A 55492-nucleotide genomic window follows, 5' to 3' on the forward strand; every position below is an offset into this window, starting at 1 on the left:
GGACCTGCATCGCCCGCTGCGCGAGCGGTGAGGGCGGCGGTTTCGCGTATCGGTGCTTGCGCCGCACCGTACCCGACGCGGTCGCGGCAGACGCCGCTCCTACCCCGGGGCAGGGGCGGCTGCGCGTGTTTGCGGGCTTTCTGTGGGAGCGGCGTGAGCCGCGATCGCGTCATGCGCACCATTGCGCGGGTGGCCGTGGTTGCGCGATCGCGGCTTACGCCGCTCCCACAGGAGGCGAAAGGGCAGACCATTGGCGCGAGGCGCGAGTAAAGCCTTACGCCGCCAGCGCGATATCCAAGGCCGCCGCGCAATCGGCTTCGATCTTCAAGGTCGCGATGTCGTCGGCGCGGGTCACGCCGCGGTTGAGCAGGGCCAGCGGCAGGCCGGCCTCGCGCGCGGCGCGCGCGAAGCGGTAGCCGGAATACACCATCAGCGAAGAGCCCACGACCAACATCGCGTCGGAAGCCTGCAGGGCCTCGTGGGCGGCGGCGACGCGGGGGCGCGGCACGTTCTCGCCGAAGAACACCACGTCGGGCTTGAGCAGACCGGTGCAGACCTTGCAGCGCGGCGGCACGAAATCCTCGAAGCGCACGCCTTCCAGGTCGGCGTCTCCGTCGGGCGCGCTGCGCGCGCTCAACGAGGTCCACTCGGGATTGTCCGCCGCCAGCTCGTCCTGCACCGCCGCGCGCGGCCGGCGCGCGCCGCAATCCAGGCAGACCGTCTCGTCGAGGCGGCCGTGCAGGTCGATCACCTCGGTGCTGCCGGCGCGCTGATGCAGGCCGTCGACGTTCTGGGTCAGCAGCCGCGACAGACCGCCGCGCGCCTGCCAGCGCGCCAGCGCGGCATGGCCCGGGTTCGGCCGCGCGCGCGCGAAGCCGGGCCAGCCCACGAAGCTGCGCGCCCAATAACGCGCCCGCGTCGCCGGCTCGCCGACGAAGGCCTGATAGGTGACCGGCGGCTTGCGCTGCCATTGCCCGTCCTCGCCGCGGTAGTGCGGGATGCCCGAGCCGGTGCTGACGCCGGCGCCGGTGAGCACGAACACGCGCCGGTGCCGGTCCAGCCAATCGCGCAGGGTTTCCGCGGCGGTGTGCGGGTCGTGGCGATCGGCGTCGGGCAGGGCGGTCATGCCGCCCATTCTAGAGCGCGGGGTGGGGCTACTACGCCGTGGCGAAAAGCGAATCTGCCCCAAGCCCTCTTTTCCAAAGCGGGGGGGCGCTCCGTAGGGCGGCCGCATGGGCGGACGCTTCGCGCATCGCCTTTTAGCCTCCCCCTTCGAAAGGGGGGGGGATTTGCTCCCCAGCCCATCCGCAGTCCCAAAAAAAAAGCCGCCCGGATCGCTCCGGGCGGCTGTGGTGCGAAACCGAATTACTCCTTGGAGCCGGTCTTGACCTCGCCGCCGGCGGCCGGCGCGGTCAGGCCGCGACGCTCCAGCAGCGGCTGGATCTGCGGCTCGTGGCCGGAGAAGTCGCGGAACAGCTGCAGCGCGTCCTTGCTGCCGCCCTGCGACAGCAGGGTGGCGCGGAAGCGGTCGCCGTTCTCGCGGCTCAGGCCGCCGTGCTCCTTGATCCACTTCACCGTGTTGGCGTCCAGCACTTCCGACCAGATGTAGGCGTAGTAGCCGGCCGCGTAGCCGCCCATGATGTGGCTGAAGTACGGGGTCTTGTAGCGCGGCGGGACCGGTGCGTAGCTGACGCCGTCCTTCTGCAGCGCCGCCGCTTCGAAGCCCATCACGTCCTTGGCCGCCGGGACCTGGTCCGGGCTGCCGATCTGGTGCCAGTTCTGGTCCAGCATCGCCGCGCCGAGGTACTCGGTGGTGGTGAAGCCCTGGTTGAACTTGGACGCGGCCAGCACCTTGTCCAGCAGCGCCTGCGGCATCGGTTCGCCGGTCTGGTAGTGCTTGGCGTAGTTGGCCAGGATCGACGGCCAGTCGGCCCACATTTCGTTGACCTGCGAGGGGAACTCGACGAAGTCGCGCGGCACGTTGGTGCCGGAGAAGTAGGGGTACTTCACGTTCGAGAACATGCCGTGCAGGGCATGGCCGAACTCGTGGAACATGGTGGTGACCTCGTCCCAGGTCATCAGGGTCGGCTTGCCGGCCGGCGGCTTGGGAATGTTGAGGTGGTTGGCCACCACCGGCAGCGTGCCGTACAGCTGCGACTGGTCGACGTAGGAGTTCATCCAGGCGCCGCCGCGCTTGCTGTCGCGGGCGTACATGTCGGCGATGAAGATCGCCAGCTGCTTGCCGTCGGCGTCGAACACGTCGTACACGGCGGTATCGGGGTGGTACAGCGGCAGGTCGGTGCGGCGCTTGAACTTCAGGCCGTAGAGCTGGCCGGCGGCGTAGAACACGCCGTTCTCCAGCACGTTGTTCATCTCGAAGTAGGGCTTGAGCTGCGCCTCGTCGAAGGCGTACTTCTCCTGGCGCACCTTCTCGGCGTAGTAGGCCCAGTCCCAGGGCTCGAGCTTGAACGAGGGCTGGCCCTTGGCGGCCTGCTCCTTGTCGATCATGGCCTGCAGGTCGGCGGCTTCGCGCTTGGCGTTGGCGACCGCGGCCGGGGCGAGCTGGCCGAGCATGTCGTTGACCGCCTGCGGGGTCTTGGCGGTTTCGTCCTCGAGCACGAACGCGGCGTAGTTCGGGTAGCCCATCATCTTCGCGCGCTCGGCGCGCAGCTTGACGACCTTGGCGACGATGGCGGTGTTGTCGAACTCGTTGCCGCGGCTGCCGCGCGCGACCGAGGCGCGGTAAAGCTTCTCGCGCAGGGCGCGGTTGTCGAGGTCGGTTTCCGGCGGCTGGCCGGTGGTGTTGAGCAGGGTCAGCACGTACTTGCCGTCGAGCTTGCGCGACTTGGCCGCTTCGGCCGCGGCGGCGATGCGCTCGTCGGACAGGCCGGCCAGCTCTTCCTTGGTGTCGACGGTGATCGCCGAGGCGTTGACCTCGCCCAGCACGTTCTGGCTGAACTTGGTGGCCAGGCCGGCGAGCTCGGCGTTCATGGCCTTGAGCTTGGCCTTGTCGGCCTCGGACAGGTTGGCGCCGCCGCGCACGAAGTCGGTGTAGTAGCGCTCGATCAGGCGCACGCCCTGGGCGTCGAGGCCCAGCGAATCGCGGGTTTCGTACAGCTTCTTGACGCGCGCGAACAGCTTGGGGTTCAGCGCGATCGCGTCGCGGTGCGCCGACAGCTTGGGCGCGTATTCCGCCTGCAGCTTCTCGCGGGTCGGGTTGGTGTCGGTGCCGACCAGGTTGAAGAAGGCCGAGGTGGCGCGGCCGAGGATGCGGCCGGATTGCTCCAGCGCGATGATGGTGTTGTCGAAGGTCGGTGCGTCGGCGTTGTTGGCGATCGCCTCGACTTCCTTGATCTGGTCGGCCATGCCGCGATCGAAGGCCGGCGCGAAGTCGCTGTCCTTGATCTTGTCGAACTGCGGGTACTGCAGCGGCAGCGGGCTCTCGGCATAGAACGGATTGGCGGTTTGCGCGCTCACGGCGGTGTCGGCCTTCTTGGCGGGGGGCGCGGCATACGTGGGGGCGGTTACGCTCAATGCCACGGCCAGCGCCAGGGCGAGGGGGTGCTTCATCGGACGGACCTCGTCGAAAGGAACCCCGAAGCCTACCGGATGGGGTCCGCCCGGACGTATGACTAAAGGCATGGTTGCCGCGGACCGGCCGCTGCGGCAAGCCCGGAACCTGCCTGAACCGGCGCCGCGGCACATGCGTGCCGGCGACCCTGGCTTACACTGCCGCCACGCACAGGTCGGGGCAGGGCGCATGGGACAGCGCGGGGCGCAGGGACTAGGCACGCGGAGGCGGGCATGAGCGCGCCAACGCTGCGCGCGCCGACGCCAGCGGCGCAGGTCGCCGCCGACCGCGTCCAAGGCCCGCTGCGCCACTCCTGCTGCGACAACGTGTCCGCCATGCACGCGCATCTGCGCGCGGCCGGCGACATCGGCCATCCCCACTGCTGCCCGAAAGACCAATTCCGCATCGCCGACCCCGACGGCTACGTCCGCACGGCCGCCCATACCTGAGCGCGGGCGCGGTCGCATCCGCGGCCGCGCGCGCGTCCTTCATCCACCTCCCCGAGACGAGCGAAACGACGATGACCCCTGTGCTTACGACGTCCGCGATCCCCCTTTCGATTCGTCCGCGCCGCGCCCTGGGCCGGCTCGCCCTGGGCCTGTGCCTGAGCGCCTGCCTGGCGAGCAGCGCGCTGGCCGCCGAGACCACCCGTTACCTGGCCCTGGTCGACGGCGGCAAGCAGGCCGGCCACCAGACCGTGACCCGCGCCGACGACGGCACCGTCAACGTCGATTTCATCTTCAAGGACAACGGCCGCGGCCCTGAGCTCAAGGAGACCTACACCCTGGCCGCCGACGGCACCTACAAGACCTATGCGGTCAAGGGCAGTTCGACCTTCGGCGCGCCGGTGGACGAAAGCTTCTCGATCGCCGACGGCAAGGCCCAATGGAAGTCCACCTCCGACCAGGGCCAGCAGGCCGCCGCGCCCGGCGCGTTGTATTCGCCGCTGGGCGGCACGCCGGCCGGTTTCAGCATCGCCCTGGCCGCGCTGAGCAAGCGCAGCGACGGCAAGCTGCCGCTGATCCCCAGCGGCACCCTGACCGTGCGCAAGGTCGGCGAGGCCGAGGTGAGCCGCGACGGCAAGAAGCAGAAGGTGCAGCTGGTCGCGATGACCGGCGTCGGCCTCACTCCGACCTTCGCCTGGGCCACCCAGGGCGAGAACCCGCGCCTGTTCGCCTACATCTTTCCGGGCTTCCTGCAGCTGATCGAGGAAGGCTGGCAGGGCAATGCCGACGCCCTGGAAACCCAGCAGAAGGCGGCCGAGGGCGAGGCCCTGGTCGATCTGCGCAAGCGCCTGGGCCACCCCATCGCCGGCAGCACCCTGATCCGCAACGCGCGCGTGTTCGACAGCGAGCACGCCAAGCTCGGCCCGGTCTCCGACGTGCTGCTGCGCGACGGCCGCATCGTCTCGGTCGAGGCCGGCGGCGCCACCAAGGTCAAGGCCGACCGCAGCATCGACGCCGGCGGCAAGGTGCTGCTGCCGGGCCTGTTCGACATGCACGGCCATGTCGGCCGCTGGGACGGCGGCCTCAACCTGGCCGCCGGCGTCACCACCGTGCGCGACATGGGCAACGACAACGCCACCCTGCAGCAGATCCTGGGCGAGATCGGCGAGGGCAAGCTGATGTCGCCCGACGTGGTGGCGGCCGGCTTCATCGAGGGCGAAAGCAACTTTTCGGCGCGCAACGGCTTCGTGATCAAGGACCTGGACGGCGCCAAGAAGGCGGTGGACTGGTACGCCGAGCACGGCTATCCGCAGGTCAAGATCTACAACTCCTTCCCCAAGGATCTGCTGCGCGACACCGCCGCCTACGCGCATGGCAAGGGCATGCGCGTGAGCGGCCACGTGCCGGCCTTCATGCGCGCCCAGGACGTGGTCGAGCAGGGCTACGACGAGATCCAGCACATCAACCAGGTGATGCTGAACTTCTTCGTCGACGACAAGACCGACACCCGCACCCTGACCCGGTTCTACCTGGTCGCCGACAAGACCGCCGCGCTGGATTTCGACTCCAAGCCGGTGCAGGACTTCATCGCGCTGCTGGCCAAGAAGCAGATCGTGGTCGATCCGACCCTGACCACCTTCGATTTCCTGCGCCAGCGCCCGGGCGAGTTGTCGCAGGCCTATGCCGCGGTCGCCGAGCACCTGCCGCCGGACCTGCAGCGCGGCCTGCGCGTGGCCGAAATGAACATCCCCGACGATGCCACCGCCGCGCGCTACAACCAGTCCTACGGCAAGCTGGTCGAGTTCGTCGGCCGCCTGTACAAGGCCGGCGTGCCGATAGTGGCCGGCACCGACGCGATCCCGGGTTTCACCCTGCAGCGCGAGCTCGAGCTGTACGTGCAGGCCGGCATGACGCCGTCGCAGGCGCTGCAGATCGCGACCTGGAACGGCGCCAAGTACTCGCGCACCCTGGACGATCGCGGCTCGATCGCGCCGGGCAAGCGCGCCGACCTGATCCTGATCGACGGCGACCCCACCGCCGACATCGCCGACATCCGCAAGGTCGCGCTGGTGCTCAAGGGCGAGGTCGCCTACTACCCCAGCGAGATCAACGAAGCGCTGGGCATCAAGCCGTTCGCGGCGCCGGTGAAGATCGGCTCGGCGCAGTAGGCGCGAAACCGGATCGGCCGCGACCGGCAAGGATCGCGGTCGCCCAGTGCGATTCGCCTTCCGGCTCGGCACACCCAAGGTGTTGGCTGTCTGTGGGAGCGGCGTGCGCCGCGACCGCGCACGCTCAGCTACCTGCGCCGGCTGTCGCGCCTGCGCGATCGCAACTCACGTCGCTCCCGCAGGAAGCCGCATCGGTGCATGGGCCTCGGGTAGGAGCGGCGCAAGCCGCGACCGCGCCACCGCATACGCGGCGAAAGCGCCGCTTCAGGTCGTTCCCACAGAAAGCAGGAGCGATGCTCTTGCCCTGAGTAGGAGCGGCGTGAGCCGCGACCGCGCCACCGCATTCGCGGCGAAAGCACCGCTTCAGGCCGCTCCCACAGGAAGCAGGAGCGATGCTCTTGCCCTGAGCAGGAGCGGCGCAAGCCGCGACCGCGCCACCGCATCCGCGGCGAAAGCGCCGCCGAGGCCAGCGCCACGAAGCCCCTCGGATTGGCGTCGCCGCTCGAGTTTTCGCGGTCGCGGCTTGCGCCGCTCCTACCCGGATCATCGTGGCTGTGGCAGCCTGCCTGGAGTAACCCCCTATAAATTCCATATATTTCAATCGATTAAAGTACATATCGAGAGCGAAGACTCATCCGGTATGTGACTTTCATATGCCTAAACCGCATACCTTTGAGTACTGACTCTTTTAATGATTTGGTAACATTCACCGGACAGAGAGCCGCCACCGGCGCGGGCAGGTCCGCGCCACGGCCGTCAGGGGACGGTCGGACCGACGTCAGTCGTCCCGTCGCCGAGCCGCATGCCAGGCGCATGCGTTGCCCGGCTTCTTACGAACCCAGGTCGCCCGTTCCGGGTGGCCGCTTTCATCGAGAACCCCCCGCCATGCGTCAGCACGTCCGTGCTCCCCGCAGCCATGCCCTGGCCATCGCCGTCGCGATCAGCCTGACTTCCGCCGCCGCTTTCGCGCAGGACGCGCCCGCCGCCGCCGCCGAGACGGCGCCCGCCGCCGAATCCGAGGCCAAGACCCTGGATGCGCTGATGGTCACCGCGCAGCGCCGCGTCGAGCGCGCCAAGGACGTGCCGATGGCGCTCACCACCGTCGACGCCGAGAAGCTGCACGTGCTCGGTTCCGGCGGCGGCGACATCCGCTTCCTGTCCGGCCGCCTGCCCAGCCTGAACATCGAGTCCTCGTTCGGCCGCGCCTTCCCGCGCTTCTACATCCGCGGCCTGGGCAACACCGACTTCGACCTCAACGCCTCGCAGCCGGTCTCGCTGGTGTACGACGACATCGTGCTGGAGAACCCGCTGCTGAAGGGCTTCCCGGTGTTCGACATGGAGAACGTGGAGCTGCTGCGCGGCCCGCAGGGCACGCTGTTCGGCCGCAACACCCCGGCCGGCGTGGTCAAGTTCGAATCGGCCAAGCCGACCCGCGAGCTGGAAGGCTACGGCCAGATCGCCTACGGCAGCCACGGCACCACCAACGTCGAAGGCGCGATCAGTGGCCCGCTGGGCCCGAACTGGTCGGCGCGCGCCTCGGTGCTGTACCAGCGCCGCGACGAGTGGGTGACCAACACCAACCCCAACGCCCGCACCAATCCCAAGCTGGAAGGCTACGACGAGTCGGCCGCGCGCCTGCAGCTGCAATACGACGGCAGCGAGACCTTCCACGCCCTGTTCAACCTGCACGCGCGCCACCTCAACGGCACCGCGCGCCTGTTCCGCGCCAACATCTTCAAGCCGGGCAGCAACGACCTGGTCGCCGGTTTCGACGACGACAAGATCGCCATCGACGGCCGCAACTTCCAGCAGCTCGACACCTTCGGCGCCAGCGCGCGCCTGAGCTGGGATTTCGGCAACGACCTGACCCTGTACTCGATCACCGGCTACGAGTCGGCCGATTCGCTCAGCCGCGGCGACATCGACGGCGGCGTGGGCGCGGCTTTCCTGCCGACCGGCAGCTATCCGGGCGTGATTCCGTTCACCGCCGAATCCGCCGACGGTCTGCCCGACCATCGCCAGTGGACCCAGGAGTTCCGCCTGGAGTCGAACTACAGCGGCCCGCTGAACTGGCAGGCCGGCCTGTTCTACTTCGACGAAGACATCACCGTCGACAGCTTCAACTACGACACCCTGGGCGGCGGTGTGCAGGCCGGTTGGGCGCAGCAGAAGCAGCGCAACAAGGCCTGGGCGGCCTACAGCTCGCTCGATTACGCCGTCACCGACAAGCTGACCCTGCGCGGCGGCCTGCGCTACACCCAGGACAAGAAGGACTTCACCGCCAGCGTGCTGCAGAGCGCGCCGTTCGGCGCGCCGGTGTCGGGCCCGTTCCCGGTCCACACCGACGTCGACGACGTCAGCTGGGACGCCAGCGCGGTCTACCAGGTCACCCCCGACGTCAACCTGTACGCCCGCGTCGCCAAGGGCTTCCGCGCGCCGTCGATCCAGGGCCGCCTGCTGTTCCAGGTGCCGCCGTCGCCGTCGGTGGCCGACGCCGAGAAGGTCATTTCCTACGAAGCCGGCGTCAAGGCCGACCTGTGGGACAAGCGCGCACGCCTGGGTTTCGCGGTGTTCCATTACAACGTCGACAACCAGCAGCTCAATGCCGTCGGCGGCGCCGCCAACCAGACCATCCTGCTCAACGCCGACAAGACCGTGGGCCAGGGCTTCGAGCTGGACTTCGACGCCTACGTCACCGACCACCTGATGATCACCCTCGGCGCCAGCTACAACGACACCGAGATCAAGGACGCCAACCTGGCCGTCGCCCCCTGCGGCAGCGGCATGTGCACGGTCACCGATCCGGTGGCCGGCGGCGTCGCCTTCATCGACGGCAACCCGCTGCCGCAGGCCCCGAAGTGGGTCTACAACCTGACCGCGCGCTACTCGCTGCCGGTCGGCGACGGCGGCGAATTCTTCGTCTACACCGACTGGGCCTATCGCAGCGAAGTGAACTTCTTCCTCTACGAGGCCAAGGAGTTCCGCGGCAAGGCCTTGGTCGAAGGCGGCCTGCGCGTGGGCTACGGCTGGGACGACGGCAAGTACGAAGTCTCGCTGTACGGCCGCAACATCCTCGACAAGGTGCAGGCGGTCGGCGCGATCGACTTCAACAACCTGACCGGTTTCGTCAACGAGCCGCGCATCGTGGGCGTGGAGTTCAAGGCCGGCTTCTGATCCAGGCCCGCTCGGTTGCAACGCGAACGGCCCGCCCAGTGCGGGCCGTTCGTTTTTGTGGCCTGGCGCGGGCAGGGCAGCGACGTTGCCGCGGCCTTGACCGTCGGCCCGCTAGGCTGGCGCCCGTGCGAAGCGCTATCGTGCGTCCAGCCCCCTCGGAGCCCGTCCCATGACCACCGCCTACGACTTCACCGCCACCGATATCGACGGCCAGCCGCGCTCGCTGGACGAGTACCGCGGCAAGGTCCTGCTGATCGTCAACGTCGCCTCGCAATGCGGCTTCACCCCGCAGTACACCGGCCTGGAGCAGTTGCAGCGCAAGTATTCGGCGCAGGGCTTCGAAGTGCTGGGTTTCCCCTGCGATCAGTTCGGCCACCAGGAGCCGGGCAACGAAGCCGAGATCAAGGAATTCTGCTCGCTGACCTACGACGTCAGCTTCCCGCTGTACGCCAAGGTCGACGTCAACGGCGATCAGGCGCATCCGCTGTGGAAGTGGCTCAAGGACGAGAAGGGCGGCTTCCTCGGCATCGACGCGATCAAGTGGAACTTCAGCAAGTTCCTAGTCGGCCGCGACGGCAAGGTCATCAAGCGCTACGCACCGACCGACAAGCCCGAGTCGATCGCGTCGGATATCGAAAAAGCCCTGACTGCGGCCTGAGCCCGCCTGGTCTGACCGGTTTGGGTAGGAGCGGCGCGAGCCGCGACCGCGCCGCCACCAGCCTCTGCGCCTCAGCCCAGCCCAGCTGAGTCCGGCTTGGCTCTCTGTGGGAGCGGCGTAAGCCGCGATCGCGAAACTCCGATGCGACGCAGGTGCCGCCGAGCAGGCGGCGCACTCGTTTGGAGCGGCGCGGAGGTTCGCGGCGACGAGATCGCGGCTTACGCCGCTCCCACAGGAAGCGGCGTAAGCCGAGGTTCTCCATGCGAGGCACTGCGGAGGCGCGCCCCTCAGGCCGCGTCGTTCGCCGCCTGCAATCCGGTCGCCTCGATCGCGCGCGTGCGCGGCCGGGTACGGGCCTTGAGCCCGAAGCAGGGCCGCAGCAGCGGCACCCGCCGGATGATCGCGTGCAGCCCCCAGCAGCCCAGCACCGTGCCGGCCACCACGATCGCCGGCTCGCTGACCGGACCCAGGTGCAACGGCAGGATCCAGTAGGCGATCAGCACGATCAGGCTCTGGTGCAGCACGTACCAGGGATAGACCGCCTCGTTGGCCCAGGGCAGCCAGCGGAACGGGCGGTTGAGCAGGGCATGGCCCCAGCCCAGGATCGCCGAGATCGCGAACCAGATGTACAGGTTGCGCAGCAGCCAGACGCTGTTCTGCAGCAGGTCCGGGATGTCGTCCGGCAACGTCAGCGCCAGAGTCAGGTAGAAGCCGAACAAGCCCAGGGCCAGGCCCAGGGTCCACTTGCGCAGCCGCACCAGCTCGTTCCACAGCCCGCTGTCGTTGCCCAGCCAATAGCCGTAGAGGAACACGCTGAAATAGATCGCGTGGCGGTACCAGTCGTGGATCAGGTCGCCGGTTTCCTCGAAGTGCGGCTGCAGCAGCATGGTCGCCACGGCCAGCGGCAGCGCCGGCAGGATCACCAGCTTCCAGCCGCGCAGCCCGGCCACCATCGCGTGCAGGCGCCGGCCCAGGCCGTTGCGGAACAAGGGCAGCAGAGCGGCCAGGGCGATGGTGTAGACCCACAGATAAACCAGGTACCACAGATGGTTCCAGGTGAAGCCGTACTCCCAGCCGTCGAAGGCCTCCTTGGGCCAGGGCTGGAACTGGTAGTAACGCAGCAGGAAGTCGACGAAGCCCGGCTCGACCAGGCCGTTGGCCACGCCCTGGGCGTAGGGCTGGATCGGCACCACCACCAGGCAGCCGAAGGTCAGCGGCAGCAACAGACGCCAGCTGCGCTGGACCACGAAGCGTCCCAGCGAGGTGCCGCGCAACAGGAAATGCACCGACAGGCCCGAGATCAGGAAGATCAGGTCCATGCGCCAGCGGTTCATGAACAGCATCGGGATCTGCAGCGGCTCGGACAGGTGCGTGCTTTTCAGATGCCAGTCCCATTCGGCCACGTACAGCATGGCGCAGTGGTAGAGGATCAACAGGGCGAAGGCGATCGCGCGCAGGGCGTCGATATCGTGGCGGCGTTGCATGGTCGGTCCGCGGCAGTGGTTGGAGCGCACAGACTTGCCGCAGCGAGCCTGTGGCACAGCGCCCAGGTGACCGGTGGTGGGCCGGCAGGGACGAATCGCGGGCTTCGGGGACGGCCGGTTGCCGCGGACGCGCCCGCGCAGGCGAGAATGCGGGCATGAACTACGAACCGACCGCGGCCAGGACGGCCGACGCCGACACCGCCATCCCGCCGGCCCAGCCGGTCGCCCCGCCCAGCGCCTGGGACCGTTACCAGCCCTGGCGGCGCACCGCCGAGGTCGCCAGTTGGGTGCTGCTGTTCTCGGCCAATGCGGTCGGCGGCACCCTGACCACGATCATCGACATCCATCGGGCCGGGCTGGACATCCCCGACTGGGCGCCGGCGATCTGGGAGTCGACCAGTTGCCTGGTCGCGCTGTGCCTGGTGCCGGCCCTGGTCTGGTACACCCGCCGCGTTCCGTTCCACATCGACAGTTGGCGGCGCGCCCTGGCCCTGCACCTGCTCGGCAGCGTGGTCTGGTCGGTACTGCACGTGACCCTGATGGTGGGCCTGCGCAAGCTGGTCTACGCCGGCCTGGGCGAGTCCTACGACTTCGGCTCCTGGAGCATGGCCCTGGTCTACGAGTACCTGAAGGACGTGCGCTCCTACGCCTACATGGTCCTGTGGATCGAGGCCTATCGCCTGCTGATGCGACGCTGGCAGGGCGAGGCCAGCCTGCTGGCGCCGCCCGACGACCTGCCCGAACCGGCCACGCCCGAGCGACCCGAGCGTTTCTTGGTGCGCAAGCTGGGCAAGGAGTTCCTGATTGCGGCCGGCGAGGTCGAGTGGCTGCAGGCCTCGTCCAACTACGTGAACCTGCACCTGCGCGGGCGCGACTACCCGCTGCGCACCACCATGGCCACGATCGAGGCCCAGCTCGACCCGGCGCGCTTCGTGCGCGTGCACCGCTCGTATATGGTCAACCTGGATTGCGTGGGCGAGATCGAGCCGCTGGAAAGCGGCGATGCGCGCATCACCATGCGCGACGGCACCCGGATCCCGTGCAGCCGGCGTTACCGCGGCGCCTTGCGGCAGGAACGCCGCGCGGCCTGAGCCGCGCTAGTCGCGCGCGCTCGGCGCCGCCGGCGGCAGCAGGGCGTGCAGCTCGCGCACCAGGCGTTCGACCTTCTCCGGCGTGTAGCCCGACTGCACGTGCGCGATCCGGCCATCGCCGCCGATCAGGAAGGCGTTGGGCACCGCACGCACGCGGTAATAGCGCGCGACCGTGCCCGGATCGCGGATGAAGGTGAGATCGAGCGTCGGATTGCGCTGCAGGAAGGCGTCGTAGGCGCGCTGCGATTCGGCGTGGTTGATCGCGACGATTTCCAGGCGCCGACGGCCGACCGCGGTCTGCAGCGTCGACAACAGCGGCAGCTCGCGCCGGCACTGCTCGCACCAGCCGGCCCAGAACACCACCAGCACGGCCTTGCCGCGGTACTGGCTGACCCGGATCGAACGGCCGTCGCGGTCCAGGCCCAGCCAATCGGGCGGAAGCTCGCCGACTTTCGGCGCCTGCGCCTGCATGCTGGCTTTCGCGCGGTCGCCGTCGCCGTCGCCGGCCGCGGCCGGCAGCGCGATGCAGCACGACAGCGCGAGCAGAAGCGCCGGCAGCCACCCTCGCGCGGCCGGCAGCGGCGAGGGCGGGCGCGCGCTCATTTCTCTACGAACGCGCGCTCGTAGACGTACTGGCCCGGGGTGCCGATGCGCGGCGCCGCGCTGAAGCCGCGGCCGTCCAGCAGCTCGCGGAAGTCGGCCAGCATCTGCGGGCTGCCGCAGATCATGGCGCGGTCGTGCTGCGCGTCCAGCGGCTCGATGCCCAGCTGTTCCATCATGCGGCCGCTGGCCATCATCTCGGTCAGGCGCCCGCGCTGGTCGCGGCCGGCGAAGTCGAAGGCCTCGCGACTCACCGCCGGGTAGTAGCGCAGCTTGGCGGCGATCTGCTCGCCCAGGAACTCGTGCTTGGGCAGCTCGTTGACGATGTAGTCGCGGTAGGCCAGGTCCTGCGCGCAACGCACGCCGTGGCACAGGATCACGCGCTCGAAGCGTTCGTAGGTCTCCGGGTCCTTGATCACCGACAGCCACGGCGCGAAGCCGGTGCCGGTGCCCAGCAGGTACAGGTTGCGGCCCGGATGCAGGTCGTGGATCAGCAGGGTGCCGGTGGGCTTGCGCCCGATCAGCACCGGGTCGCCGGGCCGGATTTCCTTCAGGCGCGAGGTCAGCGGGCCGTTGGGCACCTTGATGCTGAAGAACTCCAGCTGCTCCTCCCAGTTCGCGCTGGCGATGGAATACGCGCGCAGCAAGGGCTTGGACGAACCGTCCGCCTGCGGCAACTGCAGCCCGATCATCACGAACTGGCCGTTGTCGAAGCGAAATCCGTCGTCGCGGGTGGTGGTGAAGCTGAAGTAGTCGTCGGTCCAGTGACGGACGTCCAGCACCGTCTCGGTGCCAAAAGCGGAAGACATGCGGGGCAGGGGAATGGAGCCGGGAGCGCATTGTAGCCGATTGATGAGATTGACTCTCATCTGAAGCCGAGGCGAGGCGCCGGCCTGGATCGCGACCCCGCTTCGCGCCCGCTGTCAACGGGTTTCCCCTGCCGCCCGGCGTTGCGACAATCGGCTCAGCCCGCAACCAGCGGGGGCCAGAACGATTGGACGCATGCAAGACACGAATTCGAAGTCCGCACCGCAGATCGCCGAACAGATCGCCCGCACCATCGCCGCCGAGATCGGCGCGCAACCCGCCCAGGCCCGCTCCGCCATCGCCCTGCTGGACGAAGGCGCGACCGTGCCGTTCATCGCGCGCTACCGCAAGGAAGTCACCGGCGGCCTGGACGATACCCAGTTGCGCGATCTGGAAAGCCGGCTGCGCTACCTGCGCGAGCTGGAGGACCGCCGCGCCGCGGTGCTGGACAGCATCGCCGAACAGGGCAAGCTCACCGACGCGCTGCGCGCCGATATCGAAGCCGCCGACAGCAAGGCGCGCCTGGAAGATCTGTACCTGCCGTACAAGCCCAAGCGCCGCACCAAGGCGCAGATCGCGCGCGAGGCCGGCCTGGAGCCGCTCGCCGACGGCCTGCTCGCCGACCCGAGCCTGCAGCCTGAGGTCTTCGCCGCCGCTTTCGTCAGCGAGGAGAAACAGGTCGCCGACGTCAAGGCCGCGCTCGAGGGCGCGCGCGCGATCCTGATGGAGCGCTGGGGCGAGGACGCCGCGCTGGTCGGCGAACTGCGCACCTGGCTGCACCAGACCGGCGTGATCCGCGCGCGCGTGGTCGAGGGCAAGGAGAACGAAGGCGCCAAGTACCGCGACTATTTCGATCACGCCGAAGCCCTGGCCAAGATTCCTTCGCATCGCCTGCTGGCGCTGTTCCGCGCCCGCCGCGAGGAAGTGCTGTACCTGGACCTGGAGCCCACCGCCGATCCGGCCGCCGGCCACGCCTACGGCGAAGGCCGGGTCGCGCTGCACGCCGGCGTCGCCGATCGCGGCCGCGCCGCCGACCGTTGGCTGCTCGACGCCTGCCGCATGACCTGGCGCGCCAAGCTGCACCTGCACCTGCTGCTGGACCTGTTCGGCCAGGCGCGCGAGAAGGCCGAGGCCGAGGCCATCGACGTGTTCGGCGACAACCTCAAGGATCTGCTGCTGGCCGCGCCGGCCGGCCCGCGCGCCGTGCTCGGCCTGGACCCGGGCCTGCGCACCGGCGTCAAGGTCGCGGTGGTCGACGCCACCGGCAAGCTGGTCGCCACCGACACCATCTACCCGCACGAGCCGCGCAAGCAGTGGGACCAGTCGCTGCACACCCTGCGCGCGCTGTGCGCCAAGCATGGCGTGGAACTGATCTCGATCGGCAACGGCACCGCTTCGCGCGAGACCGACAAGCTGGCCGGCGATCTGATCAAGCTCGCGCCCGATTTGAAGCTGACCAAGATCGTGGTCAGCGAGGCCGGCGCCTCGGTGTACTCGGCCTCGGAATTCGCGGCCAAGGAATTCCCGGGCCTGGACGTGAGCCTGCGCGGCGCGGTCTCGATCGCGCGGCGCCTGCAGGATCCGCTGGCCGAGCTGGTCAAGATCGAGCCCAAGGCGATCGGCGTCGGCCAGTACCAGCACGACGTCGACCAGTACCGCCTCGCGCGCGCGCTGGACGCGCGCGTCGAGGACTGCGTGAACGCGGTCGGCGTCTACGTCAACACCGCCTCCGCGGCGCTGCTTGCGCGCGTGTCCGGCCTGTCCAGCACGGTCGCGGAGAACATCGTGCGCCACCGCGACGAGAACGGCCCCTTCGCCTCGCGCAAGGCCCTGTTGAAAGTGCCGCGCCTGGGCGAGAAGACCTTCGAGCAGTGCGCCGGCTTCCTGCGCATCGTCGACGGCGAGGAGCCGCTGGACGCCTCGGCGGTGCACCCGGAGGCCTATCCGGTGGTCGAACGCATCGTCAAGCAGTGCGGCCGCGAGGTGAAGCAGCTGCTGGGCGATCCGCAGTTCGTGCGCGGGCTCAAGGCCGAGCAGTACACCGACGACAAGTTCGGCCTGCCGACGGTGCGCGACATCCTCAAGGAAATGGAAAAACCCGGCCGCGATCCGCGCCCGGAGTTCAAGGCCGCGCGCTTCGCCGACGGCGTCGAGGACCTCAAGGACCTCAAGGTCGGCATGATCCTGGAGGGCGTGATCAGCAACGTCGCCGCGTTCGGCGCCTTCGTCGACATCGGCGTGCACCAGGATGGCCTGATCCACATTTCGGCGCTGTCGGACAAGTACATCAAGGACCCGCGCGAGGCCGTCAAGGCCGGCGACGTGGTCAAGGTGCGGGTGCTGGAAGTCGACATCGCGCGCAAGCGCATCGCGCTCACCCGGCGTCTCGACGACGCGGTGCCGGCGCCGCGTCCGCCGGGCGGCGGCGACCGTCCCGGCGCGGATCGCGGCGGCGGGCGCGGCGGCGATGCCGGCCGCGGCGGGCGTCGCGACCAGGTCGCACGCGGCGGTTCGTTCGCGCCGGCGGGCAAGGGCAATGCGCCGATGGGCGGGGCCCTGGCTGACGCTTTCGCGCGCGCCAAGCAGAAGAACTGACCGTAGCGAAGGCGTCCGGCTTGGCCGGGCGCCTTCGACCTGGCTCTAGGGTGGAACGGCCTGCGGCCGGGCGGGCTGGGGAATTGGCTGTTGCCCTTGCTCTGCGGGGGTACCACGAAGGTCAACGGCTTCCGCCCGCTGCGCGTGCGGGTCACTTTCTCTTGCTTTGGCTCCCTCCTTTGGAAAAGGGTGAAGCCGTGCGTTTACGAACCGTAGGTTCGTGCGCGGCTGAACGCCAGCAGGCTATGCCTGCTGGCCGGGCGGGTTGGGGAGGATTTGCTGTTGCCCTTGCTTTGCATGGTTGGCACGAAGGTCAACGGCTTCCGCCCGCTGCGCGTGCGGGTCACTTTCTCTTGCTAGCCCAAGAGAAAGTAACCAAAGAGAAGGGCTAGCGGGACCAAATCTCTCCTGCGAGTGCTTGGCTTGCGCCGGGATTTTTCGAATGGACGTCCCTGTCCATTCGAAAAACGGCGCGCGTCCTGCGCGCCGCCCTTCGGGTCTACGGTTGTTCGCGTGGGTGCGGGGCTATGGATTCCAATGCCGGGGCAACGGCAACGGCAACGGCAACGGCAACGGCAACCGCAACCGCAACCGCAACCGCAACCGCAACAACCGCAATGGCAACGGCAACGGCTACGTCGGTCGTAGGATGTGGTGAGCCCTAGGCGAACCGCATCGTCGCGGGGCTACGCAGCGCCGCGACGGTGGGGGCGCCGGCGCGCTCTCGGGCCGAATCCGGCGGCCGCGTTGCCGTCGATAAGTACTCCGACGCGGCGATGTGCGCGAGCGCACCCGGCGGCCAGCTCATCGCCGGGTCCGCGCTCACTGTTTGCGCGGCGGATCCAGGCGCAGCAGCTTGCCGTCCTTCTCGTCGGTCAGCACGTAGACCTTGCCGTCCGCGCTCACCCGCACGTCGCGGATGCGCAGGCCCAGGGTCGACAGCAGGCGTTCTTCGCCGGCGATGCGGTCGCCGTCCAGGCTGAGGCGGATCAGGTTGCCGTCGGCCAGCGCGCCCAGGAACAGGCTGTCGTTCCACGACGATTCCGGCCGGCCTGTGTAGAAGGCCATGCCCGACAGGCCGGGCGACTTCTCCCAGACGTGGTACGGCGATTCCATGCCGGGCTTGCTCTTGCCTTCGGCTTCGGCGATCGGCATGCCGCTGTAATCGATGCCGTTGGTGATGATGGGCCAGCCGTAGTTCTTGCCGGGCTCGGGCAGGTTGATCTCGTCGCCGCCGCGCGGGCCGTGCTCGGCTTCCCACAGCTTGCCGCTGCGCGGGTCCAGCGCCAACGACTGCATGTTGCGGTGGCCGTAGCTCCAGATCTCGGCGCGCGCGTCGCTGCGGTCGGCATAGGGATTGTCGGTCGGCACGCTGCCGTCCAGGTTCAGGCGCACCAGCTTGCCCTGCAGCATCTTCAGGTCCTGCGAGGCCATGCGCTCCTGGCGCTCGCCTTGGGTGATGAAGACGTGGCCGTGCCCGTCGAAGGCGATGCGCGAACCGAAATGGTTCGGCCCGGTCAGCTTGGGCTGCTGGCGGTAGATCACCTCGACCTCGCTCAGGCCCGATTCGCCGAGCTTCGCCAACGCCACCGCGGTGCCGGCGCTGCCCTCGGGACCGGGCTCGGCATAGCTGAGGTAGAGGCGCCGGCTGCTGGCGAAGTCCGGCGCCAGCACCACGTCGAGCAGGCCGCCCTGGCCCTCGGCCCAGACTTGCGGGACGTTGGCCAGCGGCGCCGACATCGCGCCGTCGGCGCCGACCCGGCGCAGGCGCCCCGGGCGTTCGGTGACCAGGAAACCGCCGTCGGGCAGCAGCGCCACGCTCCAGGGATGCTCCAGGCCGTGGGCGATTTCGGTGACTTGCATCGGCCCGCGTTCGCTGGGCAGTTGCTGGCCCTTCTGCTGAGCCGGCGCGGGCCGCGCGGCGGCGCTGTTCTGGGCCGGGCTCTTGTCGCAGGCGATCAGGGCGCAAGCCAGGACCAGAGCGAGAGGGATGCTGCGGGAACGAAGAACCATGCGGGAAGTCTCCTTAGCGGTAACCGGCGGCCTGCAATTCGAACAGTTCGGCGTAGCGCCCGCCTTGTGCGAGCAGCTCGATGTGGGTGCCGCTGGCCTCGAGTCGGCCCTCGGCCAGCACCAGGATACGATCGGCCATGCGCACGCTGCTGAAGCGGTGCGAGATCAGCACCGCGGTGCGGTCGTCCGACAGTTCCTTGAAGCGTTGGAACACTTCGAACTCCGAGCGCGCATCCAGGGCCGCGGTCGGCTCGTCGAGGATCATGACCTGGGCGTCGCGCATGTAGGCGCGCGCGATCGCGATCTTCTGCCATTGCCCGCCGGAAAGGTCGACGCCGGTCTTGAAGCGGCGCCCGATCTGCTGGTCGTAACCCTGCGGCAGCGATTCGATGACCTGGTCGGCGAGCGCGCGCCGGGCCGCGTTGCGGATGCGTTCCTGGTCGTACATGGCGTCGATCTGGCCGACCCCGATGTTCTCGCCGGCGGTGAGGTGGTAGCGCACGAAATCCTGGAAGATCACCCCGATGTTGGCGCGCAATCCGTCCAGGTCGTACTCGCGCAGGTCGCGTCCGTCGAGCAGGATGCGGCCCTCGTCGGGGTCGTACAGGCGCGCCAGCAGCTTGACCAGGGTGGTCTTGCCGGCGCCGTTCTCGCCGACCAGGGCCAGCACCTCGCCCGCGCGCAGTTCGAAGTTCAGCCCGCGCAGCGCCCAGCGCTCGGCGTCGGGATAGCGGAAACCGACGTTCTCGAACGCGAAGCCGCGCGCGATCGGCCGCGGCACCGGCAGCGGATTCGCGGGCGAGACGATTTCCGGTTCGATCTCGAAGAACGAGAACAGATCGTCGAGGTACAGGGCCTGTCCGGCCACCTGCGAGAACCCGACCAGCAGGCCTTCCAGCAATTGGCGCAGGCGCCGGAAGCTGCCGGCCAGGAAGGTCAGGTCGCCGATGCTGAAATCGCCCTTGACCGTGCGCCAGGCGATATAGGCGTAGGCGACGTAGTAGCCCAGCGTGCCCAGGGCCGCCAGCAAGGTGCCCCAGAACGCGCGCCTCCGCGCCAGCGAGCGGTTGGCCTTGAAGAACTTGTCCGCCAGCTCGCGGTACTTGGCGATCAGGTAGCGATGGAGGTTGAAGATCTTCACCTCCTTGGCGGTCTCGACGCTGGCGCCCATCTGGCGCACGTATTCGAGCTGGCGGCGTTCCGGCGTCCAGGCGAAATTGAGCGAATAGCCCAGGGCGTTGAAATGCGCCTCGCCGACGAAGGCCGGGACCAGCGCCACCGCCAGCAGCAGGATCAGCCACGGCGCGTACACCAGCAGGCCGATCGCGAAGCTGATCACCGTGATCGCGTCCTGGACCTGGCCGAACAGCTGGCTCATCAGGTTCATGCGGCCCATGGTCTGGCGGCGCGCGCGGTCCAGCTTGTCCTGCAGGTCGGGGTCTTCGAAGTCTTCCAGGTCCAGCGTCGCCGCGTGCTCCATCAGGCGCACGCTGGTGGCGTTGGTGAACAGTTCCGACAGCAGCGAATCGCCGTAGCTGACCAGGCGGCCGAGCAGGTCCGAGCCGATCGCCAGGCCGAACTCCAAGGCCAGCAGGCCGAGCAAGGTGCTCAGCTGGCCGCCGCTCAGCGCCGCGTTCACCGATTCGAACTCGACCCCGGCCGCGACCAGGCGCACGGCCTCGTCGATGATGAGCTTGCCGACGTACAGGGTCGCGACCGGCAGGAACGCGCGCACCAGGCGCAGACCCAGGGTGATCAGGGTCAGGGCGGGGCTGGTCTGCCAGATCTGGCGCAGGAACGGCGGCAGATTGCGCAGCGCGTCGAAACGCTCGCGCAGGCTGGGCTTGCCGGACGAGCGGCCGGCGTTGCGGCCGGAAGCGGGCGGGACGGCGTCGGCGGGTGAGGGCATGGCCGGATTGTGCCTGGGCCGGGCTAGCGGATCGTGAAAGCGGCGCGGCTCATAGCCGCATGCCCAGCCAGATCACCGCTTCGGTCGACGCCGCGACCACCGCGTCGACGAGACGGGTCAGCGCATCGTCGCGGCCGACGCGCGCGGCGGCGACGTCGCGGTGCTCGAGCTCGTCCTGCACGATCGAGGCCACCGCCGCATGCGCCTGCGGGTCGCAACGCGCCAGATGCGCGAGCTGCTCCTGCAGATGGCGATTGACCACGGTTTCGACCGAGCGCGTGCAGGCCATGACCGCGCGCTCGCCGAGCAGGGCGGTGATCAGGCCCAGGGCGTAACCGCCCGCGCCGCACAGCAGGAAGCTGCGGCAGCGCCGTACGCCGCGCGCCGCCAGCGCCTCGCCGAAGACGGCCAGGTGGCGGCGCTCGTGACTCAGGAAGTCCTGCAACAGCGCGACGGAAGGACGGCGCAGCCAGCGCCCGATCAGGATCTGGGCGCGGTAGATCTGGATCGCCCCGAATTCGCCGGCGTGATCCACGCGCAGGTAGCGCAGGGCCAGCGACCGCGCCGGGATCGACGCGGGCAGTGCGGGATCGAGGCTGTGCGTCATCGCGTGGGCATCGGGGCGGGCGTGGGCGCAGCATAGCCGCGCCGGCGGCGTCGCTACCAACGCCGTCGTGCCCGCGCGACCGCGGATCAAGCGGCCGCGCGCTGCCGAACGCAGGCCAGCGCGATCGCGGTCAGCCGCTGCGCCAGCTGCGCCGGCGCCGACAGCATGGCCAGGTGGCCGGTGTCGAGCTCATGCACCTGCGGCTGCGACAGCCGCGCGATCATCGCGTCCTGGCGCGCCGGCGCCAGGCTGCGGTCTTGCCGCAGGCGCAGATAGGTCGAGGCCGCGAACGCCGGTTGCGCACGCACGGGCGTGAGGTAGAGGCCGGGGAACTCGGCGGCGTAGCGCGACACCACCCGCGCCGCGGTCGCGGCGTCGAGGTCGTGGCACAGCTCCCTGCGGATCATCGCCGCGCCCGGTTTGAGGCCGTCGCGATGGAGCCGGAACAACAGCCGCAGCAGCGTGCGTTCGACCCTGCCCAGCGCGTCGACGAAGGCGCCGCCCGGCGGCGGTACCGCCGCCGCCAGGTAGACGCAGTGCCGCAGCCGCGCGCCCAGCCGCGCCGCGAGTTCCGGCACCAGCACGCCGGCCAACGAATGCGCGACGATCACCACGTCGTCGATGCCGCGCCCATCGAGTTCGGCGACCAGAGCCCGCGCGCATTGCGACGGGGTCGCATCGGCCTGGCGACAGGGGATGTCCAGCGCGACCGCCGGCACCGCCAGGCGTTCGATCACGGCGTCCCAGACCCAGGCGCCGACGCCGGCGCCGTGCAGCAGGACGAGGGTGGGGGTGGGCATGGCTTGGTTCCTGTGCACGCGTGGAAGAGCGCGCAGGCTAGGCGGCGCGGCTGACAGCTTCTGTCAGCAGCGGCGCCTCCGGGGCCGGAGCGAGGGCCCACGATCGTGTGGCTCGGCGCGCTCCCCGGCATCGGCGCGGTGCGGCTGGGGCGGCAAGCCTTGGTCGAAGCGGATCGTTTCGGCCGCGCCCATCGCGAGCAGTCCGGCCCCGACTGGTAGAGACGCAGCGCCTCAGGCCCACAGCCGCAGCGGCCACAGCCCCCAGGCCGCGAGTACCAGCGTCCATTGCAGAATCGCCAGCATCGCCGCCGCATCCAGCTTCGCCGCCGCGCCCGCCGGTCGCAGGCGCAGGTAGCGCCACAGCCCGAACAACAGCGCCGCCGGCAGTGCGCAAGTGACCGCGGCGAGCACGCCGCTGGCCCAGGTGAGATCGCCCAGTCGCAGGAACGATTGGCGATAGAACAAGGGCAACGGCAGCAGCAGGGCCAGCGTCGCCAGCCAGGGCGCGAAGGCCGGATCGCGCACGCGCAAGCGGCGTAGCGCCGCGCGCGCGCTGCCGCCCAGCAGCAACCACAGCAGGCCCGCGGCGCCCGCGGCGAGGCTGGTCCACAGCGCCAGCAGTTTCCACAGGGCAATGCGCTGGTAGCTCTGCAGCCCGGTCGCGATCACCTGCGCGCCGTCGGCGGCGGTCAACAGCGCATGCGAGGCGACCAGCCTATCCTCGGCGCGGAACAGCGCGCCGCCCAACGGAGTCAATACGGTCGGCTTGCCCTGGAACGGGATCAGGCGCAGCGCTGCGCCCTCGCGCCGCAGGCGCGCGAAACCCAGGGTCGTGTCCAGCCACGCGAACGCGGCGAAGCGGTTGGGCGAGGGCACGTAGAAGCCTTCCCAGTCCCGCAGCGACAGGGAACTCGGCCGCGTCGGCGCGGGGGCCGCGGCCGGCAGGGCCAGGGCCTGGATCAGGCGACGGTCCAGCGCACCGTAGTCGGCCGTTTCGCTGTCGGCGTTGACCGAGAGGAAGAACGCGCGCTGCTGCTGCGGGAACAGGCAGAGCATCGCGCGGTAGCCGATCGTGCTGCCGCCGTGGCAGCGGCCGACCGCGCCATGGCGATCGCGCGTGATCAGGCCCAGCGCGTAGCCGACGTTCAAGCCGGCGTCGGCGGCCTCGGTGCGGTGCGGGCGGCCCATGCCGCGCAGCAGGGTCGGGTCGATGTAGGGCCGGCCGTCGATGCGGCCGTCGCTCATCAGGAAACGCGCCAAGCGCGCCATGTCGGTGGAGGTGGTGGCGAACTGGCCGGCCGGGCGCAGGTACGTCGGCACGATCGCATGCGCGCTGCCGTGCTCGAAATGGCCCATCGCCAGGTGCGGGTCGGCGCTGGCGCCTACCTGGCTGACGTAGGCGAAGCTGCTGTCGCGCATGCCCAGCGCCTGCAGCAGCTCGCGGTCGAGGTAAGTCTCGTAACGCTCGCCGACCACCGCTTCGATCGCCATGCCGAGCAGGGTGTAGCCGGTGTTGGAATAGGAGGTGCGTGTGCCGGGCCGGCTGCGCACGCGCACGCGGCCGCCGTCGTCGGCGAAGGCCTGCGCCAGCGGCGTGTCCGGCCCGGGCCGGGTGCTGAACACCTGGCTGAAGCGGGCGTCGTCGAGGCCGGCGCTGTGGTCCAGCAGATGGCGCAGGCGCACCGGATCGCTCTCCGCCCAGGGGTTGTCGAAGACGATGCCGGGCAGCAGCTCGGCCACCGGCTGATCCAGGCGCAGGCGGCCTTGGCTGACCAGGCGCAGCGTGCCGGTGGCCAGCAGCGTCTTGGCGATCGAGCCGACCAGGACCTTGTCGTCGGGCCGCAGGGGCAGGCCGCTGCGCGCGTCCTTGAGGCCGGCCGCGCCGACCCGCACGCCCGCGACCGGATCGGACAGGGACCAGGTCGCGCCGGTCAGGCCTTGCTGCCGCAGCGTTGCCGCCAGATCGGCGTCCAGCTCCGCGGCCACGGTGCCCGCCATCGGCAGCATCAGCAGGCCGAGCAGCCAAGCCCGCCACGCGCGTGGCGACGATGCCGTCGTTGTCCTGGTCATTGCGCGCCTGCGTGCCGGGGGGAGCGCGAGTGTGCGTCATCGTGCGCGGCCGGCCGCGTGGCCAAGGTCATGCGGACTTCGGGCAGGGGCGCAGCGATACCGGTTCCGCCCCCAGGATCAAGGGCTTATGCGCCGCGATCCGCGGCATCCCAGGCGCGCGCACGGCCGCGCCGCGCACGGCGGGTAGAATGGGGATCCCCACCGCCAGCCCGCAGCCCGCCGTGACCGCCAGCCCGTCCTCCGCCGCTTCCAGCGGCCCGGTCGTCATCCGTCAAGACGACCTGATCCAATCCATCGCCGATGGCCTGCAGTACATCAGCTACTACCATCCGGTCGACTACATCAAGAACCTCGCCGCCGCCTACGAGCGCGAGGAGAGCGTCGCGGCCAAGGACGCGATCGCGCAGATCCTGATCAATTCGCGCATGTGCGCCGAAGGCCACCGCCCGATCTGCCAGGACACCGGCATCGTCACCGTGTTCCTGGAGATCGGCATGGACGTGCGCTGGGACGGCGCGACCATGGGCGTGGAGGACATGGTCAACGAAGGCGTGCGCCGCGCCTACAACCATCCCGACAACAAGCTGCGCGCCAGCGTGCTGGCCGATCCGGCCGGCAAGCGCAGCAACACCCGCGACAACACCCCGGCCGTGGTCAACGTCAAGGTCGTGCCCGGCAACACCGTCGACGTGATCGTCGCGGCCAAGGGCGGCGGCTCGGAGGCCAAGTCCAAGTTCGCCATGCTCAACCCCTCCGATTCCATCGTCGATTGGGTGCTCAAGACCGTGCCGACCATGGGCGCGGGCTGGTGCCCGCCGGGCATGCTCGGCATCGGCATCGGCGGCACCGCCGAGAAGGCGATGCTGCTGGCCAAGGAATCGCTGATGGAGCCGATCGACATCACGCAGCTGCAGGCGCGCGGCGCCAGCAACCGAGCCGAGGAGCTGCGCCTGGAGCTGTACGAGAAGGTCAACGCGCTGGGCATCGGCGCCCAGGGCCTGGGCGGCCTGACCACGGTGCTGGACATCAAGGTCAAGGATTACCCGACCCACGCCGCCAACCTGCCGGTGGCGATGATCCCGAACTGCGCGGCCACCCGCCACGCGCATTTCACCCTCGACGGCAGCGGCCCGGTGATGCTGGACCCGCCGTCGCTGGAGGATTGGCCGAAGCTGACCTACGACGCCTCCAAGGGTCGCCGCGTCGATCTCGACACGGTCACCCCGGAAGAGGTCGCCAGCTGGAAGCCCGGCGAAGTGCTGCTGCTCAACGGCAAGCTGCTGACCGGCCGCGACGCCGCCCACAAGCGCATGGTCGACATGCTCAACAAGGGCGAAGCGCTGCCGGTCGACTTCAAGGGCCGCTTCATCTATTACGTCGGCCCGGTCGATCCGGTGCGCGACGAAGTGGTCGGCCCGGCCGGCCCGACCACCGCCACGCGCATGGACAAGTTCACCGAGCAGGTGCTGGCGCAGACCGGCTTGCTCGGCATGGTCGGCAAGGCCGAGCGCGGCCCGGTCGCGATCGAGGCCATCAAGAAGCACCGCTCGGTGTATCTGATGGCGGTCGGCGGCGCGGCCTACCTGGTGTCGAAGGCGATCAAGGCCTCGCGCGTGGTCGGTTTCGCCGACCTGGGCATGGAGGCGATCTACGAGTTCACCGTGCAGGACATGCCGGTGACGGTGGCGGTCGACAGCGCCGGCGAGTCGGTGCATCAGACCGGCCCGAAACAATGGCAGGCGCGGATCGGCAAGATCCCGGTGGTGGTCGAACCGGCCTGATTGGCCCAATCGCCGTCCTCCGACGCCCGGCTCACGCCGGGCGTTGCGCTTCAAGCCTTCTGTGGGAACGGTTTACGCCGCGATCGCGAAGCCGCAAGCCCAAGCGCGACCCGGTCATCGAGGCATCCGACTGCTTGGCGGCGCTTGCGTGGGGTCGGCGATAACGCGATCGCGGCCTACGCCGCTCCTACAGACAGCGGCGCGCCGCTACAACTGCCGCGCCAGCTCCGCCAGCATCTGCTGGGTCTCGGCCTTGGCCAGGTACTCCTTGGCCATGAACTCCAGCGCGATCAGGTTGGTCGAGCTGGTGTCGTCCAGATCGTCCAGGCCGATATGCAGGTGCTCCTGCATGCGGAAGTAGCCCTCGCCGACCAGCTGGCGGGCGATGTAGTCGACCGAGTCGGTGTTGCCGTCGAACAGCACGTCGATGATGGGCACCGCCCATTCCAGCGCGCCCCATGCGCGCGCCGACGACAGCGGAATGCTGCGGGTGCGCTCGCCGGTGCCCACCGACAGCACGACCAGGTCGCGGCTGTTGTCGACCTGGGCGTCCTTGCGCAAGGCCTCGGCGATCGCGCAGGCGGTGGGGTTGTTGGCGACCACGCCGCCGTCGATCAGGGCGCAGTCGCGGCCCTCGATCCGCATCGCGTGCGCGGGGAAATAGGTCGGCGCCGCCGCCGAGGCGCGGCAGACCTCCCACAGCGGCAGGTCGCGGTGCTTGGCGTTGAAACTCTTGAACATCACCGGCGTGCGCGACACGGTGTCGTAGGCGGTGATCAGCAGCGGCACCCGGACCTCGCCCAGCGTGGTCTCGCCGAACACGGTCTTGAGCACCTGCTCCAGGCCCTCGCCGTCGTACTTGGGCGCCGACATGCCGGCTGCGAGCACCGCGCCGGCGCGCGTCCACAGGCGTTCGGCGATGCCGGGGAAGATGCTGTGGCGGTGATCGCGGTAGAGATCGGCCATCTTGGCCGGCGCCAGGCCGATCGCCAGGCCCGAGGCGACGATGGCGCCGGTGGAGCTGCCCGCCAGCAGATCGAAGGCCCGCGGCAAACCGGGCTTGCCGGCCTGGGCCAGGGCCTGCTCGACGCCGCCCAGCCACAGACAGCTGACCAGGCCGCGGATGCCGCCGCCGTCCAGCGACAGAATGCGGCGCATTTTCATGGGAAGTCTCGCGCTTGCATGGGGTAGGGCGAGCCTACCCCAGCACGGTCGCGCGGTTTGCGAACGCGCGGCCCGCGCGAATGCGGTTTCGTGCGCTCAGTACCATTCCAGCAGCGACACGCCCAGGCCGATGTAGGTCGCGCGGTGGTTGTAGTCGATCATGCTCTCGCCGTAGCCGTCGAAGATCTGCAGGCGGCCGCGCAGCGAATTGTGGATCGGAAACGCCCAGTCGAACTGGACCGCGCCGTGCGAACGATCGCCGCCGCGCAGCGAATGCCGCGCCATCAGGCTGAACTCGTGGCCGCCGCGGCGGTGGACCAGGGTCAGGTCGCCACGGCCGATGTAATCCTCGATGTCCGGATTGTCGTCGTCGTTGCCGTCGGAGACGCGCCACCACGGCCGCAGCGTCAGCGCCCAGTTCTCGCGGTCCAGGCCGATGTTGGCGACCACGCGGTTCCAACTGCGCGAGAAAGGATCGGCGCGGCCGTTGGACTGGTGGTTGAGGCCGATCGCCGCCATGCGCCCGTTCCAGCCGCCGATGCGGTAGTTGTTGCGGAACACCAGCAGCACTTCGGGTTCGTAATTGGTCTCGCGGAAGGGGCGCGAGTTGTCGCCGTTGTAGACCTGCCAATGCGAACTCTGGGTGTAGCCCATCCAGATGTCGCCGTTGTCGCCGAACAGGTTCTCCACCGCCTTGGTCTTGAAGCTGAGCTGGAACTTGGCCTCCACGCTGGTCAGCGACTGCGGCGTGGCGACCTGATTGCGCGGATTGGGCGAGTAGGGCAGTTCGTTGACGTTGCTGGTCCAGAACGCCGGCAGCAGGTAGACCGGCTTGTAGGCGCGGAAGTTGAACACGCCCAGCTTGGAGTCCTTGGCCAGCTCCCAGCGGCTGTCGAGCAGGCCGCCCTTGCCGGCGTTGGCGATCGCGCTGTCCAGCGGCGCCTCGTTCGGATACAGATCGTTGCGGCGCGCGTGCTCGGATGCCGACGCGTCCGGCGGCGCGCGGCCCTCGATCTGGTCGGCCAGCTCCAGATTGCGCTGGATCGCCTTGGCTTCCTTGGCCGCCACGTCGGCGGCGCGGGTGTCCGGGGCCTGCCGGTTCAGCGCCTTGTCGTAGCAGGCCAGGCGGTCGGCATCGCCCGAGATCGCGGTGCAGGCCTCGGGCGTGGCCGGGGCCGGCGCCTGTTGCGCGGATGCGGCCCAGGGCAGCGCCGCCGCCAGCGCCAGCAGCAGCGGGTGGGCGCAGGCGCGGGATCGGGCGGGGCGGCGGGCGGTTGAATTCATTGCGGGCATCCATGGTCGAAGCGGTTACGCAGACAGTGTGTCTTCCACTGCCTGCGGTTTCCAGCTTCGATGCGGTTCGTCATTTAGTATCGACGCTCGCCGCGGGCGAAACTCGCGACTAAATAAACGCCTAGAAAATCCAGGCCGCGACGAACAGCGCCACCATCGCGAAGGCCAGCCCGAGTTTCAGCACCGTGCCGACCAGGATGCCGACCCAGGTGCCGACCCCGACCTTGGTCGCCTGGCCGAGCTGACGGCTGTGGATCAACTCGCCGCCCAGGGCGCCGACGAAGGGGCCGGCGAACAGGCCGATCGGCCCGAAGAACAGGCCGGCGAAGGTACCGGCCATGGCCCCGATCAGGGCCAGCTTGCTGGCGCCTACGCGCTTGGCGCCCATCGCGGTGGCCAGGAAATCCACCCCCAGCGAGACCAGGGTCAGCAGCCCCAGCACGGTCAGCATCAGCCAGCCGACCTGCTGGAAACCGCCGGCCCAGGCGGCCAGCAGCATGCCGGCGAAAACCAGCGGCAAACCCGGCAGCGCCGGCAGTACCGTACCGGCGATTCCGACCAGGATCAGCAGCCCGGCCAGCACGTAATAAACAGTGGTGAAATCCATCCAGAACCCCCGTCCGGACAGGCTGTCCGGGCTGTTTGCATTTTGCCCCATAGCGGGGTAAGTTGCGGGCGCTGTGTTTGCCAAGGGTCACCGTGAATCGTGGCCCGATGCGGTTGATCCTCGATCCGCTACATCGTTGCACCTCGCTTCCTCCTTGCAACCAGCACGCAGCGCGAGCTGCGGTTAAACAACCAACGTTTCAAGGAGCAAGTAAAAATGTCGAACCGTGAATTCGGTACCGTCAAGTGGTTCAACGATGCCAAGGGCTTCGGCTTCATCAGCCGCGAGAACGGCGAGGACGTGTTCGTGCACTTCCGCGCGATCCAGTCCCAGGGCTTCAAGAGCCTGAAGGAAGGCCAGAAGGTCTCCTTCACCGTCGTGCAGGGCCAGAAGGGTCTGCAGGCCGACGCCGTCGAACCGCTGTAAGGCAACACCCCTGATCGAAGCGTCGCCCGCAAGGCGGCGCTCAGGACCTGAAAAACCCGGCGCGAGCCGGGTTTTTCTTTTTCCGAGATTTATTTTCGGCGCGTGCGCGCCGCCGAAGCCCGCGTCTGCGATTTTGTTTTGGGAAACTTGCGATTTCGAAACATAAAGAAAGCGGCCCGTCGCAACGGGCCGCTTTCCGGTATCGCCGCGCCGATCAGTTCTGGAACGGGGTGTTCTCGGCGAAGTACTCGTGGTTATCGGCATTATCCAAAGCGTTGGTCGGATTGCTGATCGCGAGATTCTTGGCGCCGGTCTGGCCGTAGACGTGATCGTCGGTGCCGGCGACCGCGTTGAAGTGGCTCATCTCGTGGATCAGGGTGCCGGCCTTGGAGTCGGTGCCGGTCAGCGGCGCGTTCCAGAACGCCCTGCAGACGTAGATCTCGTACGGCCGGTTCGGATACACGTAGGCGTAGGCGCTGCTGGTGCAGCCGCAGTTGATGGTGATCTGGCCGCTGTTCTGGTCCATCGCCGCGTCGATCGAGACGAAGTGCTGGCGCGCGGTGCTGTAGCGCGACGAGGTATAGGCGCCGAACCAGGTGGTGTAGCGCGCGCCGACGGTGCCGCCGTTGAGGTAGCCCTTGGCGTTCTCGGAGTAGTTGCGCGCCGCGGTCACGGCCTGGCCGGCGGTGTTGATGCGGGTGCTGGTGCAGCCGACGTAGTTGACGCCGTTGACCACCTGGGTCGGACCGACCGGCTTGGCCGCCGCGCTCACGCGCTGCGACGCGTCGAGCTTGGCGCCGCCGTCCAGCCACAGGCGCAGCGGCGCGCTGCGCGCGCTCATCGGCAGGCCGTTGGCCTGGTTGAGCAGCTTGCGGTCGTCGGTGGAGGCGAACTGCAGCGGGGCGTTGTAGGTGACGGTGTAGTCGCCGGCCTGCGACAGGTCGTAGGCCGAGGCCAGGTCGACCACCACGCGGTAGGTCTCGCCCGGACGCAGGATCGCGAAGTCGGCCGCCTGCGGCGCGCCGCGCTTGATCATCGGGCCCTGATAGTCGAGCTTGACGCCGTCGACGCTGACTTCGAACAGATTGGCGTCCAGCACTTCGGTCGGCAGCTGCCACTTCGGCAGGCGCACGGTGCGGCGGCTGGTGTTGGTCACCGCGATCTCGACCGCGCCCTGCAGCGCGTCGGCGCTGAGCGCGTTGGCGCCGCCGTCGAAGGCCTGGATGCTGACGCGCAGCGGATTGGTCGGGGCGGCGGGGCCGGCGGCGGTGGCCGCGGCGATGGCGCCGGCCAGAACGGCGGCGCCGGAAACGACGTGCAGTAGCTTCATGCGGCTGGTCTCCATGTCTTCGTCTAGGCGAGGCCCGCGGGGGCGGACCTGCCGACACTAATCCTCCCCGCGCGGTTTACGCGGCGTCGGCCGTCGCGATGTCCGCCTGGTTGTGTGATTGCGGTTGCAGTGTGCGAATCCGCCCGCGGATGTTGCTGCGCAGCATGGCGCGGCCGGCATCGGCGCAAAAAAAAGCGGCCCGCCGTAGCGGGCCGCTTCCGTATCGCCGGCTCGGGGCTCAGCGCACCCAGGCGCGGCCGTTGTAGACGCGCACGTAGCTGCCTTCGCGGATGCCGCCCAGATCGTTCTGGGTGACCACCGTGGTGCGGCCGTCGTCCATGCGCACGTAGACGTTGAAGCGGCCGTTGTCGACGCGGTTCTGGATCGCGTTGCCGGCGATCGCGCCGCCGACCGCGCCGGCCACCGCGGCGACGTTCTGGTTGCCCTTGCTGCCGCCGGTGTGGGACGAGATTTCATGGCCGGCCACCGCGCCGACGATGCCGCCCAGGACGGCGCCGGTCTTGCTGGGCGCGGAGCCGCCGGCCAGCTGCTCGATCCGGGTCACGGTGCCGCAGTCGTAGCAGTTGGCCGGGGCGTTGCCGTAGCTCGGCTGCGGATTGCCGTAGCCGGAGGAATAGCCCGGTCCCGTGGCGCAACCGGCCAGGGCCAGGGTCGCGGCCGCGGCGATGCCGAGCAGGCGTAGATTCTGGATGTTCATTCGGATCTCCTGCGGATGGAGGGGCGAGTGGCGAACCTCGCCACGCGCCCACCAAGCTAGGCGGCCCTGCGTGAACAGCCGATCAACCGTTCCTGTGCCTCGACGTGGTGTTCAGCTCGCGGCGGGACTCGCGTCTGGCCTCAGCCCTTGAAGTCCTGGTGGCAGGCGCCGCAGGCGTCCTGGACCTGCTTGTTCATCGCGCCGACGCCGGCGCAATTGAGCGGCGGACTGGCGAGCGCACCGTCCAGGGCGGCGCGGAACTTGCTGGCGTGCGCGCCGAAACGGGCATCGTCCTTGAGGTCGGGGAAGGCCCATTCCAGATCGTCGGCGGTGGTGCGCAGCGCCTTGACGTGGGGCAGGGTGTCGGTGGCCGCGCAGCGGTTCTCCTTGACCCGGCTGTCGAGCTGCTGGAGGTGCCAGGCCTGCACGTGCATCAGGCTGTCCGGGAACGGATCCTGCCGCGCCTGCCAAGCCCGCATCAGCATCACCGTGCCGATCGCGCCCATGACCAGGCCGATCAGGAACAGGAACAGGTATTTCCTGCCGTTGCCCTTACGCGGGGCGGCGACGCTGTTGGGCTGGGTATCGTTCATTGCCTGGCCTCCATCCAAGATGGCCGAACCTTAACACGCAGCGTTGCGCGTTCCGCCACCGGCTCGGGCGCGACGCGCCCGTACAATGCGCGCATGAGCGAAAACACCCTGGCGCCCGCATGGCGGGAACGCTTCGCCGGCATCGACCGGCTGTACGGCATCGGCACCGTCGCCCGTCTGTCCGCCTGCCGCGTCGCCGTGGTCGGCATGGGCGGCGTGGGCTCCTGGGCGGTCGAGGCCCTGGCGCGCAGCGGCGTCGGCCATCTGTGCCTGATCGACGCGGACGATTTGTGCCTTTCGAACACCAACCGGCAGCTGCCGGCGCTGGACGGCCACTACGGCCGGGCCAAGGTCGAGGTCATGGCCGAGCGCTGCCGCGCGATCAATCCCGAGATCGGCCTGGAGGTGGTGCAAAGCTTCCTGACCCCCTCCAACCTGGATCAGTTGCTGGACCGCGACTACGACCTGGTGCTGGACGCCTGCGACAGTTTCCGCAGCAAGGTCGAGCTGATCGCCTGGTGCCGGCGACGCAAGCGGCCGGTGATCGCGGTCGGTTCGGCCGGCGGCCGCACCGATCCGACCCTGGTGCGCGTGCGCGATCTGTCGCGCACCGAGCACGACGCGATGCTGGCGCTGATCCGCAAGAAGCTGCGCGGCGAGTTCAACTTCCCCAAGAATCCGGACCGCTACTTCGGCGTCTCGGCGATCTATTCGCTGGAGAACGTCAAATACCCGCAGGCCGACGGCACCGTTTGCGGCCTGCGCCCCAAGCTGGACGCGGATGCGGCGTTGAAGCTGGACTGCGGCGCCGGCCTGGGCGCGGCCACCCACATCACCGGCGCGTTCGCGTTCGCGGCGGTGGGCAAGGCCTTGGAGATCCTGCTCAAGCCGAAAGCCGCGGCGGCCTGAGCGCCGAGGGGTAGGAGCGGCATAAGCCGCGACCGCGTAATCGCACACGCCGACGTTGCCGTGGCAATGCGAGATCTTCGGGTCTTGCGCCGTTGTTGTTTTGGCGCGGTCGCGGCTTGCGCCGCTCCTACACCGAAGCGGGGGCTAGGACGGCAGTCGGAACAGACGCTCGGCGTTCGCGCTGGTCGCCGCCGCGAGCGCCTCCGGCGCGATGCCGCGCAAGCCGGCGATGGTGTCGCGCACGGTCGCCAGCCGCGCCGGCTCGTTGCGCTGGCCGCGAATGCCGGCGTCGGGTTGGTCGGGCGCGTCGGTTTCCAGCAGCAGGTGCTCGATCGGCATGCTCGCGGCCAGGCCGCGCAGGCGGTTCGCGCGTTCGTAGGTGACCGGCCCGCCCAGGCCGAGCAGGAAGCCGGCCTTCCACAACTGCCGTGCCTGTTCCTCGCTGCCCGAATAGCTGTGCACCACGCCGCGCAGCGGCCCGCAGCGGCGGATCGCCGCGATCACCGCGTCCACCGCGCGCCGCGCATGCACGATCACCGGCAGGTCGAAGTCGCGCGCCAGGCGCAGTTGGCCGTCGAAGTAGCGCGCCTGCGCCTCGTGGTCCAGATCTTCGACGAAGTAGTCCAGGCCGCATTCGCCGACCGCGAGCGGGCGCTCGCGCTCGATCCAGTCGCCCAGCTCGCGCAGATGCTCGGGCCGGTGCGAGGCCAGGTACATCGGATGCAGCCCGTAGGCCGGATACAGGCCCGGCGCCTGCGCGCAGACCTCGCGCAGCCTGGGCCAGCCGGCGGCGTCGACCGCGGGCACCACCTGGCGGGTCACGCCGGCGGCGCGCGCGCGCGCGATCACCTGCGCGCGGTCGGGATCGAACTCGGCCGCGTCCAGGTGGCTGTGGCTGTCGACCAGCGCCGCCACGGTTCAGCGCGAGGGCGGGGCGGGCGGCTCCAGCGGCGGCGGGGCCTTGCGGTTCTTCCAGTTCGCCAGCAGCAGCGTGCTGAGGCCGAGCAGGATTTCGTCGACGAACGGGATCGGATCCAGCATGAAGAAGTCGAGCAGGAACAGCGTCGCCGTCAGGACGAACAGCCGCGGGTAGCTCAGGCGTCCGAGGAAGCCCATCAGGGGAGCAAGCAGGGGGTTGGCCATGTCGATACCGGGTTGTGACGCGCGTTGCAACACGCTAACACGTGCCCGCGAAGGGTTCATGCGGGGGACAGTTTTGCGGATTTCAATAGGTGCTTGTTCAGGTTTCCGGTGGTGCAATGGCGTCGTCCACACCCGCGGCTCGTCCGCACAACCCGGTTTCACCGCAGGAGGCTCACGATGAACAAGAACATGTTGGCTGTAGCGCTGGCTTCGCTGCTCGTAGGCGGCGTCGCCGTCGCCGCGTTCCAGAGCTTCCGCGGCAACGGCTCGGCCACGCCGGCCACCGCGCTGACCGGCGCGGATGCTGCCGTCGGCGCCGAAGGCGATATCGCCCCCAACGGCGCGATCGCGACCACCGCCAAGCCGGAGGTCGAGTACGCCGACGTCCTCAACGTCAAGCCGATCAACGAGAAGGAAAAGCTGTACGCCACGGTGATCGGCACCGACCCGGTGCGCGAGACCAGCACCGCCTCGACCCCGCGCGAAGTCTGCGAGGACGTGGTCGTGCAGGAGCGTCTGCCCGAGCGCGACGGCAACGTCGGCGGCACGGTCGCCGGCGCTCTGATCGGCGGCCTGGTCGGCAACCAGATCGGCGGCGGCAACGGCAAGAAGGCCGCGACCGTGGCCGGCGCCGCCGCCGGCGGCTATATCGGCAACCGCGTCGACCGCAACCACGTCGGCGGCAAGGTCGTGAACCGCACCGAGCGCCAGTGCCGCACCGTGTCGGAGACCTCGCAGTCCACCCGCGTGATCGCCTACAACGTGACCTACCGCAATCCCGACGGCACCACCGGCACCATGCGCACCGAGAGCAAGCCGGGCAGCCGCATCGCCCTGGGCAGCGAGGACAAGGTGGTCGGTTACGACGTGACCTACCGCTACCAGGGTCAGAACCAGACCATCCGCATGGACGAGCGCCCGGGCCAGCAGCTGCCGGTGATCGACGGCAAGGTCGTGACCCAGACCGCCTCGGCCGAAGCGGGCAGCGAACGCGGCTGAGTGCGCGCGCGGGCACGGCCCGCGGCCACCCAACGCAAACCGACGGGGCCGGATATCCGGCCCCGTTCTTATTGGGGCTTCGCATCGGCGCGGAGCGTGCGTGCGCGCGCCTGAGAACGCTTACATGCGTGCTTGGCCGCGCGCAGCGCGGCTTTACCTCGGACCGGGCGCGGCCAGTACAATGGCGGTCTTTCCGTTCCTACGGTCTTCCGAGCGCGCCATGGCCCTGCATCCCTACGATCTGTACGACGTCCGTTCCCTGCTCACCGAAGAGGAGCGCGCCGTCCAGGACACCGTGGCCCGCTTCACCGACGAGCGCGTGATCCCGATCATCGGCGACGCCTTCGACCAGGGCCGTTTTCCCAAGGAACTGGTGCCCGAGATCGCCGACCTCGGCCTGCTGGGCTCTTCGCTGCCCGAGCAATACGGCTGCGCCGGCCTCAACGCGGTCAGCTACGGCCTGATCTGCCAGGAACTCGAACGCGGCGACAGCGGCATCCGCAGCTTCGTCAGCGTGCAGTCCTCGCTGTGCATGTACCCCATCTACGCCTACGGCAGCGAAGAGCAGCGCCAGCGCTGGCTGCCGGGCATGGCCAAGGGCCAGATCATCGGCTGTTTCGGCCTGACCGAGCCGCACGGCGGTTCCGACCCGGCCAACATGAAGACCAACGCCAAGAAGGACGGCGGCGACTGGGTCCTCAACGGCTCCAAGATGTGGATCACCAACGGCAACCTGGCCGACATCGCCATCGTCTGGGCGCAGACCGAGGACGGCATCCAGGGCTTCGTGGTCGAGAAGGGCATGCCCGGTTTCGCCGCGCAGGAAATCAAACACAAGATGAGCCTGCGCGCGTCGGTGACCTCGTCGCTGTTCTTCGACAACGTGCGCGTGCCCGAAGCCAACCGCCTGCCCAACGTGAAAGGCCTCAAGGGCCCGCTGGGCTGCCTGACGCAGGCCCGCTACGGCATCACCTGGGGCCCGATCGGCGCGGCCATCGCCTGCCTGGACGAAGCGCTGAACTACAGCAAGGAGCGCATCCTGTTCGACCGTCCGGTCGCGGCGACCCAGTCGGCGCAGATCAAGATGGCCGAGATGGCGCGCCGCATCACCCTGGCGCAGCTGCTGGTCGTGCAGCTCGGCCGTCTGAAGGATGCCGGCAACATGCAGCCGACCCAGGTGAGCCTGGCGAAGTGGAACAACTGCCGCATGGCCATCGACATCGCGCGCGAATGCCGCGACCTGCTCGGCGGCGCCGGCATCACCACCGAGCACGCGGCGATCCGCCATGCGCTGAACCTGGAGTCGGTGATCACCTATGAAGGCACCGAGACCATCCACCAGCTGGTGGTCGGTCGCGAGCTGACGGGCATCAACGCGTTCTAAGGCGTCCGGGCGACACCAGCTTTTGCCTTCTCCCGCCAGCGGGAGAAGGTGGCCCGCAGGGCCGGATGAGGGCGCGCCATTGCGACGGCGACGCAAGTCGCAACGCTCGTGGCCCTCACCCCAACCCCTCTCCCGCGTGCGGGAGAGGGGCCGACACCGCCAGCGATGTCACGCTCAGCAGGAGAGCCGATCCGTGATGACCATCCCCGATATCCAGCTGGAAACGCCGCGCCTGCTGCTGCGTCCGCCGCGCCTGGACGACTTCGAGGATTGGGCGGCCTTCATGGCCGCCGACGGCGACTACCTGCGCTACATCGGCGGGCCGCAGCCGCGTTCGCCGGCCTGGCGTTCGCTGATGTCGGTGATCGGCTCCTGGGCCGCGATGGGCTACGGTTTCTTCTCGGTGTTCGAAAAATCCTCCGGGCGCTGGATCGGCCGGCTCGGCCCCTGGCAGCCCGAAGGCTGGCCGGGTCCGGAGGTGGGTTGGGGCATCGTCGAAAGCCAGGGCGGCAAGGGCTACGCGAGCGAGGGCGCGGCCGCGGCCATGGACTGGGCCTTCGAGCACCTGGGCTGGAGCGAGGTGATCCACAGCATCGACACCGGCAACCTCGGCTCCAAGGGCGTGGCCGCCAAGCTGGGTTCGCGCTACCTGCGCCAGGACCGCCTGCCGGCGCCGTTCGACGACAAGGACATCGAGATCTGGGGCCAGAGCCGCGAGCAATGGCGCGCGCGCCGGCGCGAAGGAGCGGGCGCATGAACACCGTCTACGGTTTCTCGCCCTCGGGCAACTGCCACAAGCTGCGCGTGCTGCTGGAGCAACTGGGCCAGGACTACCGCTGGGTCGAGGTCGACAGCAGCCGCGGCCAGACCCGCACGCCGCAGTTCCTGGCCCTGAATCCCAACGGCAAGGTGCCGGTGCTGCAGCGCGACGACGGCAGCACCCTGGCCGAATCCAACGCCATCCTGTACTACCTGGCCGAGGGCACGCCCTTCCTGTCCGACGACCGCTGGCGGCGCGCGCAGACCCTGAGCTGGATGAATTTCGAGCAGTACAGCCACGAGCCCTACGTCGCCGTGGCGCGCTTCATCGCCGGCTGGACGCCGCTGGATTCGCCGCGCCGCGCCGAGCTGCCGATGCTGCGCGAGCGCGGCCATCGCGCGCTGGCGGTGATGGAGCAGCACCTGCAGGCGCAGGACTGGTTCAGCGCCGGCGCCTACGGCATCGCCGACATCGCGCTGTACGCCTACACCGACGTCGCCGGCCACGGCGGCATCGCGCTGGACCCGTACCCGGCGCTGCGCGCCTGGCTGGCGCGGGTGCGCGCCACGCCGGGTTTCGTGCCCATGCCCGAACCCGACGCGATCGCCGCCGAACGCATCGCCCAGACCCGATCCACCCCCTGATTCCAACCGATTAGCCGACCCGTGACGGGCGGCGGAGTGTCCGATGTCCGCGCAACCGCAGTCTTCGATCTTCAGCAGCGTCCCCCGCTTCAACACCGTGCCCGATCCGATTCCGGCGCGCATGAAGGGCCTCAACCGGGCCGAGATCTGCGACCTCAACTTCGTCGAGTTCGTCAAAGCCTGGAACGGCCGCGCCGACGCGCGCCCGGCCGCGCACGAGGCGGTGCTGGACGGCAGCGCGCTGGACGCGCAGGGCTTCCGCGAACTGTTCGAATCGCAGCTGATCAGCCGCCACCTGGACCTGATGGCGCGCGTGCTGCGCGTGCAGAACAAGGTTTTCTACACCATCGGCTCCAGCGGTCACGAAGGCAACGCGATGGTCGCGCGCCTGACCCGCCATACCGATCCGGCCTTCCTGCACTACCGCAGCGGCGGCTTCATGGCCGAGCGCTTCCGCAAGCTGCCGGGCATGGACCCGGTGATGGACTCGGCGCTGTCGTTCGCGGCCAGCAAGGACGATCCGGCTTCCGGCGGGCGCCACAAGGTCTGGGGCAGCAAGCCCTTGTGGGTATTGCCGCAGACTTCGACCATCGCCTCGCACCTGCCCAAGGCGCTGGGCACCGCGGTGGCGATCGAAACCGGCCGTCGCCTCGGTCATGCGCTGCCGATCCCCGACGACAGCATCGCGATCTGCTCTTTCGGCGACGCCTCGGCCAACCACGCCACCGCCCAGACCGCGTTCAACGCCGCCGCCTGGACCGCTTACCAGAAGCTGCCGGCGCCGGTGCTGTTCGTGTGCGAGGACAACGGCATCGGCATCTCGGTGAAGACTCCGGGCGGCTGGATCGGCAACCGCTTCCGCAACATGGACGGCCTGGACTACTTCGCCGCCGACGGCCTCGACCTGGCCAGCGGCTACGCCGACGTGCTGCGCGCGGTCGAGCATTGCCGGCGCACGCGCCGTCCGACCTTCCTGCACCTGCGCACTACCCGCATCATGGGCCACGCCGGCACCGACTTCGAGATCGAATGGCGTTCGGTCGAGGAGCTGTGCGCGGTGGAAGCCGGCGATCCGCTGCTGCGTTCGGCCGCGATCGCGCTGGAATCGGGCCTGATGTCGCGCGAGGAGGTGCTCGAACTCTACGAAGCCACGCGCAAGCGCTGCTTCGCCGGCGCCGAGGAGGCCGACCGCCGGCCCAAGCTCGACCGGCTCGCCGACGTGGTCGCGCCGCTGGCGCCGTATTCGCCCGAGGCGGTGGCCAAGGAAGCCGCGCGCGCCGACTACGCGCAGCGCCGCCTGGAGGTGTTCGGCGGCGAAGCCAAGCTGCCGGAGAACCAGCCGCCGCGGCATCTGGCGATCCAGATCAACAACGCCCTGCACGACATCTTCGCCAAGTACCCCGAGACCCTGCTGTTCGGCGAGGACGTGGCCCAGAAGGGCGGCGTCTACACTGTCACCAAGGGTCTGCAGAAGGCCTTCGGCCCGCGCCGGGTGTTCAACACCCTGCTCGACGAAACCATGATCCTGGGCATGGCCCAGGGCTTCGCCAACGTCGGCCTGCTGCCGATTCCGGAAATCCAGTACCTGGCGTACTTCCACAACGCCTGCGACCAGATCCGCGGCGAAGCGGCCTCGTTGCAGTTCTTCAGCAACGACCAGTACCGCAACCCGATGGTGGTGCGCATCGCCGGCCTGGGTTACCAGCGCGGCTTCGGCGGCCACTTCCACAACGACAACTCGATCACCGCGCTGCGCGACATTCCCGGTCTGGTGGTCGGCTGCCCCTCGCGCGGCGACGATGCCGCGACCATGCTGCGCACCCTGACCGCGCTGGCCAAGGTCGACGGCCGCGTGGCGGTGTTCCTGGAACCGATCGCGCTGTACATGGGCAAGGACCTGTACGAGCCCGGCGACGGCGCCTGGCTGACCACCTACCCGCAGCCCGACGAGGCGATGACCCTGGGCGAGGGCCGGGTCTACTTGCCTGGCGACGGCAGCGACGGCGACGAGCTGGTGATCTTCAGTTACGGCAACGGCGTGCCGATGAGCCTGCGCGCCGCGCGCGCGATCGAGGCCAAGCACGGCTGGAAAACCCGCGTGGTCGACCTGCGCTGGCTGGTGCCGCTCAACGACGCCTACATCGTCGAGCAGGCGCGCCAGGCCAAGCGCATCATCGTGGTCGACGAAGGCCGCCGCAGCGCCGGCGTGGGCGAGGGCGTGATCACCGCGATCGCCGAGGGCGGCTACGGCGCGCGCCCGTTCCGGCGCGTGGTCGGCGTCGACACCTACACCCCGCTGGCCGGCGCGGCCTTCCTGGTGATCCCCGGCGAAGAGGACATCGTCGCCGCGGCCGATGCGCTGGCCGCGGGCTGAGCTTGCGCGGGCGGGGCGGTTCGCTGCCCCCGCCTGCGCCGAAGCTTAGGGGTAGGAGCGGCGTAAGCCGCGACCGCGCTGCTACGCATGGCGGCGCCGCGATCCATCAGTCTGCGGTCGCGGCTTACGCCGCTCCTACAACGGTAGGCAGGTCCGCGGCGTCGAGGCTCAGCGCGCCAAGCCGTCCAGCAAGGCGATCTCGGCCACCGCATGACCGTCCAGGCTGAGTCCGCCCTCGGCCCGCTCCAAGGGCGCGACCGCCAGGGCCAGATGACGTTGGCCTTCGCTGGCGCTGGCCGCGACCGTGCCCAGTACCGTCTGATGCGAGCGCAGTTCGGCGCCGACCACGACCGCGTGCGGCGACTCGATCAGCGCCAGCCCGCGCTTGGCCTTGCCCAGGAAATGGGTGCGCGCGACGATTTCCTGCCCCGGGTAGCAGCCCTTCTTGACGCTGAAAGCGCGCAGGCGCTCCAAGGACAGCTGCTGCGGGGTCCATAGATCGAGCTGGGACGGGTCCAGCCGGGGCAGGCCGTGGCGCAGGTCGTCCAGGGCCCAGCGCGCGGCCAGGCCGGGGTCTTCCGCGCCCGCGGCCTGCGCGGGCACGATGCGCAGCGCGCGCGCGCCGCCGTCGCCGCTGTAGTCCAGTTCCACGCCCGTAACCTCGTCGCCGGCCAGGACCGCGCCCGCGGCGGCCTGCGGCGCGCCGTAACGGCCTGCGGCGCGCAGATCGTCGCGCACGACGATGCTCGTCTTGCTGCGGAACAGGAAGCGTTTCAGCGCAGTGGCGACCGATTCCGGGTCGGCATCGGGCAGGAGCAGCCAGATCCGCTCATCGGCCAGACGCAGCAAAGCCATCAGCGCCACGACCCGTCCTTTGGGCGTCAGCCAGCCGCTCCAGTGCCACTGGCCGGGGGCCAAGGCGTTGACATCGTTCATGAACTGCGCCTGCGCGAACGCCGCCGCGTCGCGGCCGGAAAGCTCGATCACGCGGTGGCCGGGCAGGGCGGATGCCTGTCCGGACGTAGCCTGCGGGTTGTCATGCATGGGGGCGGGACTTAAGATTTAACGCTGTGATGATAGGCGAAACCACTCCGGAAGCAGTGCCCGACCCCCAGGTCGAGGCCCCGACGACTTCCGTTCCGGCCACGGGCAGCGATGCGCCACCGGGTAAGGAGTACGGCGGCCGCGACGGTCCCGACCCGACCCGCTACGGCGATTGGGAAAAGAACGGCCGCTGCATCGACTTCTAGCTACGTCTTCACCGTTTCGTCTACACCGCCACCCACCATCCTTCCTGCCACGCGGCGCCGCCGCCCAGCCGAGACAGCCATCGCTCATGGCGAACCGCGAACGCCCCCTGTCACCGCATCTGCAGGTTTATGCCTGGCAGATCCAGATGGTGACCTCGATCGTGCACCGGACCACCGGTATCATCCTTGCCGTCGGCGCTCTGCTGATCGCCTGGGGCCTGGTCGCCCTGGCGGCCGGGCCCCAGGCCTGGGCCCAATTCACCGCCTGCGCGCGCTCGCCGCTGGGCTTCCTGGTCCTGTTCGGCTGGACCTGGGCCTTCGCCTACCACCTGCTCAACGGCATCCGCCATCTGGTCCAGGACGCCGGCTACGCCTATCGCGTGGCGACCTTCGTGCGCAACGGCTGGATCAGCGTGATCGGCAGCCTGGTGCTGACCGCCGTGATCTGGCTGGTCGCGATGCTGCAGCGGGGTGGCGCATGAACACCCGCGGCAAGCTGCGCAACCCGCTCAAGACCGCGCGCGGCCTGGGCTCGGCGAAGGACGGCACCCACCACTTCGTGGTCCAGCGCGTGACCGCGATCGCGCTGATCTTCCTGGCCGTCTACGTGGTCGGCCTGGTGATCTCCTGGATCGGCGACGACTATGCCGCGGTGCGCGCCTCGGTCGCCCATCCCTGCAACGCGGTGCTGCTGGTGGCCTTCCTGGTCGCGATGTTCTGGCACGCCAAGCTCGGCCTGCAGGTGATCATCGAGGACTACGTGCATACCCCGTGGCTGGCGATCGCCTCCCAGCTCACTGTCGTTTTCGTCTGCGTCCTCGCTGCGCTCGCTAGCGTGCTCGCCGTTATCCGCATCGCGCTGGGAGCCTGACCGTGGCCGCCGCTTACAAGATCCAGGAACACAAGTTCGACATGATCGTGGTCGGCGCCGGCGGCGCCGGCCTGCGCGCCACCTTCGGCCTGGCCCAGAAGGGCCTGAAGACCGCCTGCATCACCAAGGTGTTCCCGACCCGCTCGCACACCGTCGCCGCCCAGGGCGGCATCTCGGCCGCGCTGGCCAACATGGGCGAGGACGACTGGCGCTACCACTTCTTCGATACCGTCAAGGGTTCGGACTGGCTGGGCGACCAGGACGCGATCGAGTACATGTGCAAGGAGGCCATCCCGGCCATCATCGAGCTCGAGCACCAGGGCGTGCCGTTCTCGCGCACCGAAGAGGGCAAGATCTACCAGCGCCCGTTCGGCGGCATGACCACCAAGTACGGCGAAGGCCCGCCGGCGCAGCGCACCTGCGCCGCCGCCGACCGCACCGGCCACGCCATCCTGCACACCCTGTACCAGCAGTCGCTGGCGCACGACGCGCAGTTCTTCATCGAGTATTTCGCGCTCGACCTGATCATGGACGCCGACGGCGCCTGCCGCGGCGTGCTCGCCCTGGACATGGCCGAGGGCACGCTGCACCTGTTCCGCGCCCAGGGCACGGTGCTGGCGACCGGCGGCTACGGCCGCGCCTATTTCTCCGCGACCTCGGCCCATACCTGCACCGGCGACGGCGGCGGCATGGCCCTGCGCGCCGGCCTGGGCCTGCAGGACATGGAGTTCGTGCAGTTCCACCCGACCGGCATCTACGGCGCCGGCTGCCTGATCACCGAGGGCGTGCGAGGCGAGGGCGGCATCCTGCGCAACAGCAACGGCGAGCGCTTCATGGAGCGCTACGCGCCCAGCGTGAAGGACCTGGCGCCGCGCGACATGGTCAGCCGTTCGATGACCATCGAGATCCGCGAAGGCCGCGGCGTCGGCGAGCACAAGGACCACATCCTGCTCGACCTGACCCACCTGGGCCCGGAAGTGATCCACGAGAAGCTGCCGGGCATCGCCGAGTCGGCGCGCATCTTCGCCAACGTCGATGTCGAGAAGGAGCCGATCCCGGTCATCCCGACCGTGCACTACAACATGGGCGGCATCCCGACCAACTACCACGGCGAAGTGGTGCAGCTGAAGAACGGCAACCCCGATTCGGTGGTGCCGGGCCTGTATGCGATCGGCGAAGCCGCCTGCGTGTCGGTGCACGGCGCCAACCGCCTGGGCTCGAACTCGCTGCTCGACCTGGTGGTGTTCGGCCGCGCGGTCGCCAACCGCTGCGCCGAGACGATCAAGCCCGACGCGCCGCAGCCGCGCCTGGCGGCCGACGCCTGCGACGAGGCGCTGGCGCGCCTGGACAAGCTGCGCAACGCCAACGGCGGCACCTCGACCGCGGTCATCCGCGATCGCATGCAGCGCACCATGCAGGCCGACGCCGCGGTGTTCCGCACCGGCGAGACGCTCAGCGAAGGCGTGCGCAAGATCCGCGAGATCCACGCTTCGTTCGCCGACGTCAAGGTCAGCGACCGCTCGCTGATCTGGAACTCGGACCTGATCGAGACCTACGAGCTGTCCAACCTGCTCGGCCAGGCCCTGGCGACCATCGTCTCGGCCGAGAACCGCACCGAGTCGCGCGGCGCGCATGCGCGCGAAGACTTCCCGACGCGCAACGACGAGCAGTGGCAGAAGCACACCCTGTGCTATGTCGACGAGAGCGGCAAGACCAGCATCGATTACCGCCCGGTGCACAACTACACGCTCACCGACGACGTCGCCTACGTCCCGCCCAAGGAGCGTAAGTACTGATCGGCCCACACGGCGCGCGCCGCAACGCGCGCCGGCACCGCAACCGACCCCAGTACCGACGCTAGCCGAGAGATTGCCAGCATGGCCGAATTCGCCCTACCCAAGAACTCGCAGATCCAGAAGGGCCGCCATTGGGCGACGCCGGGCGCCAAGCAGCCGCGCACCTTCAAGGTCTACCGCTGGAACCCCGACGACGGCATGAACCCGCGCGTGGACACCTACGAGGTGGACCTGGCGAGCTGCGGTCCGATGGTTCTGGACGCCTTGATCAAGATCAAGAACGAGATCGACCCGACCCTGACCTTCCGCCGCTCCTGCCGCGAAGGCATCTGCGGTTCCTGCGCGATGAACATCGACGGCACCAACACCCTGGCCTGCACGCGCGCGATCGCCGACTGCGGCAAGGCCGAAGTGCCGATCTACCCGCTGCCGCACATGGACGTGGTCAAGGACCTGGTTCCGGACCTGACCCACTTCTACGCCCAGTACGCCTCGATCAAGCCCTGGCTGCGCACCCAGAGCGCGACCCCGTCCGACCGCGAACGCCTGCAGTCGCCGGAAGACCGCAAGAAGCTCGACGGCCTGTACGAATGCATCCTGTGCGCCTGCTGCTCGACCAGCTGCCCCAGCTACTGGTGGAACGGCGACCGCTACCTCGGCCCGGCGATCCTGCTGCAGGCCTACCGCTGGATCGTCGATTCGCGCGACGAGGACACCGGCGCGCGCCTGGACGACCTCGAGGATCCGTTCAAGCTCTACCGCTGCCACACCATCATGAACTGCGCGCGCACCTGCCCGAAGGGCCTGAACCCGGCGCAGGCGATCGGCGAGATCAAGAAGCTGATGCTGGCGCGCCGCGTCTGAACGCGGCGCCTTCGGCGCGATAAGCGGCGTTACTGCCGTTCGCGCCGCCTGGCCCCTGCTCCCGCCTGCGCGAGGGCAGGGGCGAGGGCAGCGCGGTCCCGGCTACCATCCGCATCTGGCCCGACACCGACAGGCGAGCGATGGACCCCAAGCTGTTGTTCCTTCCCGCCGTCGCGATGGCGGGCCTGACCTGTCTGGTCTGGATCCGCCTGTACGTGGTCCGCATCGGCCAGATGCGCCGCGAGCGCATCCATCCGCAGGCGGTGGCGACTTCGGCCCAGGCCAGCGCCAAACTCACCCAGAGCGCCGCCGCCGACAATTTCCGCAACCTGTTCGAGCTGCCGGTGCTGTTCTATCTGGCGCTGACCGTGGCGGCGCTGAGCCAGCTCGGCGATGGCGTCGTCCTGGGCCTGGCCTGGGCCTTCGTCGCCCTGCGCGTCGCGCATAGCGCGATCCACTGCGGCTACAACCGGGTCATGCACCGCTTCGCGGTCTACGTCGCCGGCGCCCTCGTGCTGTGGGCCCTGTGGGCGTATCTGGCGATCGCGCTGGTGCGCGCATGAACTTCGTCGCCCGCAGCGCGGTGGTGTCGATGCTGGCGGCGGCGGTCTGGATGCCGCCGGTGCGGGCAGGCGCGGCGCCGGCATCGCCCTCGGCCGAGCAGTTGAGGGTGGCGCGCGACTACGTGGTGAGCGCGCGCTTCGTCGAGATGCTGGACGGCATGGTCAACTCCATGGCCGCCCATCCCAACGGCGGGGACAGCGCGGACGATCTGGCCATGAAACGCCGGATCGTGCGCGACCTGTCGCGCGAGGTCATCGCCGACTCGCTGGCGCGCTCGCTCGCGGCCGACACCCCGGCCGAGGTGCTGAAGGCCGGTCTCGCCCACGCCAACAGCGACATCGGCCGCGTCGAGTTCGGCTGCCTGTCGCGCTGGCCACCGCCGGCCGAGGGCTATCAGGCTTGCCTCGAAGCCGGCGCGAGCAAAACCCAGATCGTGCGCATGGCCGCACACGGCGAAAGCGAATCCGGCTGGCCCCTGGTCGACAAGTTGCTCAAGGGCGATGCCATCGTCACCGCCTTGAACGCCGCCACGTCCGAACTGGCAGGACGCGACCCCGAAATCGCCGCGCAATTGGCCGACTACTGCAAGCGCGAGCCGGGTGAGGGCATGTGCGGCTATCGCGAGCAGGCAGCGGCTGCGATGGATGCGGATGCCGCCGCCGCGCCGGCCCAAGGGACCCCGAACCATGACTGACGACGTCGAACTGCGTCGCCTGCGCTGGCGCAGCCGGCGCGGCATGCGCGAGCTGGACCAATTGTTCGGCCGCTACCTCGACCGCGCCTGGGCGCAGGATTCCGAGGCCCAACGCGGCGTTTTCCTACGCCTGCTGGATTGCGAGGACGATAAGCTCTGGCGCTGGTTCATGGGTTACGACGCTTGCCCCGATGCCGAACTCGACGCGCTCATCCAACGCATCCGCGCCATGCCGGCTTGAGTGGCGGCCCTCGCGCATGCTCGCCTGCGCGCTGGTCCTGATCGGTCTGCTCGCCGCCGTTTCGGTGCTGGCCAGCGAATGCCCCTGGCCCTGGTCGCCGGCGCTGGCCGCGGGCGCCGCGCTCTACGGCGCCTGGCTGGCGCGGCGGGAGCTGCGCGCCTCGCCGCAGGCGCTGGTGGTCGCGGCCGACGCGGTCAGCCTGGACGGCGTGCCGCTGGACCAGCCGGTCCTGCAATGGCGCGGCCCGCTGGCCTGGCTGCGCTATCGCGACGCCGCCGGCCGGCTCCGGCACCGGTTCTGGTGGCCCGACATCCTGGATGCCGCCGGCCGTCGTGAACTGCGGCTGGCTTGGCCGGTCCAAGCGCCTACGCCCGATTCGCTTTCGATGGCACCATAGCCGGATATGTTCAAACCCATTCCTGTCGCCATCGGCCTGCGCTATCTGCGCGCCAAGCGCCGCAACGGCTTCATCTCCTTCATCTCGCTGGCCTCGATCGCGGGCATCGCCCTGGGCGTGACCGCCCTGATCACCACCCTGGCGGTGATGAGCGGCTTCCAGCGCGAAATCCGCGACCGCATGCTGCAGATGGCCGCTCACGCCACCGTCAGCGCCTACGGCGAGCCGCTCACCGACTGGCAACGCGCGGTCGACGCCGCCGTCGCCGACAAGCGCGTGGCCGGCGCCGCGCCCTACATCGAGAAGGAAACCCTGCTCTCGGGCTCGCGCAACCAGCCCGCGATGGTGCGCGGCGTGTTGCCGGCCGAGGAGGGCAAGGTCTCGGTGCTGGCCGAGAAGATGGTCCAGGGCAAGCTCGATTCGCTCACCCCCGGCAGCTACAACATCGTGCTCGGCAAGGAGCTGGCGCTGTGGCTGGGCGTCGGGGTCGGCGACAGCGTGGTCATGATGACCTCCGACTTCCGCAGCACGCCGATGGGCGCCTTGCCGCAGCTCAAGCGCTTCACCGTCAGCGGCATCTTCGAGGCCGGCTACAACGAATTCGACAAAGGCCTGGCGGTGGTCAACCTGCGCGACATCCAGCGCGTGCTGCGCATGGGCGACGGCGTCACCGGCGTGCGCCTGAGGCTGCACGACATGGACCTGGCCTGGGACGTCGCGCGCGACCTGGCGATCGGCCTGGGCGGCCCGTACAACGTCAGCGACTGGACCAGCGACAACGCCAACATGTTCCGCGCCCTGAAGATGGAAAAGACCATCATGGCGATCCTGCTGTCGCTGATCATCGCGATGGGCGCGTTCAACCTGGTGTCCTCGCAGGTGATGCTGGTCACCGACAAGCAGGCCGACATCGCGATCCTGCGCACCCTGGGCCTGACCCCGCGCGGGGTGATGCAGGTCTTCGTGGTTCAGGGCACCCTGATCGGCGTGATCGGCACCGTGCTGGGCGTGATCGGCGGCATCGTGCTGACCCTCAACCTCGAGCACATCCTCAAGGCCATCGAGCGGGTGCTGAGCGTGCAGTTGCTGCCCGAGGACGTCTACTACATCACCGGCCTGCCCACCGATCTGCAGACCGGCGACGTGATCGCGATCGCCGCGGTCGCGCTGGCGATGGCCTTCGTCGCCACCATCTATCCCGCCTGGCGCGCCGCGCGCACGGCGCCGGCGGAGGCGCTGCGCTATGAGTAATCCGCAAGCCGTGCCCGTCGCAGACGCGGTGATCCGCTGCTCCGGCCTGGCCATGACCTACGCCGAAGGCAAGCTGCGCACGCCGGTGTTCGACGGCCTGGACCTGGCCGTTGAGCGCGGCGAGACCGTCGCCATCCTCGGCGCGTCCGGCGCCGGCAAGAGCACCTTGCTGCACCTGCTCGGCGGCCTCGACACCCCGACCGCGGGCGAGGTCTTCGTCGCCGGCCAGCGCATGAACGCCTTGTCCGACGCCGCCCGCGGCGCGTTGCGCAACCGCGCGCTGGGCTTCGTCTACCAGTTCCATCACCTGCTGCCCGAGTTCACCGCGCTGGAGAACGTGATGCTGCCGGTGCTGCTGGCCGGCGCCGCCGTGCCCGACGCCCGCCAGCGCGCCAAGGCGCTGCTGGAGTCGGTGGGCCTGGGCCATCGCCTGGAACACAAGCCCGGCGAACTGTCCGGCGGCGAACGCCAACGCGCCGCGGTCGCGCGCGCCCTGGTCAACAAACCCGCCTGCGTGCTCGGCGACGAACCCACCGGCAACCTCGACGAAAAGACCGCCGCGACCGTATTCGAACTGATGCTGGCGCTGAACCGCGAGCAGGGCACCAGCCTGGTGCTGGTCACCCACGACCGCCGCCTCGCGCGTCGCCTGGATCGCGTGTTGGAGCTGCACGAAGGCAAGCTGCGGCAGTTGGCGGCCAGCGAGGTCTGATTCCGGCCGGTCCGCCGCAACGCGGCGCGGTTGCGCGAATGTCCGGCGTCGCCACGCGGCGTCGCGACATCGGCACGGTCTAAGCGTCGCCGCGTGCGGCGGCCCGAGTGTCCGGCAAGGCCGTGGCGTCAGGCCGCCGTGTCCTGCTTGCGCTCCAAGGCGTTCATCACCGCGCCGGCGCCAACGAAGGCCAGCAGGCCGGCCAACACCAGCTCCCAGGTATCGCTGGCCCCGATGCCGTCGCGCAGAAAGGCGGCCGCGCCGCCCAGGCAGAACAGAAACAGGACGATGTCGGCCCAGGGAATGGGTTTTCTTCCGTGGCCCGGCCGCTCGCCGTAGACCTGGTCCATCCGCCGCCCGACCGCCGCCCGAACCCGTTGCGTGCGCTCGTCGGCCTCCCCGAACAGCTGATTGGATTTCTCGAGGATCTCCAGGTCGAGCCTGATCTTGTCGCGACGCGACTTGGTCCGTATCTGATACAGCCAGGCGAACGCGCCGCCCAGCAAGGTCAGGGCCGTGAAGACGGCATCCAGTGGATTGTCGGACAAGAGACCCCCTCGACGATGCGGGCGTATGAATGGTTATCCCCGGCGACCGCCCCCTAATCGTAGCGCCGTGTCGCGCGGACCGGGCGCGGCGCCCGAACAAACGCGTCGGCGGCGCGAAACCTCAGTCGGCCTCCGCCGACAGTGCCTCGCGCACGACGGCCTGGAGTTCGGCGATGCTCAGTCCCTGAGCCAGGCTGTCCACGTCGTCCACGCCAGCCGCCCGATAGATCGCGTCGTCGTGTATGGCGATGCCGAGGTCTTCTTCCACCGCCATGACGATCTCGAAGATGTCCAGGGCGTCGCCGCCGCCTCCGGGCTGCGCGGCGTACGGCCGTTCCACGCGCAAGCGCCGCGCCGGAACCGCCAGGACGGCGGCGGAGTGCCGCAGCACGACGGCATCGGCGCGCTGCTGCGGGCCGCTCGCGGCGGCATTCCGCTCCTGCGCGCGCGGCGCGCGGGCGGGATGAAACAGCAGGGCAGCGCTCAGCAGCACGGCGATGGTCGGGCTTCGCATGGAGTCAATCCAGACCGTGGCGGCGATTCGCGCGCCGGATTCGCCGATTCGATCCGCTGCGATCCGTGCGCCGGGCGTCCCGCCGGCGGTCAGTCATGCCGATGGACGAAACGCGCCAACATCCCGCGGCTTTGTTCGATGGACTGCAGCGGCGGCTCGGCGCCGCCGTTGACCGAACGCAGCGCCGCAAGATAGGCCGGTGATCCGATCTCGGGGCACCGCAGTACCGCGTCCATGAACTCTCGCGGCGGACGGTAGGCGTGCTCGTGGATGTAATGGACGATGCCGCCGGGGGCGAGGTAGACGGCGGCGGCGCCGGGCACCAGCAGGTTCTCCTGCGACCAGATCGGTCCCGGCGAAGGGCAGTCCAAGGCCAGGCAAAGCCCGCAGTGCATGCAGCCGCGGAAACGGTAGTGCGGATAGGCTGCATTGGTCTGCTCCAGCATCGCTTCGAGTTTGGCGACCAGCCCGCTGGCGGTGGGCCCCGTTTCGAAGGCATGGCCGTGCGCCAGCCAAGCCACCGCGCGCAGCGGAACCTGCCAGCTGTCCGCGCAATAGGGGCCGGGATGGTAACGGCAGATTTCGAGATCCTGTAGGTGCACGGCGCCTGCGTTCGAGACGGGGCGTCAGCTGGGGCTGCCGGGCGCCGCTGCGCGCTTCTGCCCGCGCTTGCGCGACTTGCGCGCTTTGTTGTGCTCGCGAAGGATTTCCACGCATTGGTCTGCCGTGGGTATCGTGTAGTCGGTCAGGATCGAATGCCAACCGCCGCAGCATTCGTCGGAGCATCCGCAGACGTAGAAGCGCACCGGGTGCTGCATCAGGCCCTCGCGCTTCCGTATCGAGTTGGTCCGCTCCCGGCTCTTGATGACGTCGGCGATCGCGGCGGGTTTCAGGAATTTTCCGCTCATGGGCGCAGTTCGGGGCTGGGGTCGGGAAACGTCGTGGATGCTTGAGTTTGGGCGGGTATCCGAGCCCGCCGCGGGCTCATATCTCGTAACGGTACTCGCAAGACAGCTTGATGTCGCGCACGTAGTCGTCGTAAGCGTAGGCCGCACCCGCGCTTTTGTGACGAGAGGGGCGCAGCGCGGTCAGCTTCGCGACGAAGCTGGCGCGGATTCCGTACGGCAGACGGGTGGCCTTCACCGTGGAGGGGAGGGCGTAGAGCGTGGTTTCGAAGCCGTCGGACCGGATCTGCAGGGCGAACACGCCCTCCGTCAGCGACTCGATGAGGGTGGTTTGCGAGCCCTCGTCGCTGAGCGTGTACCGGTGTTCGCGGCTGGAAACCACCAGGGACAGGACTTCCTCGCTCGCAGGAATCGTCCCGTCCAGTTGCATGCTGGAGCCCTGGGTCAGGGGCGTGCACTTCAGTTCGGCCGGAGCGGAGCCCGCATGGGCGTTGCCGGAGAAGGCGTAGGCCAACGAAAGTGCCAGAAGAGCGCCAAAACGCATCGTGTGTTTCCTGAGGTGGGGCCGAGCCCGCGACGTCGCGGGCGGAAGCGATGTTCGCACGGCGATGCCGGGCGAATCGAATGACGGCGCTCCGGCCGGCATCGTGCCGATACGGGAACCGTCGGCAGGTGCGTGTTCCCGCTACGACCCGCCTCGCAAGGCGCGCGCCGCGTCCTCCCAGTGCTCGCCGTCGAAGCCGTGCACCGGCAGCGATGCCAGGTCCACGCCTTCCAGGCAGCGGATGTTGACTACCCACACGCTCGGGTCCAGGCGCGGGCGCGAAAACGGAGAGATGCCGCAGTGCCGGCAGGAGTAGTGCTTCGCGGTCATGGTGTTGAACTGGTACAGGCTCAGCTCGGATTCGCCGCTGAGGATGCGCAGGCCGGCGTCGGAAGTGCCGTGCCAAAGCGCGCCCTTGCGGCGGCAGATCGAGCAGTTGCATTCGATCGCGTACTTGAGCTCGCCGGCGAGTTCGAAGCTCACGCGGCCGCAGTGGCATGAACCGCGGTAGGTCTGCTGCATGGTGTTCGCTCTCCTTGGCCGCTCGGGCCGCTGCGCCGGCTGGGTCGATCATAAACGGCCCCGGCAGACCTACCCGCAATTCGGACTATTCCTAGGCCGCGCCGGGGCGGCCGCCGATGGCCGGGCAGGTACGGCATTTCTAAGCTGGACGCACATGATCCAGCGGGCGAATGGGATGGCGACGGCGACCGTAGCGAACGCAACACCGGTGGCCGCGTTCGGCCCGGCCGCCGCCGTCGCCTGGTTGGCCGGCGCGGTGGCCAGCCTCGCGGCTCCCTCGCTGTTGCCGGTGCTGCTGTCGGTCCCGCTGCTCGCGATCGGCGCCCTGGTCTGGTTCCGCTACGGCGGCGTCGGGCGCCTGCTGGGCGTCGTCCTGCTGGGCTTCGCCTGGACCGGCTTGCATGCGGCCTACGCGCTGTCCCGGCAGTTGCCGCCGGAATGGGAGCGGCGGCCGGCGACGGTGTCCGGCCGCATCGTCGAACTGCCGGTGCACGAGGTCCGGCGCACGCGTTTCCTGTTTCGCGTCGACGACGCCGACGATCAGGTCGCGCCTTTGCGCGGCCGCCTGCTGCGCCTGTCCTGGTACAGCGAGGACCGCGGCGAGCGGGCCGCGCTGCGCGCCGGTCAGCGCTGGCGCTGGAAGCTGCGGGTGCGCGCGCCGCGCGGGCTGCGCAACCCGGGCGCGCCCGATGCCGAGAAGTACGCGCTGATGCAGGGCCTGAGCGCCAACGGCTATCTGGTCGCGGCAGGGCAGTCGCAGTTGCTGGCGCCTGCCACCGGGCTGGAGGCGCTGCGCGAGCGCCTGTCCGACCGCATTCGCGATGCGGTCGCCGCGCCGTCGTCGCGCTACGTGCGCGCGCTCGCGCTGGGCGACACGCGCGCCCTGGACGAAGGCGACTGGGAGGTCCTGCGCGCGAACGGGCTCACCCATCTGATCGCGATCTCCGGCTTCCACGTTGGCCTGGTCGCTGGTTTCTTCGCCTTGCTCGCGCGCGGCGCCTGGCGCTTGTGGCCGGCCCTGGCCCGGCGCTGGCCGCGGCCGGTGGCCGCGGCACTGGCGGCCGCGCTGGGCGCCTTGCTGTACGCCGCGTTGGCGGGTTTCGCCCTGCCGACCGTGCGTACCTTGCTGATGATCGCGGTGGTCGCCGGCGTGCGTATGTCGCGGCGGCCGTTCCAGGGCGCGACAGCGCTGGCCCTGGCGGCGATCGCGGTCCTGTGCGCCGACCCGCTGGCGGTGCTGGGCGCAGGATTCTGGCTCAGCTTCCTGGGCGTGGCCTGGCTGCTGTGGTGCCTGCCGCGCAGCGGGCCGCGGCCTTCGTTGCTGCGCGATTTCCTGTCGGCGCAGGGCGTGGCGACCCTGGGCCTGCTGCCGGCCTGCGTGGCGCTGTTCGGACAGGCCTCGCTGGCGGGCCCCTTCGCCAATCTGCTGGCGGTGCCGTGGTGGAGCCTGGTGGTGGTGCCGCTGGCCCTGCTCGGCACCGGCCTGGACCTGCTGTGGACGGGCCTGGGCGAGGGCGCCTGGCGCCTGGCGGCGTTCTGCTTCGATCTGAGCTGGCCCCTGTTCCTGCGTCTGGCCGACAGCGGCCTGGCCCTGTGGTGGCTGCCGGAGGCGCGCTGGTTCGCCCTGCCGCTGGCACTGCTGGGCGCGTTCTGGCTGCTGCTGCCGCGCGGCGTGCCCGGCAAGCCGCTGGCCTTGCTGCTGTGGCTGCCGCTGCTGTGGCCGGACCGGCGCCTGCCGCAGGCCGGCGAAGCCGAGCTGACCGTGATCGACGTCGGCCAGGGTTTGTCGGTGCATGTGCGCACCGCGCGCCACGAGCTGCTCTACGACTTCGGGCCGGCGGTCGTCGACGGCTTCGATGCCGGCGAGCGCGCGGTGGTGCCGACCTTGCGTGCGCTGGGCGTGCGCGCGCTCGACCGGCTGGTGCTCAGCCATGCCGACAACGATCACGCCGGCGGCCTGGAGGCGGTCGCGCGGGTGTTCCCCAGCGGCGACCGGCGCGCACCCGAAGGCTCGGGTATCGCGGCGGCGCGGCCCTGCGTCGCCGGTCAGGCCTGGAGCTGGGACGGGGTGCGTTTCCGCTTCCTGCATCCGCCAGCGTATTTCCCTTATCTGCGCAACGAGTCCAGCTGCGTACTGCGGATCGAAACCGCGCACGGTGCGGTGCTGCTGACCGGCGACATCGGTCAGATCGTCGAGCGCGATTTGGTCCGGCGGGATCGCGAGCAGGGGCGCCGCGACCTGCGCGCCGACGTGGTCCTAGTCGCCCACCACGGCAGCCGGGGCTCGTCGGATCCGGCCTTCGTGGCCGCCACCGGCGCCCGCCACGCCCTGATTTCCAGCGGTTACGGCAACCGCTACGGCCACCCCAAGCCGCAGGTGCTGGCGCGCTGGCGCGCGGCCGGCGCCACCACCTGGGACACCAGCGGCGGCGGGGCGCTGCGGCTGCGGCTGGCGGCCGCGGGGCTGGAGCTGGAAACGCGACGCCAGGCACATCCGAGGCTGTGGGACGCGGCCAAGCGGGTGGAGGCCGCGCCGCCTGGGCTATCCTATCGGCCAGATTGACGCGGCCGAATGGGCCGGAGGTTCGCGAGTGCTGGAACTGATCAAGGCCGGCGGTTGGCCGATGATCCCGCTGTTGCTGCTGTCGGCCGTCGCGCTGGCGATCATCATCGAGCGGTTGTGGACGTTGCGGCGCAAGGCCGTGCTGCCGCCCGAACTGGGCAAGGAAGTCCGTGCCTGGGCCGGTCGCGGCAAGCTGGACCCGGCGCATATCGAGTCCCTGCGCGCGACCTCGCCGCTGGGGGCCCTGCTGGCCGCTGCGCTGGACGTGCGCGGCCGCCCGCGCGACGAGATCCGCGAGCGCATCGAGGATGTCGGCCGCCACCTGGTCCACCGCATGGAGCGCTACCTCAACACCCTGGGCACGATCTCGGCCGCCGGCCCGCTGCTGGGCCTGTTCGGCACCGTGGTCGGCATGATCCAGATGTTCCTGGGCATCCTCGACCACGGCATCGGCGACGTGAACCAGTTGGCCGGCGGCATCGGCAAGGCGCTGGTGTGCACCGCGGCCGGCATGATCGTGGCGATCCCGGCCCTGATCGCGCACCGCTGGTTCCGCGGCCGCATCGCCGAATACATCGTGGCGATGGAGCACGAGGCGATCCAGCTGCTGGACACCCTGGACACCCGCACCCCGGCGCGTCCGGCCGTCGCCACGCCGGCGCCGCCGGTGCAGCAACAGGCCGTGGGCTGAGGCTGGGCCGGCATGCGCATACGCGACCACCGCGCCGACGACGAACCGGAGATCAACCTGGTCCCGTTGATCGACGTGATCCTGGTGCTGATCATCTTCTTCGTGGTCACCGCCACCTTCGACGCGCGCTCGGTGCTCAAGCTGGAGCTGCCGCGCGCCAGCGGCGAGCCGGTCAGCGACGCGTCCAAGGCGCTGATCGTGCTGGTCAACGCCGACGGCCGCTATTTCGTCGACGACCGTGAAGTGCTGCGCGACGACCTGGAATCGCTGAAGACCACCATCGCCGAGGTCGCCGGCAGCGACCGCGACCGCCAGGTGATGCTGCGCGCCGACGCGCGCACGCCCTATCAGGCGGTGGTGACGGTGTACGACGCCCTGGGCCAGCTCGGCTTCCGCCGCATCATGAGCGCGACCGCGCCGCCGGCCGGCGCCGGCGCCGCGCCCAGC

The 55492-nt window shown here is 69.4% G+C and carries 54 protein-coding genes and 1 pseudogene (2 of these 55 cut by a window edge); 30 read left to right on the plus strand and 25 right to left on the minus strand.

Annotated features, from left to right (window positions below; all coding sequences use genetic code 11):
• A protein-coding gene (locus tag V1318_RS00285; RefSeq protein WP_332936726.1) for a glycerophosphodiester phosphodiesterase family protein crosses the window boundary here: on the plus strand, positions 1 to 31 show its final stretch. It extends 1271 nt beyond the left edge of the window; only the last 31 of its 1302 coding nucleotides appear in the window; the start codon falls outside the window, past its left edge; its stop codon occupies positions 29 to 31.
• A gap of 243 nt (positions 32 to 274) precedes the next feature.
• Here the strand turns inward: V1318_RS00285 and V1318_RS00290 are convergent, their stop codons facing one another.
• Positions 275 to 1126, minus strand: a complete 852-nt coding sequence (locus V1318_RS00290; RefSeq protein WP_332936728.1) for an NAD-dependent protein deacetylase — start codon at positions 1124 to 1126, stop codon at positions 275 to 277.
• A 239-nt stretch (positions 1127 to 1365) separates the two neighbouring features.
• The gene (locus V1318_RS00295) at positions 1366 to 3570 is read right to left on the minus strand and encodes a M3 family metallopeptidase (RefSeq protein ID WP_332936730.1); all 2205 of its coding nucleotides are present in this window, start codon (positions 3568 to 3570) and stop codon (positions 1366 to 1368) included.
• Between the two features lie 234 nt (positions 3571 to 3804).
• Between V1318_RS00295 and V1318_RS00300 the strand changes: the two genes are divergently transcribed.
• The 4 genes from V1318_RS00300 to V1318_RS00315 all read left to right on the plus strand — a co-directional run bounded on the left by V1318_RS00300 (position 3805) and on the right by V1318_RS00315 (position 10017).
• Positions 3805 to 4020, plus strand: a complete 216-nt coding sequence (locus V1318_RS00300) for a hypothetical protein (protein ID WP_332936731.1) — start codon at positions 3805 to 3807, stop codon at positions 4018 to 4020.
• Between the two features lie 71 nt (positions 4021 to 4091).
• Positions 4092 to 6185, plus strand: coding sequence for an amidohydrolase family protein (locus tag V1318_RS00305; RefSeq protein ID WP_332936733.1), 2094 nt, complete (start codon positions 4092 to 4094; stop codon positions 6183 to 6185).
• A gap of 885 nt (positions 6186 to 7070) precedes the next feature.
• Positions 7071 to 9359, plus strand: coding sequence for a TonB-dependent receptor (locus tag V1318_RS00310; RefSeq protein ID WP_332936736.1), 2289 nt, complete (start codon positions 7071 to 7073; stop codon positions 9357 to 9359).
• Between the two features lie 169 nt (positions 9360 to 9528).
• Complete coding sequence (locus V1318_RS00315) at positions 9529 to 10017, plus strand: glutathione peroxidase (protein WP_332936738.1); 489 nt, start codon at positions 9529 to 9531, stop codon at positions 10015 to 10017.
• A gap of 287 nt (positions 10018 to 10304) precedes the next feature.
• On the opposite strand, the gene V1318_RS00320 is transcribed toward V1318_RS00315, so the two are convergent.
• Positions 10305 to 11501: an acyltransferase family protein gene (locus tag V1318_RS00320; RefSeq protein WP_332936739.1), complete on the minus strand. Its 1197-nt coding sequence runs from the start codon at positions 11499 to 11501 to the stop codon at positions 10305 to 10307.
• Between the two features lie 155 nt (positions 11502 to 11656).
• On the opposite strand from V1318_RS00320, the gene V1318_RS00325 reads away from it, so the two are divergent.
• Positions 11657 to 12592, plus strand: a complete 936-nt coding sequence (locus tag V1318_RS00325; protein ID WP_332936740.1) for a LytTR family DNA-binding domain-containing protein — start codon at positions 11657 to 11659, stop codon at positions 12590 to 12592.
• A gap of 6 nt (positions 12593 to 12598) precedes the next feature.
• Here V1318_RS00325 and V1318_RS00330 read toward each other — a convergent pair whose 3' ends face one another.
• Together V1318_RS00330 and V1318_RS00335 are read right to left on the minus strand one after the other, a co-directional pair.
• Positions 12599 to 13195 carry a TlpA disulfide reductase family protein gene (locus tag V1318_RS00330; RefSeq protein WP_332936742.1) on the minus strand — a complete coding sequence of 199 codons (597 nt, stop codon included), beginning with the start codon at positions 13193 to 13195 and terminating at the stop codon, positions 12599 to 12601.
• Positions 13192 to 14001 carry a ferredoxin--NADP reductase gene (locus tag V1318_RS00335; protein WP_332936744.1) on the minus strand — a complete coding sequence of 270 codons (810 nt, stop codon included), beginning with the start codon at positions 13999 to 14001 and terminating at the stop codon, positions 13192 to 13194. Before V1318_RS00335 ends, V1318_RS00330 begins: the two co-directional genes overlap by 4 nt.
• A 193-nt stretch (positions 14002 to 14194) precedes the next feature.
• Here V1318_RS00335 and V1318_RS00340 point away from each other — a divergent pair.
• Together V1318_RS00340 and V1318_RS00345 are read left to right on the plus strand one after the other, a co-directional pair.
• A pseudogene (locus V1318_RS00340) lies at positions 14195 to 16387 on the plus strand (Tex family protein); the annotation flags it as partial.
• A 724-nt stretch (positions 16388 to 17111) separates the two neighbouring features.
• Positions 17112 to 17252 (plus strand): hypothetical protein, encoded by a 141-nt coding sequence (locus tag V1318_RS00345; RefSeq protein ID WP_332936746.1) that lies wholly within the window; start codon positions 17112 to 17114, stop codon positions 17250 to 17252.
• 164 nt (positions 17253 to 17416) lie between these two features.
• On the opposite strand, the gene V1318_RS00350 is transcribed toward V1318_RS00345, so the two are convergent.
• The 5 genes from V1318_RS00350 to V1318_RS00370 all read right to left on the minus strand — a co-directional run bounded on the left by V1318_RS00350 (position 17417) and on the right by V1318_RS00370 (position 23993).
• Positions 17417 to 18607 carry a PQQ-dependent sugar dehydrogenase gene (locus V1318_RS00350; RefSeq protein ID WP_332936748.1) on the minus strand — a complete coding sequence of 397 codons (1191 nt, stop codon included), beginning with the start codon at positions 18605 to 18607 and terminating at the stop codon, positions 17417 to 17419.
• Between the two features lie 13 nt (positions 18608 to 18620).
• Positions 18621 to 20516 carry an ABC transporter ATP-binding protein gene (locus V1318_RS00355; protein ID WP_332936749.1) on the minus strand — a complete coding sequence of 632 codons (1896 nt, stop codon included), beginning with the start codon at positions 20514 to 20516 and terminating at the stop codon, positions 18621 to 18623.
• Positions 20517 to 20565: 49 nt separating this feature from the next.
• Positions 20566 to 21123 (minus strand): demethoxyubiquinone hydroxylase family protein, encoded by a 558-nt coding sequence (locus V1318_RS00360; RefSeq protein WP_332936751.1) that lies wholly within the window; start codon positions 21121 to 21123, stop codon positions 20566 to 20568.
• 86 nt (positions 21124 to 21209) lie between these two features.
• Positions 21210 to 21923: an alpha/beta fold hydrolase gene (locus tag V1318_RS00365; protein ID WP_332936753.1), complete on the minus strand. Its 714-nt coding sequence runs from the start codon at positions 21921 to 21923 to the stop codon at positions 21210 to 21212.
• Between the two features lie 231 nt (positions 21924 to 22154).
• Positions 22155 to 23993, minus strand: coding sequence for a serine hydrolase domain-containing protein (locus tag V1318_RS00370; protein ID WP_332936755.1), 1839 nt, complete (start codon positions 23991 to 23993; stop codon positions 22155 to 22157).
• A 188-nt stretch (positions 23994 to 24181) separates the two neighbouring features.
• Between V1318_RS00370 and V1318_RS00375 the strand changes: the two genes are divergently transcribed.
• Positions 24182 to 25774 (plus strand): fumarate hydratase, encoded by a 1593-nt coding sequence (locus V1318_RS00375; protein ID WP_332936757.1) that lies wholly within the window; start codon positions 24182 to 24184, stop codon positions 25772 to 25774.
• Between the two features lie 207 nt (positions 25775 to 25981).
• Here the strand turns inward: V1318_RS00375 and V1318_RS00380 are convergent, their stop codons facing one another.
• The 3 genes from V1318_RS00380 to V1318_RS00390 form a co-directional block, all read right to left on the minus strand.
• On the minus strand, positions 25982 to 26938 hold the full coding sequence (locus V1318_RS00380; protein WP_332936759.1) for a patatin-like phospholipase family protein: 957 nt from the start codon (positions 26936 to 26938) through the stop codon (positions 25982 to 25984).
• Positions 26939 to 27034: 96 nt separating this feature from the next.
• Positions 27035 to 28222 (minus strand): phospholipase A, encoded by a 1188-nt coding sequence (locus V1318_RS00385; protein WP_332936761.1) that lies wholly within the window; start codon positions 28220 to 28222, stop codon positions 27035 to 27037.
• Between the two features lie 130 nt (positions 28223 to 28352).
• On the minus strand, positions 28353 to 28838 hold the full coding sequence (locus V1318_RS00390; protein WP_332936762.1) for a DUF456 domain-containing protein: 486 nt from the start codon (positions 28836 to 28838) through the stop codon (positions 28353 to 28355).
• Between the two features lie 216 nt (positions 28839 to 29054).
• On the opposite strand from V1318_RS00390, the gene V1318_RS00395 reads away from it, so the two are divergent.
• On the plus strand, positions 29055 to 29264 hold the full coding sequence (locus V1318_RS00395) for a cold-shock protein (protein WP_055906256.1): 210 nt from the start codon (positions 29055 to 29057) through the stop codon (positions 29262 to 29264).
• 214 nt (positions 29265 to 29478) lie between these two features.
• Here the strand turns inward: V1318_RS00395 and V1318_RS00400 are convergent, their stop codons facing one another.
• The 3 genes from V1318_RS00400 to V1318_RS00410 all read right to left on the minus strand — a co-directional run bounded on the left by V1318_RS00400 (position 29479) and on the right by V1318_RS00410 (position 31905).
• Positions 29479 to 30594: a M35 family metallo-endopeptidase gene (locus V1318_RS00400; protein ID WP_332936767.1), complete on the minus strand. Its 1116-nt coding sequence runs from the start codon at positions 30592 to 30594 to the stop codon at positions 29479 to 29481.
• A 238-nt stretch (positions 30595 to 30832) separates the two neighbouring features.
• Positions 30833 to 31312, minus strand: a complete 480-nt coding sequence (locus V1318_RS00405) for a glycine zipper 2TM domain-containing protein (protein ID WP_332936768.1) — start codon at positions 31310 to 31312, stop codon at positions 30833 to 30835.
• 140 nt (positions 31313 to 31452) lie between these two features.
• Positions 31453 to 31905, minus strand: coding sequence for a hypothetical protein (locus V1318_RS00410; RefSeq protein WP_332936769.1), 453 nt, complete (start codon positions 31903 to 31905; stop codon positions 31453 to 31455).
• Positions 31906 to 32013: 108 nt separating this feature from the next.
• Here V1318_RS00410 and V1318_RS00415 point away from each other — a divergent pair, with 108 nt between their 5' ends.
• On the plus strand, positions 32014 to 32814 hold the full coding sequence (locus V1318_RS00415; protein ID WP_332938274.1) for a tRNA threonylcarbamoyladenosine dehydratase: 801 nt from the start codon (positions 32014 to 32016) through the stop codon (positions 32812 to 32814).
• Positions 32815 to 32958: 144 nt separating this feature from the next.
• Here the strand turns inward: V1318_RS00415 and V1318_RS00420 are convergent, their stop codons facing one another.
• Complete coding sequence (locus V1318_RS00420; RefSeq protein ID WP_332936771.1) at positions 32959 to 33729, minus strand: TatD family hydrolase; 771 nt, start codon at positions 33727 to 33729, stop codon at positions 32959 to 32961.
• Between the two features lie 3 nt (positions 33730 to 33732).
• Complete coding sequence (locus V1318_RS00425) at positions 33733 to 33957, minus strand: DUF6116 family protein (RefSeq protein WP_332936773.1); 225 nt, start codon at positions 33955 to 33957, stop codon at positions 33733 to 33735.
• A gap of 177 nt (positions 33958 to 34134) precedes the next feature.
• On the opposite strand from V1318_RS00425, the gene V1318_RS00430 reads away from it, so the two are divergent.
• The 5 genes from V1318_RS00430 (at position 34135) to V1318_RS00450 (ending at position 40118) form a co-directional block, all read left to right on the plus strand.
• Entirely contained in the window at positions 34135 to 34956 is an 822-nt protein-coding gene (locus V1318_RS00430) for a glycine zipper 2TM domain-containing protein (RefSeq protein ID WP_332936775.1), read from the plus strand.
• 220 nt (positions 34957 to 35176) lie between these two features.
• A complete protein-coding gene (locus V1318_RS00435) occupies positions 35177 to 36340 on the plus strand; it encodes an acyl-CoA dehydrogenase family protein (RefSeq protein ID WP_332936776.1) in 1164 nt (387 codons plus the stop codon).
• A gap of 196 nt (positions 36341 to 36536) precedes the next feature.
• Entirely contained in the window at positions 36537 to 37097 is a 561-nt protein-coding gene (locus V1318_RS00440; RefSeq protein ID WP_332936777.1) for a GNAT family N-acetyltransferase, read from the plus strand.
• Positions 37094 to 37744 (plus strand): glutathione S-transferase family protein, encoded by a 651-nt coding sequence (locus V1318_RS00445; RefSeq protein ID WP_332936779.1) that lies wholly within the window; start codon positions 37094 to 37096, stop codon positions 37742 to 37744. The genes V1318_RS00440 and V1318_RS00445 overlap by 4 nt, the downstream gene beginning before the upstream one ends.
• A 121-nt stretch (positions 37745 to 37865) precedes the next feature.
• Positions 37866 to 40118: a thiamine pyrophosphate-dependent enzyme gene (locus tag V1318_RS00450; RefSeq protein WP_332938276.1), complete on the plus strand. Its 2253-nt coding sequence runs from the start codon at positions 37866 to 37868 to the stop codon at positions 40116 to 40118.
• Positions 40119 to 40286: 168 nt separating this feature from the next.
• Here the strand turns inward: V1318_RS00450 and V1318_RS00455 are convergent, their stop codons facing one another.
• The gene (locus V1318_RS00455) at positions 40287 to 41162 is read right to left on the minus strand and encodes a folate-binding protein (RefSeq protein WP_332936781.1); all 876 of its coding nucleotides are present in this window, start codon (positions 41160 to 41162) and stop codon (positions 40287 to 40289) included.
• A 29-nt stretch (positions 41163 to 41191) separates the two neighbouring features.
• On the opposite strand from V1318_RS00455, the gene V1318_RS00460 reads away from it, so the two are divergent.
• The 11 genes from V1318_RS00460 to lolD all read left to right on the plus strand — a co-directional run bounded on the left by V1318_RS00460 (position 41192) and on the right by lolD (position 48758).
• Positions 41192 to 41368 (plus strand): DUF1674 domain-containing protein, encoded by a 177-nt coding sequence (locus V1318_RS00460; RefSeq protein ID WP_332936782.1) that lies wholly within the window; start codon positions 41192 to 41194, stop codon positions 41366 to 41368.
• Positions 41369 to 41454: 86 nt separating this feature from the next.
• The gene (sdhC, locus tag V1318_RS00465; RefSeq protein WP_332936783.1) at positions 41455 to 41850 is read left to right on the plus strand and encodes a succinate dehydrogenase, cytochrome b556 subunit; all 396 of its coding nucleotides are present in this window, start codon (positions 41455 to 41457) and stop codon (positions 41848 to 41850) included.
• Positions 41847 to 42239: a succinate dehydrogenase, hydrophobic membrane anchor protein gene (sdhD, locus tag V1318_RS00470; protein WP_332936785.1), complete on the plus strand. Its 393-nt coding sequence runs from the start codon at positions 41847 to 41849 to the stop codon at positions 42237 to 42239. The genes sdhC and sdhD overlap by 4 nt, the downstream gene beginning before the upstream one ends.
• Before the next feature lie 41 nt (positions 42240 to 42280).
• Positions 42281 to 44035 (plus strand): succinate dehydrogenase flavoprotein subunit, encoded by a 1755-nt coding sequence (sdhA, locus tag V1318_RS00475; protein WP_332938278.1) that lies wholly within the window; start codon positions 42281 to 42283, stop codon positions 44033 to 44035.
• 81 nt (positions 44036 to 44116) lie between these two features.
• A complete protein-coding gene (locus V1318_RS00480; protein WP_332936786.1) occupies positions 44117 to 44899 on the plus strand; it encodes a succinate dehydrogenase iron-sulfur subunit in 783 nt (260 codons plus the stop codon).
• 140 nt (positions 44900 to 45039) lie between these two features.
• Positions 45040 to 45462 carry an MAPEG family protein gene (locus V1318_RS00485; protein ID WP_332936789.1) on the plus strand — a complete coding sequence of 141 codons (423 nt, stop codon included), beginning with the start codon at positions 45040 to 45042 and terminating at the stop codon, positions 45460 to 45462.
• On the plus strand, positions 45459 to 46157 hold the full coding sequence (locus V1318_RS00490) for a hypothetical protein (RefSeq protein ID WP_332936791.1): 699 nt from the start codon (positions 45459 to 45461) through the stop codon (positions 46155 to 46157). Before V1318_RS00485 ends, V1318_RS00490 begins: the two co-directional genes overlap by 4 nt.
• Positions 46150 to 46398 (plus strand): succinate dehydrogenase assembly factor 2, encoded by a 249-nt coding sequence (locus V1318_RS00495; RefSeq protein ID WP_056174303.1) that lies wholly within the window; start codon positions 46150 to 46152, stop codon positions 46396 to 46398. The genes V1318_RS00490 and V1318_RS00495 overlap by 8 nt, the downstream gene beginning before the upstream one ends.
• Before the next feature lie 16 nt (positions 46399 to 46414).
• Positions 46415 to 46795, plus strand: a complete 381-nt coding sequence (locus V1318_RS00500) for a hypothetical protein (RefSeq protein ID WP_332936792.1) — start codon at positions 46415 to 46417, stop codon at positions 46793 to 46795.
• Between the two features lie 6 nt (positions 46796 to 46801).
• Positions 46802 to 48046: a lipoprotein-releasing ABC transporter permease subunit gene (locus V1318_RS00505; RefSeq protein WP_332936794.1), complete on the plus strand. Its 1245-nt coding sequence runs from the start codon at positions 46802 to 46804 to the stop codon at positions 48044 to 48046.
• A complete protein-coding gene (gene lolD, locus V1318_RS00510; RefSeq protein ID WP_332936796.1) occupies positions 48039 to 48758 on the plus strand; it encodes a lipoprotein-releasing ABC transporter ATP-binding protein LolD in 720 nt (239 codons plus the stop codon). The genes V1318_RS00505 and lolD overlap by 8 nt, the downstream gene beginning before the upstream one ends.
• A gap of 128 nt (positions 48759 to 48886) precedes the next feature.
• Here lolD and V1318_RS00515 read toward each other — a convergent pair whose 3' ends face one another.
• The 6 genes from V1318_RS00515 to V1318_RS00540 all read right to left on the minus strand — a co-directional run bounded on the left by V1318_RS00515 (position 48887) and on the right by V1318_RS00540 (position 51791).
• Entirely contained in the window at positions 48887 to 49306 is a 420-nt protein-coding gene (locus V1318_RS00515; RefSeq protein WP_332936797.1) for a hypothetical protein, read from the minus strand.
• Positions 49307 to 49427: 121 nt separating this feature from the next.
• A complete protein-coding gene (locus tag V1318_RS00520) occupies positions 49428 to 49820 on the minus strand; it encodes a hypothetical protein (protein ID WP_332936798.1) in 393 nt (130 codons plus the stop codon).
• An 89-nt stretch (positions 49821 to 49909) separates the two neighbouring features.
• A complete protein-coding gene (locus tag V1318_RS00525) occupies positions 49910 to 50422 on the minus strand; it encodes a hypothetical protein (RefSeq protein WP_332936799.1) in 513 nt (170 codons plus the stop codon).
• Positions 50423 to 50446: 24 nt separating this feature from the next.
• A complete protein-coding gene (locus V1318_RS00530) occupies positions 50447 to 50728 on the minus strand; it encodes a hypothetical protein (RefSeq protein WP_332936801.1) in 282 nt (93 codons plus the stop codon).
• 76 nt (positions 50729 to 50804) lie between these two features.
• Positions 50805 to 51269 (minus strand): hypothetical protein, encoded by a 465-nt coding sequence (locus V1318_RS00535; RefSeq protein WP_332936802.1) that lies wholly within the window; start codon positions 51267 to 51269, stop codon positions 50805 to 50807.
• A 141-nt stretch (positions 51270 to 51410) separates the two neighbouring features.
• Positions 51411 to 51791, minus strand: a complete 381-nt coding sequence (locus V1318_RS00540) for a GFA family protein (RefSeq protein ID WP_332936803.1) — start codon at positions 51789 to 51791, stop codon at positions 51411 to 51413.
• Positions 51792 to 51966: 175 nt separating this feature from the next.
• Between V1318_RS00540 and V1318_RS00545 the strand changes: the two genes are divergently transcribed.
• The 3 genes in view from V1318_RS00545 to V1318_RS00555 are tightly spaced (at most 28 nt apart) and all read left to right on the plus strand, a layout consistent with a single transcriptional unit that may run on beyond the window.
• Positions 51967 to 54354 carry a DNA internalization-related competence protein ComEC/Rec2 gene (locus tag V1318_RS00545; RefSeq protein ID WP_332936804.1) on the plus strand — a complete coding sequence of 796 codons (2388 nt, stop codon included), beginning with the start codon at positions 51967 to 51969 and terminating at the stop codon, positions 54352 to 54354.
• A gap of 28 nt (positions 54355 to 54382) precedes the next feature.
• Positions 54383 to 55045, plus strand: coding sequence for a MotA/TolQ/ExbB proton channel family protein (locus V1318_RS00550; protein WP_332936805.1), 663 nt, complete (start codon positions 54383 to 54385; stop codon positions 55043 to 55045).
• 12 nt (positions 55046 to 55057) lie between these two features.
• A protein-coding gene (locus tag V1318_RS00555) for a biopolymer transporter ExbD (RefSeq protein WP_332936806.1) crosses the window boundary here: on the plus strand, positions 55058 to 55492 show its 5' portion. Its footprint extends 15 nt past the window's final position; the window shows 435 of its 450 coding nt (coding positions 1-435); it begins with the start codon at positions 55058 to 55060; its stop codon lies beyond the right edge, outside the window.

Source organism: Lysobacter sp. CCNWLW3 (assembly GCF_036697405.1).
GTDB lineage: Bacteria > Pseudomonadota > Gammaproteobacteria > Xanthomonadales > Xanthomonadaceae > Lysobacter.

Bases quoted from the DNA above. Each gene is read 5' to 3' on its own strand.
- sdhA (WP_332938278.1), top strand. From the start codon at position 42,281: ATGATCGTGGTCGGCGCCGGCGGCGCCGGCCTGCGCGCCACCTTCGGC.
- V1318_RS00495 (WP_056174303.1), top strand. From the start codon at position 46,150: ATGACTGACGACGTCGAACTGCGTCGCCTGCGCTGGCGCAGCCGGCGC.
- V1318_RS00295 (WP_332936730.1), bottom strand. From the start codon at position 3,570: ATGAAGCACCCCCTCGCCCTGGCGCTGGCCGTGGCATTGAGCGTAACC.
- V1318_RS00520 (WP_332936798.1), bottom strand. From the start codon at position 49,820: ATGCGAAGCCCGACCATCGCCGTGCTGCTGAGCGCTGCCCTGCTGTTT.
- V1318_RS00370 (WP_332936755.1), bottom strand. From the start codon at position 23,993: ATGACCAGGACAACGACGGCATCGTCGCCACGCGCGTGGCGGGCTTGG.
- V1318_RS00350 (WP_332936748.1), bottom strand. From the start codon at position 18,607: ATGGTTCTTCGTTCCCGCAGCATCCCTCTCGCTCTGGTCCTGGCTTGC.
- V1318_RS00335 (WP_332936744.1), bottom strand. From the start codon at position 14,001: ATGTCTTCCGCTTTTGGCACCGAGACGGTGCTGGACGTCCGTCACTGG.
- V1318_RS00435 (WP_332936776.1), top strand. From the start codon at position 35,177: ATGGCCCTGCATCCCTACGATCTGTACGACGTCCGTTCCCTGCTCACC.
- V1318_RS00540 (WP_332936803.1), bottom strand. From the start codon at position 51,791: ATGCAGCAGACCTACCGCGGTTCATGCCACTGCGGCCGCGTGAGCTTC.
- sdhD (WP_332936785.1), top strand. From the start codon at position 41,847: ATGAACACCCGCGGCAAGCTGCGCAACCCGCTCAAGACCGCGCGCGGC.
- V1318_RS00445 (WP_332936779.1), top strand. From the start codon at position 37,094: ATGAACACCGTCTACGGTTTCTCGCCCTCGGGCAACTGCCACAAGCTG.
- V1318_RS00300 (WP_332936731.1), top strand. From the start codon at position 3,805: ATGAGCGCGCCAACGCTGCGCGCGCCGACGCCAGCGGCGCAGGTCGCC.
- V1318_RS00480 (WP_332936786.1), top strand. From the start codon at position 44,117: ATGGCCGAATTCGCCCTACCCAAGAACTCGCAGATCCAGAAGGGCCGC.
- V1318_RS00430 (WP_332936775.1), top strand. From the start codon at position 34,135: ATGAACAAGAACATGTTGGCTGTAGCGCTGGCTTCGCTGCTCGTAGGC.
- V1318_RS00325 (WP_332936740.1), top strand. From the start codon at position 11,657: ATGAACTACGAACCGACCGCGGCCAGGACGGCCGACGCCGACACCGCC.
- V1318_RS00530 (WP_332936801.1), bottom strand. From the start codon at position 50,728: ATGAGCGGAAAATTCCTGAAACCCGCCGCGATCGCCGACGTCATCAAG.
- V1318_RS00330 (WP_332936742.1), bottom strand. From the start codon at position 13,195: ATGAGCGCGCGCCCGCCCTCGCCGCTGCCGGCCGCGCGAGGGTGGCTG.
- V1318_RS00310 (WP_332936736.1), top strand. From the start codon at position 7,071: ATGCGTCAGCACGTCCGTGCTCCCCGCAGCCATGCCCTGGCCATCGCC.
- V1318_RS00375 (WP_332936757.1), top strand. From the start codon at position 24,182: ATGGGGATCCCCACCGCCAGCCCGCAGCCCGCCGTGACCGCCAGCCCG.
- V1318_RS00460 (WP_332936782.1), top strand. From the start codon at position 41,192: ATGATAGGCGAAACCACTCCGGAAGCAGTGCCCGACCCCCAGGTCGAG.
- V1318_RS00425 (WP_332936773.1), bottom strand. From the start codon at position 33,957: ATGGCCAACCCCCTGCTTGCTCCCCTGATGGGCTTCCTCGGACGCCTG.
- V1318_RS00305 (WP_332936733.1), top strand. From the start codon at position 4,092: ATGACCCCTGTGCTTACGACGTCCGCGATCCCCCTTTCGATTCGTCCG.
- lolD (WP_332936796.1), top strand. From the start codon at position 48,039: ATGAGTAATCCGCAAGCCGTGCCCGTCGCAGACGCGGTGATCCGCTGC.
- V1318_RS00485 (WP_332936789.1), top strand. From the start codon at position 45,040: ATGGACCCCAAGCTGTTGTTCCTTCCCGCCGTCGCGATGGCGGGCCTG.
- sdhC (WP_332936783.1), top strand. From the start codon at position 41,455: ATGGCGAACCGCGAACGCCCCCTGTCACCGCATCTGCAGGTTTATGCC.
- V1318_RS00505 (WP_332936794.1), top strand. From the start codon at position 46,802: ATGTTCAAACCCATTCCTGTCGCCATCGGCCTGCGCTATCTGCGCGCC.
- V1318_RS00450 (WP_332938276.1), top strand. From the start codon at position 37,866: ATGAAGGGCCTCAACCGGGCCGAGATCTGCGACCTCAACTTCGTCGAG.
- V1318_RS00405 (WP_332936768.1), bottom strand. From the start codon at position 31,312: ATGAACATCCAGAATCTACGCCTGCTCGGCATCGCCGCGGCCGCGACC.
- V1318_RS00500 (WP_332936792.1), top strand. From the start codon at position 46,415: ATGCTCGCCTGCGCGCTGGTCCTGATCGGTCTGCTCGCCGCCGTTTCG.
- V1318_RS00380 (WP_332936759.1), bottom strand. From the start codon at position 26,938: ATGAAAATGCGCCGCATTCTGTCGCTGGACGGCGGCGGCATCCGCGGC.
- V1318_RS00315 (WP_332936738.1), top strand. From the start codon at position 9,529: ATGACCACCGCCTACGACTTCACCGCCACCGATATCGACGGCCAGCCG.
- V1318_RS00455 (WP_332936781.1), bottom strand. From the start codon at position 41,162: ATGCATGACAACCCGCAGGCTACGTCCGGACAGGCATCCGCCCTGCCC.
- V1318_RS00535 (WP_332936802.1), bottom strand. From the start codon at position 51,269: ATGCGTTTTGGCGCTCTTCTGGCACTTTCGTTGGCCTACGCCTTCTCC.
- V1318_RS00390 (WP_332936762.1), bottom strand. From the start codon at position 28,838: ATGGATTTCACCACTGTTTATTACGTGCTGGCCGGGCTGCTGATCCTG.
- V1318_RS00385 (WP_332936761.1), bottom strand. From the start codon at position 28,222: ATGAATTCAACCGCCCGCCGCCCCGCCCGATCCCGCGCCTGCGCCCAC.
- V1318_RS00400 (WP_332936767.1), bottom strand. From the start codon at position 30,594: ATGAAGCTACTGCACGTCGTTTCCGGCGCCGCCGTTCTGGCCGGCGCC.
- V1318_RS00410 (WP_332936769.1), bottom strand. From the start codon at position 31,905: ATGAACGATACCCAGCCCAACAGCGTCGCCGCCCCGCGTAAGGGCAAC.
- V1318_RS00355 (WP_332936749.1), bottom strand. From the start codon at position 20,516: ATGCCCTCACCCGCCGACGCCGTCCCGCCCGCTTCCGGCCGCAACGCC.
- V1318_RS00545 (WP_332936804.1), top strand. From the start codon at position 51,967: ATGGCGACGGCGACCGTAGCGAACGCAACACCGGTGGCCGCGTTCGGC.
- V1318_RS00365 (WP_332936753.1), bottom strand. From the start codon at position 21,923: ATGCCCACCCCCACCCTCGTCCTGCTGCACGGCGCCGGCGTCGGCGCC.
- V1318_RS00320 (WP_332936739.1), bottom strand. From the start codon at position 11,501: ATGCAACGCCGCCACGATATCGACGCCCTGCGCGCGATCGCCTTCGCC.
- V1318_RS00360 (WP_332936751.1), bottom strand. From the start codon at position 21,123: ATGACGCACAGCCTCGATCCCGCACTGCCCGCGTCGATCCCGGCGCGG.
- V1318_RS00490 (WP_332936791.1), top strand. From the start codon at position 45,459: ATGAACTTCGTCGCCCGCAGCGCGGTGGTGTCGATGCTGGCGGCGGCG.
- V1318_RS00395 (WP_055906256.1), top strand. From the start codon at position 29,055: ATGTCGAACCGTGAATTCGGTACCGTCAAGTGGTTCAACGATGCCAAG.
- V1318_RS00440 (WP_332936777.1), top strand. From the start codon at position 36,537: ATGACCATCCCCGATATCCAGCTGGAAACGCCGCGCCTGCTGCTGCGT.
- V1318_RS00290 (WP_332936728.1), bottom strand. From the start codon at position 1,126: ATGACCGCCCTGCCCGACGCCGATCGCCACGACCCGCACACCGCCGCG.